Source organism: Mesorhizobium escarrei, from assembly GCF_935825525.1.
GTDB lineage: Bacteria > Pseudomonadota > Alphaproteobacteria > Rhizobiales > Rhizobiaceae > Mesorhizobium > Mesorhizobium escarrei.
This window is the reverse complement of record NZ_CAKXZT010000147.1, coordinates 1-56682: the sequence shown is the minus strand read 5'-3', so window position 1 is coordinate 56682 and position 56682 is coordinate 1. Positions and strand designations below refer to the sequence as shown.

Genomic DNA, 56682 nt, shown 5'->3' with positions numbered 1-56682 from the left:
AATGACCACTTCCGGCGTGACGGCCTCGGCAACGTCCGACACGACCTCCTCGAGCGGCGGCTGATCGACCCGTTCGGCCACGGTCGGCGGGGTGGGCTCGATTGTGTCGACCGGAGCGGCTTCCGGCGGTTCGGCGACCGGCTCTGCCTGCTCGACGAGCGGTTCGGGCGGAGGCTCCGTTTCGACTGTCTCGGGCTCCTCGGCCGGATCCGGCTGATCGGGCGCTATCTCCTCCGTCATCGGCGCCGGCTCGGCCGACGTGAGCGCCATCGGCGACAACTCGATCACCTGCGCCTGCGGCGGCCCGCCATTGGGCTCGGCCGGCCGCCAACTCTGCATCGCATAGCCGATCGCGGCATGCGCCATCAGGACCAGCGCAGCCGCGCCCGCCCACCAGGCGATCTCGCGCACGCCGAAACGCCGCTGATCGGCCATCGGCAGGGCGGCCGCCGGCGACATTATTGGCCGGTTCCGACTTGCGACGCCGCGGCATCGCCGGGCGCGGTCTCGAGGCCGACCAGCGCGATCTTCAGATAGCCGGCGCCCCGCAAAAGGTTCATCACCTCCATAAGTTCGCCATAGCCGACCGCCTTGTCGGCGCGCAGGAAGATGCGCGTCTGCCTGTCGCCTTTTGTCCTGCCGGCGAGCGCAGCGGCGAAGGCTGCGCGCGGCACGGTGTCGTTGCCGATTGCCAGGCTGAGATCGTTCTTCAGCGTCAGGAACAGCGGCGTCTCCGGCCGCGGCGCAGGCGTTGCGGTCGAGCCCGGCAGGTCGACATTGACATCTACCGTTGCCAGCGGCGCCGCGACCATGAAGATGATCAGCAGGACCAGGATCACGTCGATGAACGGCGTGACGTTGATCTCGTGGTTTTCCTCGAGATCGCCGTCGATGTTGTCTCGAATTCTAGCCGCCATGGCGTCGCTCCGTGTTCATTGCGCGGCTATCTGCTTTGCCGGCGCGACCGTGCGGAAATCCAGATCCCGGCTGACCAGCCGTTCGACCCCTGCCGACGCGTCGGTGAGGATCTGCCTGTAGCCGGCTATCGATCGCGCGAAGACGTTGTAGATGACCACCGCCGGGATCGCCGCGACAAGCCCCATTGCGGTGGCCAGCAAGGCTTCCGCGATACCCGGGGCAACGACGGCGAGGTTGGTGGTCTGCGCCTGCGAGATGCCGATGAAGGCGTTCATGATGCCCCAGACCGTGCCGAACAGGCCGACGAAGGGCGCGGTCGAGCCGATCGTCGCCAGCACGCCGGTGCCGCGCGACATGCGCCGCGCCGCCGCCGCCTCGATGCGCGACAGGCGCGAGGTCACCCGCTCCTTCAGCCCGTCGCCGGACACATGGTCGAGCGAGCCGGCCGAAAGCGCGGTCTCTTCTTCGGCAGCCCGCACCAGCAGGGCGCCAGGACCGTTATTTTGGCCAAGCGCGCGCCCGGCCTGCTTCAACGTCGCGGCATTGCCGATCGCCTTTACCGCGCGGCGGGCGCGCAGCTTGCCGCCAAGGATCTCCAGCGATTTGGCCAGCCATATCGTCCAGGTGACGAAGGACGCAAAAGCCAGCCCGACCATCACCGCTTTCACGACGATGTCGGCCGCCATGAACATGCCCCATGGCGACAGGTCACGCGGCAGGGTCAGGGAGGTTGCCGTCGAAGGGCCCGTCTCGGGCCTAGTCTCGGTCGGCGCGGTCACGCCGGGCTGCGTCGCCGGTGGCGCGGCCGCGTCTGGCGCAGCTTGCCCAGGCGCGGGAGCCGGCGCCTCTAGCGCCGGGGCCGCACCCGGTTGTTCCTGGGTGGCTGCGCCGCCGGCCGACAGGACGGATGCGAGCAACGCCGCGAACAAACCATGTCTGGACAAGGGCTTCTTCCTTATTCTCACAGTGGCCTCATTGCACATAGCCGATGGGCTGGCCGGTGACGGGGTGCGCAAACACGCCATCTCGACACCGAAAATTCCCCTGAGCACGTCGCCAACGCCCGGTTGACTATGAAACATGAGTTTATTAGTCAACAATGAAAACGGCTGTTTGAGTCAACAAAATGTCGTGACGCGCCGGATTTGCGTCGAAATTCGAAGAAGGTGGAGCGTGCCGGGATGGTGACTGTTTGGTCGGGGAAGAATTCGAGATGAAATTACTGCGCGCCGAAACCTGCTGATCGCGGCGATGTCGCTGCCTGCTGCTTGGCAGCGGCGACGCGTCGCGCAGGAGGCGACCACCACTCTCGATCCGATCGACATTCGGGAACGCGTCGAAAGCGCATTTGGAACCGTCGACGCTATGTCGCCACCCAGGGCTCTACCGCCCGACCACGAGAACCTCCGCGACGTCGACCTCGGCGCCGGAAGCTTCAACCGCTATGAGGAAAGTTCGACTTCAGCGGGGCTGTCAACGCCGCCAAAGTCGCTGCTGTTCAGCCGGCGCGTGCTTCCCGGATCACGCGAGGCGCAAACGCGCCGGGCTGAGGGACATCGGCCTCGCGGCGCGCCAGAGTGTTGCGTAGCAGCGCGATCGTTTCACGGCCCACCGTTGCGATCTCGCGCGGCCTTTCGATGCCGACGATCATGAATTCCTCGATTCCCAGTGCCGCATAAGGGAGCAGCGACAACGCGACCTGTGCCGGCGGTCCAGCAATCTCGACCGCCTTCTGGCAGGCGACGTTGTCCGCCGCACGGATCCGGACGGGAAGCGCGAAACGCAGCTTGCCGGCCCGGCCGTGTTCGGCGGCGGCACTGTGCACCCGCTCCATCAACTGCCGGATCTCTCCGAGGGGACCCGGCGTCAGCTCGAAGACATCGGCATGCCGCCCGGCGACCCTGAGCGCCGTTCCGGACCGTCCGCCCATGCGGATGCTCACGCCGGCGCTACGCGGCCCCTTGCGCGGCACATAGCCGCCCCTGACGCTGTAGAAGGCGCCTTCATGATCGAACGGCCTGTCGTTCGACCACAACCGTTTCAGCAGCACCAGATATTCATCGACGCGCTGCCAGACGAGCGTGTGTCCGACCGGACGTGCCTCGGCATCGTCGTCGTTGAGCGGCTCGCTGAGCATCCTGAGCGACAGCCGACCGCCGCTTTTCGCGGCGAGCGCTGCCAATTGCCGTGCCGCCACCGTCGGCTCGATCACACCAGCCCAATGCGTGAGAACGACCTCGAGCGAAGAAGTGCGGTCCAGCGCCCGGGCGGCAATATCCATATTGGTCAGCAGCCCGGCCGGATCGTCGACGACGATTTTCTGGAAACCGATGTCCTCGATCAGCGTCAGCTTTGTCGCGGTTTCCACGAAATCGTAGAAAAACGGCGCGGCTGGGTCGGCCGGGTGAGTTTTACCGGGAACATGCGTGAACTCGATCGGCATCGCCATCTCCTCCATCACGTTGGGGCCAAGGGGCGCGCGAAAGCGCACCGGCATTCGGTTCATTCAACTCCGATATTGCGAAACGGCAGATCGCTACCCCTGTAAGTCAGGACCCGATGACTCGGGCTCCATAGTCAGGGAATAAAACCCAGAACGACTGCCCCGGTGAACACGAACGCAAGAGCAAAGACGAGATAGGCAAAGGCGCCCGCATAGGCCGGCCGCCAAGTCTGCTCAGAACTGAGCCTCTCGTCTTTGCGGGCAGTCCGGGCGTTCTGGAAATAGGACATGTCGACCTCCGTCTCGGCGGTTAATCTATAAAATCGGTAGACTTTGTCGAGTGCTATTTTCCAGCGATTCTTGGAATATTTTTCTCCAATCAGACAACAATTTGGTTCGTTCGCTGCTTAGCGCGGCGCTTCCGAGGCCGATCGGCCCGATGGCAAACGCCGGGCTCATGCAGGCGGAGGGCGGGAATGGGCCGCGGCCGCTTATTTGGCGGGCGGCCTGTAAGCTTCCAGACCCAACAGCATCAGCACGATCGACACCAGGAAGAACCCAACCGCCACGCCGAGCGCGATCTGGGCGTAGAGTTTATAAACGTCGCCCATAATGGTGCCGAACACCCGTCGCGCCGAGGCATCGGCTGGGCGCGATTTCTCATCGAGGTAGAGCCAGACTTCGGTGTGCTTGGGGTTCTTGCCGGCTGCGGTCGTGGCTTTCCACATCAGCGCCAGAACCATGGTCAGCGTGAGAAACGCGCCGGAGCGAAATGCAGACACCGGGTTGAAAGCGAAGCCGACCATGACACAGCCGATGGCAAGCGAGCCGAACATGACGGCGCGCCCGATGCACCCCACAGCAACCCGCCTGATCTCATCCATCGGCGCCTCGGCAGCAAACTCGCCGACAATGTGCGAGCGTTGCGACCGTATCAAATCACTTTAGGGCGAATGTGCCGCCAGGACGGATATATCTTCGGGATTCAGCATGGACGTGGAGGCGCGCAACTCCCCGGCGCAACTTTGCGAACGCAACAGCCTGAAATACGGCCATCGACGCGGCCCGCCGGCGCGCTCTATGTTGCATGGCAAGCCGCGCTGCCTCGGACAGGCATTGTCTCGGCAAGACATCCGGCAGATGAAGGCTATCGGCTATGCCGAAGGAGACGGAATTGAAGCCGGCGAGCGGCGCGACACCGCTGATAGCAATTGCGGCTGCCGCCGTCGACACCGAAACAACCGGGCCCGACGCCACCAAGGCGCGCGTGGTCCAGATTGGCGCGATCGGTATCGCGCATGGCAAGGTCGTCCGGCAATCTCAGCTCGATCTGCTCATCGACCCCGGTGAAGCAATCCCGTCCGAGGCTTCGCTCGTCCACGGCATCACCGATGCCGATGTTGACGGAGCCGGCAGCTTCCCGGATGCATGGGCGCAGTTCCAGGAGTTCGTCGGCGACCGCATCCTCGTCGGCCACTCGATCGGCTTCGACCTGGCGGTACTGGAGCGCGAATGCCGACGCGCCCGTTTGCCCTGGAAAAAGCCTCGGGCGCTGTGCGTCCGGCTTCTTGCAACCATAGCAAATCCCAATCTGGCAGACTATTCGCTGGAAACGATCGCCGCATGGCTTCGCCTGGAGATAGCCGGCCGGCATTCGGCTCTGGGCGATGCGATTGCGGCCGGAGACATCTTTGCCGCGTTGATTCCGGAGTTGCGCAAGCGCAACATCCGAACACTTGGAGAGGCCGAGGTCGCCTGCCTTGCCCTTTCGGACGCTCTCGAAGCCGGCCATCGCGCCGGCTGGGCCGAGCCGGTGTCGCGACCCCAGGCCCCCGCGTTTCAGCCGGTTGATCCCTATGCCTATCGCCATCGCGTCGGCAGCCTGATGAGCAGCCCGCCAGTCGTGGTGAAGTCGACCAAACCGACAAGGCAGGTCATCGACCTCATGGTCAAGCGCAGGATCAGCTCGGTCCTCGTGTCCGACCAAGGAACGCCGGATCAAGCGATCGAGGAGTATGGCATCGTTACCGAGCGTGACCTGCTGCGCCGCATATCGTCCGACGCCGAGCGGGCTTTTGACATGCCGGTCGCAAGCATCGCAACGCGACCGCTGATAAGCATCCGCGCCGCCGCCTTCGCTTATCGGGCGATCGGCCGCATGGATCGGCTGAAAGTCCGCCACCTCGCCGTCCGCGACGACGGCGGCATGCTGGTCGGCGTGCTTTCGGCGCGCGACCTGCTGAGGCTTCGCGCCGCCGCTGCCATCGATCTCGACGACACGATCGAACATGCCAGGGATGCCGCCGAACTGGCGGCCAGCTGGTCGATGCTGCCGGGCGTGGTACGTTCGCTCCTCGGCGAAGCAATCGACCCACGCGTGGTAGCGGAAATCATCAGCGACGAACTTTGCTCGCTTACCCGCCGCGCCGCCGTGCTTGCCGAACAGCAGATGCAGATCGAAGGTCACGGCCCGCCGCCCTGCGCCTATGCCGTGCTCGTGCTCGGCTCAGGCGGCCGTGGCGAAAGCCTGATGGCCCCCGACCAGGACAATGCAATCGTCTTCGCAGATGGCGAGCCGGACGGGCCCGAAGACAGCTGGTTCAAAAATCTCGGCGCCAAGCTCGCCGACATGCTCGACGCCTCAGGGGTGCCGTATTGCAAAGGCGGGGTAATGGCCGCGAATGCCGCATTCCGCGGGAGCCTCGACACCTGGAGGGGGCGCGTCGAGGATTGGGTTCGCCGGCTGCGGCCTCAGGACCTGCTCAACGTCGATATCGTCTACGATCTGCGGCCGGTTCACGGCGACACCACACTGGCCGCGCAGTTCATCGAATATGCCTATGTCCGCGCCCATGCCGAGCCGGTGTTCGCGAAGCTGCTCGGCGAGCAGATGACGACTGGCAATCCCTTCACTGTCTTTGGCGGCTTTCAGCTTGAAAATGGCCGGCTGGACCTCAAGAAGCATGGCCTTTTTCCGATCGTCGCGACCGCACGCACGCTTGCAATTCGCCACGGCATCCGCGAGCGGAGCACAAATACCCGGCTCGAGAAACTGATCGCTCTGGACATTGGCGGCGAGCCCGACATGAAGGCGATGCTGGCCGGCCATTCCCTGCTGATCGGCCTGCTGCTCGGCCAGCAGACGCATGACATCTACGCCGGTATACCGGTATCCAACCGCATTGAGATCAACGCCCTGACGCGCGAGCAGCAGGCAGAGCTCAAGAGCCTCATCAAGCGCCTACAGTCGGCCCCCGACCTGGTGCGGGACCTGATGTTCGCATAGCCGGCGACGCTCGGACGGCGCGAGGCCGAAGGGGAAGCCTTGGAAATCGGCGCGGAACAAAACTCAGATGCGCGCCGCGCCCAGCAACTCGTCGACGAGCGCACTGCGATCAGCCTGCTCTAGGAAATCCTCATGCGCGCGCAGCAGATTCATTCTCAGGAAGTTGAAGATATAGTCGTAGTCGTTGGTCAGGAGATTGGGGTGGATCGGGACCATCTCGAAAACCGTTCGCGCCAGCGGCTCGGGAATCTCGCGCACCGGGCGCGGCGGACCGATCTGAGTGGCGGCGAGGCGTTGACGTGTGAGCTCGGCGGCGTCCTCCCAGAAAGTGGGGGGCGAGCCCTCCGGAACGGCATATTTGGAGAAGCTTGCCAGGGCCACTTTTTCCAGCGCCGCTGGCAAGCCCCGCTGGCGCAAGCCGGCGGGTTCGCGCAGCGCACCCTCCACCATTTCCGCCATCATGGCGTAACACGCAGGGTAGGCGCGCCAGCGTGAATGGTTGAGCGCCGCCTGGAACTCCTTCTCGCTGAACAGCTTCTGCCAGTAGACCCCCGCCCTGACGCGGCAGAACTCGACGATGCTTTTCTGGGCCAGGAAGGCGGCGCGCGAATCCATGAAGTCAGCCAGGTCGTCGACGCTGACGATCGGCTGCGGCTCGCGCAGGAACTCGGGCAACAGGTCGTTCAGCAGGCCCATGGCGCTCTCCCTTCGGTTTTGTTTCCAACCGATGTTGAACGTTTAGCCTCCGCGACGCCGCACCGCCAGTCCTCTTGCCGATTCAAGTCCTCTCATCGATACTTCAGTCCTCTCACCGATTCTAAAGTCGTATGAACAGCTGCGACAAAAAGTGATACTCCTACAAAGTTACGGTCGGCTGATTCTATACCTGGCCGCAACATATGCCGGAGGGCTTCCGCGTCAGCGGAAGAGGCAAGCTTTAAACGGCACCTTGTGGTCGAGACGGTTCGCAAGCTGCCAACCAAGGGAGGGTTCAACGCTATGGCGACGCCAGACCGCATAAGTTATTGGAACAAGACCAAGAGCCTCATGTTCGTCATGCTGGGCCTGTGGGTGTTCTTCGGTTACGTCATCCACATGTTCGTGGAGCAACTCAACACCATCGTCATTTTTGGTTTTCCGCTCGGCTTCTACATGGCCGCCCAGGGTTCGCTCATCGCCTTCGTCGTCATGCTGTTCTGGTTCGCACGGCGCCAGAACGCGATCGACGAAGAGCATCATGTCAATGAAGATTGATCGGGGGGAACTTCAATGGCTAACACGACATCTACCACCGCAGGCGGAGGCGACTTCACCTCCAATCTCGGCCGCATCTACAGCCTCTACACCGGCGGCTTCATAGCCTTCATTATCCTGATGGCTATCTTGAGCGCCATAGGCGTCGAAAATGTTGTAATCGGCTACCTGTTCATGGGCTTTACCATCGTCATCTACGCGGTGATCGGCGTCCTGAGCCGCACCATGCACGTCGGCGAATATTACGTCGCCGGGCGTCGCGTACCGGCGCTCTACAACGGCATGGCGACCGGCGCCGATTGGATGTCGGCGGCTTCCTTCATCGGCATGGCCGGCTCGCTCTACCTGCTCGGCTATGACGGCCTCGGTTTCGTGCTCGGCTGGACCGGCGGCTACGTGCTCGTGGCAATCCTCGTTGCGCCTTATCTGCGCAAGTTCGGCGCCTACACGGTTCCCGACTTCCTGTCGGCGCGCTATGGCGGCAATCTCGCCCGCTTCATCGGCGTGATCGTTCTGTTCTCCTGCTCGTTCACCTATGTGGTCGCGCAGATTTTCGGCACCGGGCTGATCTCGGCTCGCTTCCTTGGTATCGACTTCAACGTAGCAGTCTATGTCGGCCTCGCCGGCATCCTGGTGTGCTCAATGCTCGGCGGCATGCGCGCCGTCACCTGGACGCAGGTCGCCCAGTACATCGTGCTGATCATCGCCTATCTGATCCCCGCCATCTGGATGTCCACGGTGAAGACCGGCATTCCGATCCCGCAATTGATGCAGGGCCAGGCGCTGGCGAACATCACCGCGCTTGAGACGGCGCAGGGCATCACGTTGCATCACATCACCCCATTCGCGCATGGCGGCTACGATGCCAAGAACTACTTCCTGCTCATCCTCTGCCTGATGGTCGGTACCGCGTCGCTGCCGCACGTCCTGATGCGCTACTTCACCACCCCGTCGGTGCGTGAAGCACGCGTCTCGGTCGCCTGGTCGCTGCTGTTCATCTTCATCCTCTACTTCACGGCGCCTGCCTATGCGGCGTTCGCCAAGTGGACGATGCTCGACCTGGTGGCGTCGGGGCTGACGCCTGAAAACATCGCCGAGAAAGCCGGATGGATGATGCGCTGGGCCGCTGCCGACAATACGCTCGTGCAGATCTGCGGCCAGGCGGCGACGGACACTGCGGCGATCGTCGCTGCCTGCGCCGAAAAGGGCGTGACGGCACTTTCCTTCGCCGACATCAACCTCAACGCCGACATGATCGTGCTGGCCACACCGGAAATGGCCGGCATGCCTTACGTCATCTCCGGCCTCGTCGCCGCCGGCGGCCTTGCCGCCGCGCTATCGACGGCGGACGGCCTGCTGCTGGCCATCGCCAACGCGCTCAGCCACGACATCTACTACAAGATGATCGACCAGAATGCGCCGACGTCGCGGCGCCTGATCGTGTCCCGCATCCTGCTGGTTATGGTCGCGGTGCTGGCCGCCTACGTCGCGTCGACCAAGCCGTCCGACATCCTGTCGATGGTGTCGTGGGCGTTCTCGCTTGCCGCCGGCGGCCTGTTCCCGGCGCTGGTGCTCGGCGTCTGGTGGAAGCGCGCCAACTCGACGGGCGCTGTCGCCGGCATGATCGCAGGCTTCGGCATCACCCTCTTCTATCTGGTGATGACCCAGTACGGCGCCGATTTCGACAAGGCGACGCCCAACATGGAACTGTGGTGGGGGGTGAAGAACATCTCGTCGGCGACTTTCGGACTGCCGGTGGGCTTCGCCGTGATGATCATCGTCAGCCTTCTCACCAGGGCGCCCTCCCGGGATATGCAAGATTTCATCGAGGAAATCCGTATACCCCGGGGCAAGCAGATGATGGAAGAAAAGATTGCCTGATCGCGCATAGCGATCGGCGCTCGAGGCGGGGTCCGGCGACGGACCCCGCTTTCATTTCGGGGGCGCCGCTGGCATAACGCGGCGCCGCCGCTGCCTGGAAAATTCCATATGAACGATTTCTGGTCCTATTGGTATTTCCACATCCCGAATTTCATCCTCGCCGCGCTGATGTACACGCTGATCGGGCGTCTCGTGCTCGGTCTCTTCGTGCCCGAAAGCTGGGACAACTACATCTGGCGCTTCTTCAAGACTGTCACGGACCCGTTCCTGAGGGTCGTGCGGACCATTACGCCGTCGATCCTGACCCAGCCGGTGGTGATCGTCTTCAGCGTGCTCTGGCTTATGGCCTTGCGCGTGTTCTATCTCGTCTTGCTGATCAATTTCGGCATTGCGCCAATGGCTTCGCAGGGGGGTTGAGGCAATGGACAGAAACGCACTTGTGCCGGTCATGGCGGTCGCCATCGTCAACGGTATCTTTTCGCCGTGGGTGCTGATGGTGTTCCTGTTCTATCCGGTCTGGTATCCGGGCTGGGCACCTCCCTTAAGCCAGATCGTTTACATGGCAAGTGCGCTGATCCTGTCGACGATGACCATCATGCTCGCCGGCGTGCCAGCCGCGCTCTATGAGCGGTGGTCGGCGCGCCCCAGGAGCATCGTCGTCTCGTCTATCTGGCTTGCCGGCACGGTTTTGTTGACGCTGCCGGCGCTGCCGAATGTGATGCGGGCGCTAAGCGGCGGCTGAGAATTCCCTTCGGCTCGGGCTGGATCAACCGGCTTTCAAACCAGCGGGCAGCGGCCGTGTCCTCTGGGCGCGTGTTGAACGCTGAAGAGGAAGCGGGGTTCCGGCCACGGCCATATTGCCGTGGTGTACAGTCCATGACCCTCTTGAAGGCCGTGCTGAAGGCGCTTTCGGATTCGTAGCCGAGCGACAGGGCAATGACGGAAATTGGATCGCTGGAGTTCGCCAGCCTGTCGCCCGCCAGCAGCATTCGCCAGTTCGTCAGGTACTCCATCGGTGACGTCCCAACCATCTCCTTGAATTTCAGGGCAAAGGTCGATCGCGACATGCCGGCACGCTGCGCCAGCTCCTGCAACGTCCAGCGATGCGCCGGATCGTCATGCATGGCGTTGATCGCAGCAGCCATCTGTCTATCCGCCAGGGCGAAGAACCATCCAACGCCACCTCCCAGCCCTTCCGCCAGATAAAGGCGCAGGGCCTGAACCAACATCATGTGAGCGAGGTGTTGCGCGACCAGGACACCGCCGGGCTGCGGCTCGTGCAGTTCCTGCATCATCCGCTCCACCGACCAGCGCAGCGCCGCCTGATCCGTTTCTTTCCGGATATGGACGATGGGTGGCAGCATGCCCAACAGGATGCCGGCATGATCGCCGCTGACGGCGAATCGGCTACCGACAAGAAAGAAATCACCGCCGCCATTATACGTCACGACGCCGCCTGCGCGCGCGGGAGGAAAAATCGTGCCGGCTTCGACAGGCGTCAAAGTCATGTCGCTTGCGAGGCGGAAAGGCCGCCCACTCGGCAGCACGAAGCAGTCTCCCTTCTCCAGGCGCACCGCGTCGGCAACGCCTTCCACGGAGAGCCAGCACCCGCCGGAAACCACAGCGTAGCATTTGATGCGTTCGTGCTGGTCCGAGAACTGGATCGACCAGTTTCCACCCGCGTCGAAGCCAGCGGACACATAACTGCGTGGCTTCAGCAGCGACAGCACATCTGAGAGCGGATCCATGAGGCGTCCCGGACGATTGCGAAGATTTTACGGACTTTACAGCATAGACCGCATCTCCTCAATTGGCTATTTTATAACAACGCCTCAGCCAATGTGGCAACCGATGCAGTAATGATCGGAATTTTTGAAACATTCATATGTTGTCGTCGTGAATTACGCAGAAAAATTTCATGGATAACTCGGATAAAGTCGCCATCGTCACTGGATGATGCCAGATGATTGCGCCAGATAAGGGACCAAGGGTCATGACAGCGTTCACGATCAATGGGCGGGCGGTAGATCTTGCCGCCGCGCCAGATACGCCGCTCTTGTGGGTGATACGGGAGCATCTGAAGCTCACCGGCACCAAATTCGGCTGCGGCATCGCGCAATGTGGCGCCTGCACCGTTCACGTCGACGGCGAGCCGACGCGGTCCTGTGTAACCCTGCTTCAGGACGTGGCCGGAATGGAAGTGACGACGATCGAAGGCCTGTCGCAGGACGCCAGCCATCCGCTGCAGCAGGCCTGGATCGCCGAGCAGGTGCCGCAATGCGGCTATTGCCAGTCCGGGCAGATCATGCAGGCGGCGGCGCTCCTCAAGAGCAATCCCAACCCGACCCGCGACCAGATCGTCGAATACATGGACGGCAACATCTGCCGCTGCGGGACCTATGTGCGAATCATCAGTGCCATTCAGCGCGCCGCACGGGAGGCCTGAGCGCCATGACCCAGAGATTGCAACTGCACACCAGAGCGCTCTCGCGGCGCAGCTTTCTCATTACCGTCTGCGCCACCGGCATCGCGGTTGCGTTCGGCGGCCTGCTCCAGGATGCCTCGGGCGCCAGCATGGCGCCGGCGGTCGAGGGCGGTTACCGGCCGAACGCCTGGCTGACCATCGCGGCCGACGGCACCCTTACCATCATGTCACCTGCGTCCGAGATGGGTCAGGGCATCATGACAACGCTGCCGCTGCTCATCGCCGAGGACATGGACGCCGATTGGCACAAGGTCCGCGTCGTCCAGGCTCCGTCCGACGCGGAAAAATACGGCAACCCTGGCTTTTACGGCGTACAGCTCACCGGCGGCAGCGAATCCACGCGGGGCTATTACGGTATGTTGCGCCTGGTCGGCGCCCAGACCCGCAAGATCATCCTGGCGAGTGCTGCCGACATGCTCAACGTTCCGGTGAGCGAACTCACCACCGTGCCCAACCGGGTCGTGCACGCGCGGTCTGGCCGCTCGCTCGACTACGGCGAGGTCGCCGCGGTCGGCACGCTTCCGGATCCGCTGCCGCAGGCGACCGATGCCGATCTGAAGCCGAGCGATCAGTGGCGCTATATCGGAAAGCTGACGATACCGCGTGTCGACATACCCTCGAAGGTCGACGGCACCGCGATCTTCGGCATCGACGTGCAGCTTCCGGACATGCTCTACGGAGCGGTGCTGCGGGCGCCCGTCCAGGGTGAGCAGCCAGAAACCATCAACGATACCGAAGCCAGGACCGTGCCGGGCATCACGCACATCGTTCCGCTGCCCTACGGCGTCGGCATCATCGGCGAGACGGTCGAGGCGACGAGGCAGGCCAAGGATCTGCTCGACGTTACATGGACCACGTCATCGCGGATCCGCAACTATAACAGCGACCGTCTGTTGGAAGCGTATCGCAGCGTTGGCCGCGACCTCGCCCAAACCGGCGTCAGCGCTGCCACGGAAGCAGACGCACAGGCCGCGATTTCAAAGGCCGCAACGGTCATCGAGGTCGATTACATGAGCGACCATGTTCACCATGCAACCATGGAGCCGATGAACGCCACGGCGCTCGTGATGGGCGATACGGTTGAAGTCTGGGCGCCGACGCAAGGCCCAACAGGCACCCAGGGCTTTGCCGCGGAGGTGGCAGGCACCACCCCTGACAAGGTCAAGGTGAACACCACCCTGCTCGGCGGCGGTTTTGGTCGCAAAGCCGAGGCCGACTTCATTATCGATGCAGTGTCGCTGGCCAAGGCGGTGCAAGGCCGCCCGGTCAAGGTCATCTGGAGCCGCGAAGACGACGTCCGGCATGGCAAGTACCGGCCACTCGAAGCGCAACATGTGCAGGTCGGGCTCGACGCTGACGGCAACATCGTCGGCTGGCGGCACCGCATCGTGGCGGATTCGATTTTCGCCCGCACAATGCCTCAGCTGTTCGAGAGCGAAGGCGGCCACGACAGTGTGGTGACCGAGGGTGCGCATTTCAACTATGCCGTCCCTGCGCATCAGATCGAATACATCCGCCAGGATAACGGCCTGGACATAGGCTTCTGGTTCGCGGTCGGGGTTGGCTATACCAGGTTCGGCATCGAATGTGTCATCGACGAAATCGCCACCGCCAAGGGGGTCGATCCCGTGGCGCTTCGGCTGGAGCTCCTGAAGGACCAGCCGCGGGCGCGAAAGGTCGTCGAGACCGTCGCCCAGATGGCGGAATGGGACCGCCAACGCGACGGGCGGGCGTTGGGCGTCGCCTATTCCGACGCCTTTGGCTCCCACTGCGCTGAGATCGCCGAGGTCTCGCTTGACCGGGAAACCGGCGAGATCCGCGTGCACACCGTGTGGTGCGCTGTCGACCCGGGGATAGCGGTACAGCCGCGCAACATCGAAGCGCTGATGATTACCGGGATCACAGGGGGTGCCAGCCACGCGTTGTTCGAGCAGATCAACATCGTCGATGGCGAGGTGCAGGAATCGAACTTCGACACCTATCGGGTGATGCGCATGTCCGAGGCGCCCGATATCCAGGTCACCGTGATTCCAACGCCCGAGAATCCGATCGGGGGCATCGGCCAGGTCGGCCTGCCGCCGATCGGTCCGGCGATCGCCAACGCGGTGGCGCGGCTCACCGGCGGCGTGCGGCTCAGGCACTACCCGTTCCTGCCGGAGCGCGTGCTCAAGGCCCTCAACGCCTGAATTTGGAGGTGCTCACCCTCGCCTCGTTGAGACCATCGGCCGACATTTCGCTCCAACCTGTCAGCGCTCTTCCCGGCGGAACGGCTTGAGCAGCGCCGAAGGCGCGATGGCGTTGCGCGACATCACCGCCATGGCGACGATGGTGAAGATGAAGGGCAGCATCAGGAACGCCTCATAGGGAATATGGCCGAGCCCGCTCGCCTGCATGCGCAGTTGCAAGGCATCGACGAAGGCGAACAGCAGTGCCGCCCCCGCCGAACGCCAGGGATCCCAGCGGCCGAAGACAACCAGCGCGATCGCCACCCAGCCACGCCCGGAGACGAGGCCGAAGGTGAAGGCGTTGAACTGCACCATCGACAGGAAAGCCCCGGCCAGCCCCATCAGCGCGCCGCCGAGAACCACCGCCTGGAAGCGCGTGGCGATGACGCCGACGCCGGCCGAATCGGCGGCGCGCGGATTTTCGCCGACCATGCGCACCGACAGGCCCCACGGCGTCCGGTAGAGCACGAAGGCAGCCAGGGGAACGGCTGCCATAGCCATGTATACCAGCGAAAACTGGTTGAATACCGCTGGTCCGAGCACCGGGATGTCGGAGAGAACAGGGATAGGCAGCGTTTCGAAACTCTTGATGCTGGGCGGCACCGATTGCTGGCCGAAGATCAGCCGGTAGAGGAAATAGGCTAGGCCCGACGAGAACAGCGTCACACCGATGCCGCAGACATGCTGGCTGAGGCCGAGAGCCACCGTGAACAACGCATGCACGGCACCCATCAGCGCACCGGTCAGCACCGCCGCAAGCACGCCGAGCCACAGACTGCCGCTGAGGCTGGTCGCGGTGAAGCCGGTCATCGCCGACAACAGCATAATGCCCTCGATGCCGAGATTGAGCACTCCGGCTCGCTCGGAGAACATCTCGCCCAGTGTCGCGAAAGCCAAAGGCGTGGCGATGCGGATGATCGCGGCCAGGAAGCCGACCTGAAAAATCTGTTCGAGCACGACGCTCATCGTGCGGCTCCGACGCGGCGGATGCGATAGGCCGTGAACAGCAGCGCCACCAGCATGGCGAGCAGCGCGGTTCCCTGGATGACGTCGCTGAGAAAGGCCGGAACGCCGGTGGCCCGCGACATCGCCTCGGCGCCGGTCATGACGGCGGCGAGGAACAGCGCCGCCGGCATCACGCCAAGCGGATTGAGCCTCGCCAACATGGCGACGACGATGCCGGAATAGCCATAGCCCGGCGAGATGTCGCTCATCACCTGGAAATGCACGCCGCCGACCTCGCTGACGCCGGCAAGCCCGGCGAGTGCGCCGGACAGCAGCGCCGTCGAGATCAGCACCCGTTCGACATGGATGCCGCCATAGCGCGCGGCCTCGGGATTTTCGCCGATGACCCTGATCCTGAAGCCGAGCGTCGTGCGCGCAATCAAGAACCAGATGACCGGCGCGGCCAGGAACGCCGCCACGACGCCGAGATGCAGCCGCGTGCCTTCGAGCAGCACCGGGAAATTGGCTGAATCCTCGATCGGCGGCGAGATCGGGTAGCCGCTAAAGCTGTCTTTCCACGGGCCTTCGATCAGCGCCATCAGCGCGTAGAAGATGACCGAGTTGAGCAGCAGTGAACTGACGACATCGTCGACTTTGAATTTCACCCGCAGCGTCGCCGGGATCAGGGCGACCGCAGCACCGGCGGCGGCGCCGGCGAGCGCCATCAGCAGCATGGCGAGCGGCCCCGGCATCGGAATGGCGCCGACGGCGCAGCTCGCCACCGCACCGGCAAGCAACTGCCCCTCGGCGCCGATGTTCCAGAATTTGGCGCGGAAGGCGACCGCCACCGCAAGGCCGGTGAAGATCATCGGTGTTGCGCGCACCAGCGTTTCGGTGATCGCGTAGCTGTCGCCCAGCGACGCCGAGAACATCACGCCGTAGGCTTCGATCACTCCGGCGCCGGCCAGCGCGATGAGGCCGCTGCACAGAACCAATGTCGCGCCGATGGCCAGCAATGGCAGAGCCAGGTTGAACCAGGCGGACGTTGAGGTGCGGGCTTCGAGGCGGAACATCAACTATGGCCCTCCGCCCCGGTCATCATCAGGCCGAGCCGCGCGATCGTGGCGTCGGCGCTGTCCAGGGTGCCGACAATGCGCCCCTCATACATCACCGTGATGCGGTCGCAGAACATCAGCAGCTCTTCAAGATCTTCGCCGATAACGACGATGCCGCAGCCCCTGGCACGCATGTCGAGGAACTTTTCGTGGACGAAGCGCGCCGCCCCGATGTCGAGGCCGCGCGTCGGCTGCGACACGACCAGCACCTTTGGGTCGAAGGCGAGCTCGCGCGCCAGCAGCGCCTTTTGCAGATTGCCGCCGGAAAGCGCCCCGGCCCGCGTCATCGGCCCGGGGCAGCGTATGTCATAGGCCTTGATCTGCGCTTCGGCGAAAGCGCGGATCGCATCGGGCCTGAGCAGGCCGTTGCGGCTGAACGCCGCCGTGCCTATGCGCGGCAACACCATCGAATCGGCGAGCGGCAGATTGGTGACCAGCCCGGTCGTCATGCGGTCTTCCGGGATGCGCCCGAGGCCGAGCGCCTGCACCTCGCACGGCGAGAACCGCGAGACCACTTTGCCGGCTATCGTCATCCGGCCCACATCGGGCGCGAGCACGCCGGAGATGACTTCGGCAAGCGCCCGCTGGCCATTGCCCGAGACACCGGCAATGCCGAGGATCTCGCCCGCGCGGACAAAGAGCGAGACGTCGCGCAACGCCATGCCGGAATGCCGCGATGTCGAGATGCCGTCCAGGGTCAGCACCGCGGCGCCCGGCGTCGATGGTCCCCTGGCCGGTGGAACGATCTCGTGGCCGCACATCAGCTGCGCCATCTCCGAGGACGTCGTGCTGGCAGGTGCGTCGACGCGCCCGGTCACTCGGCCATGCCGCAGCACCACGCAGCGATGGGTCAATGCCCTGACCTCGTTGAGCTTGTGCGAGATGAAGATGATGCCGAGACCTTGGGCCGCCATCGACCGCAGCGCCGAAAACAGCCCGTCGACCTCGGTCGGCGCCAGCACCGCGGTCGGCTCGTCGAGGATCAGCAGCCTTGCGCCGCGAAACAGCGCCTTGACGATCTCGAGCCGCTGCTGCTCGCCGATCGAAAGCGCCGAGACGGGAAGGCCCGGATCGAGCGTGAGCCCATGCTGGCGGCCGATCTCCGCCAGTCGCGCCAGCCCGCCGGCCCGGTCGATCCGGCCCGATTTGCCGGGAATGCCGATCAGCAGGTTTTCCAGCACCGACAGCCGCGGCGCCAAATGGAAATGCTGGTGCACCATGCCGATGCCGGCGGCAAGCGCATCGGCCGAGCTGTTGATCGTCACCGGCCGGCCCTGAACCAGTATCTCGCCGGCGTCGGGCGCATAGGCGCCGAACAGCACGTTCATCAGCGTCGTCTTCCCGGCGCCATTTTCACCCAGCAGCCCGAGAATTTCACCCGGCGCAACGCTGAGATCGACGGCTTCGTTCGCCACGACGGCGCCGAACCTCTTGGAGATGCCGCGCATTTCGATGAGAGGGGCGGGCAAGATTGGGCTCCCGGTGAGAGATGGCGCGGGCTTCACCCTCCCCCTTGTGGGGAGGGTAAAGAAACTCAATCCGAAACCGGGGTGTCCTCGTCGACGTTGACGCGGAAATTGCCGTCGAGGATTTCGGCCTTCTTCTTCTCGACCAGCTCCTTGACGTCCGCGGGCAGCGTCTTGTCGAATTTGTGATACGGCGCCAGAAAGGAGCCGCCCTTGGCCATGCGCGAGAAATCGCCGTAATCCTGCGCGGTGAAGACCCCGGCCTTAACCAGTTTGATCGCATGCTCGACCGTCGGATACATGTCCCAGACCGGGCCGGTGATCACCGTGTCCGGGCCGAGGCTGGACTGGTCGGACATGTTGGAGATGGCGAGGATCTTCCTCTCGACCGCCGCTTCGATGACGCCGAAACGTTCGGCATAGATCACGTCGACGCCGGCGTCGATCTGGGCGATCGCCGCTTCCTTGGCCTTTGGCGGGTCGAAGAAGGAGCCGATGAAAGCGACCTTCCTCTTGATATCAGGATTGACCTCCCGGGCGCCGGCAAAGAAGGCATTGACCAGCCGGTTCACTTCCGGAATGCCCATCGCCGCGACGGCGCCGATCGTGCCTGATTTCGACATCTTTCCGGCGATCAGCCCGGAGAGATAGGCCGGCTCGTGGATCCAGTTATCGAAGACTGCGAAATTCGGCTCGGCCGGCCCGGCGCCGGAGCCGAACAGGAAGGCGACCTTGGGAAATTGCTTGGCGGTCCGGCGGGATTCGCGCTCGGCGGCGAAAGCATCGCCGAGAACCAGCTCATAGCCGCCTTGCGCATATTCGCGCATCACACGGCTGAAATCCGCCGTCTGCACCTTCTCCGACCATTTGTACTCGATGCCGAGTTCCTTCTCGGCCCTCTGCAGGGCGACATGGATCTGGTGGACCCATGGCTCCTCGGTCGGCGTGGCGAAGATCGCCGCCACCTTCAGCTTCTTGTCCTGCGCCAAGACTTGGCCCGGCAGCATGGCTGCCGCCAGGCCGAGCGCGCCGAGTTCCAGCAAATTGCGTCGCGAAAGTCCTTCGCGTTTCGATTGGATTTTGCTCTTCCCGTTTTCCATTGCATGCCCCTCTGATTTGCGCCGTGTCGAGCCGGCTGTTTCTTTGAACTATCAGCGAGGGAACTATGGAACGGCGTCCGACCTTTGTCCACATGGTCAAATTTGTCGCGAAGCTGCAGCCGGCCGCCCTCCGTCGCAATACCACGGCGGCAGGGGATCGCTTGCGGTCAATGCTTGATGCGGTCGCGCATGGCGTACCAGAGCATGCCGAGCACATAGAGCGGGCCACGCAGGGCGGTGCCGCCGGGAAACGGCATCGGCCTCAGCGTCGAGAACAGATCGAGCCGCGACGCATCGCCGGTGATCGCCTCGGCAAGCAGCTTTCCCGACAGCGTCGACAGGATCACGCCCTTGCCGGAATAGCCATGCGCAAAATAAACCTCGCCATAGTGGCCGACATCCGGCAGGCGCGAGGTCGTCACCGAGACCAGCCCGCCCCAGGCATGATCGATGCGGCGGCCGCGCAAATGCGGAAAGGCCTTTTCCATATGCGGCCGCACGAAGCCGGCAATGTCTGCGGGCGGCGACGGCGTGTAACGCTCGCCACCGCCGAACAGCAGGCGGCTGCCCGCCGACAGCCGGTAGTAGTTGACGACGAAGCGTGTGTCGGAAACGGCGACATTGCTTGGGATGACGTCGCTGGTGTCGTCCAGCGGCTCGGTCGCGACGATGTAGTTGCCGACCGGCATGATGCGGCTGTTGACGCGCGGCTCGAGCCCCTGAAGCAGGGCGTCGCCGGCCAGCACGACATGCCTGGCCCGGACCGAGCCCTTGGCCGTCGCAACCCTGATGGCAGGCTCTCGCTCCAGCCGCAGCGCCACCGAATTTTCGTGGATGGTGACACCTGCCGCTGCCGCAGCGCGAGCAAGACCCAACGTGTAGTTCAGCGGATGCATATGGCCACCGAGCTTCTCGTACATCGCGCCGTGATAGGGCGTGTTCACCATTCCACGCGCCTGCGCCGCCGACAGCATCTCGACATCATGAAAATTCATTACGCTGGCAAGGCACTCGGCCTCTTCCTCTAGGTCGCGCAGGTCGGAGCCGTTGACCGCACCGGCCAGATGGCCGGTCAGCCTGAGGTCGCAATCGATGGCGTGACGCTTGATCAGGTCGAGCACCAGTCCGCGCGCCTCGAAGGCGAGATCGAAAAGCGCCCGCGCCCGTTCGGGCCCATAAAGCTTGACCAGACCCTTGGCGCCCTTGCGCAGGCCGGGGATGATCTGGCCGCCATTGCGCCCCGATGCCCCCCAGCCGATCTTGCCGCCTTCCAAGAGCACGACCTTCAGCCCGCGCTCGGTCGCATGAAGGGCTGCGGACAGGCCGGTACAGCCGCCGCCGACCACCACCAGATCGGCGTCGATGTCGCCCTGCAGCGCCGGATGATCTGGAGCCGGATTGGCTGTTGCGACATAATAGGATTTTCCGATATCGAGGCCGGAGTTGAACCCGCCAGAATTGAAGCCCATCATCAGACCTTGAGCAGCAGATGGTCGCGTTCCCAACTCGTCACGACGCTCTGGAACAGGTCGAGCTCGACGCTCTTGACGCGCAGATAGGTCTGGAAGAAATCTTCGCCGAGCAACTCCCGAACCGGACTGCACGCAGCGAAACGGTCGAGCGCCTCCTCCATGGTTTTCGGCAGTGTGCTCTTGCTGCGATAGGCGTTGCCCGATGCCTCGGGCGAACGCGAGAGTTTTTCTTCGACGCCGAGATAACCACAGAGCAGCGAGCCGGCCATCGCCAGATAGGGGTTGGCATCGGCGCCGGGCAGCCGGTTTTCCACCCGCCGCGCGGCGCGCCCGCCGGCCGGCACGCGCAGCCCGCAGGAGCGATTGTCATGCGACCACTCGATGTTGGCGGGGGCGCTGTGGTTCGGCCGGATCCGGCGGAACGAATTCACGTTCGGCGCAAACAGCGGCATCACCTCGGGAATGTATTTCTGCAGACCGCCGATGAAATGCCCAAACATCTCGGTGTCGGCATCGTCGCGCCCGGCAAACAGCGTATCCCCCGCCTCGTCGACGACCGACATGTGGAGATGCATCGAGCTGCCGGCTTGCGCGGCGATCGGCTTGGCCATGAAGGTCGCATGCATGCCATATTGCTGCGCGGCCTGGCGAGCCATCCGCTTGAACAGCAGCACCTTGTCGGCCAGCGGCAGCGCGTCGCCGTGCAGGAAATTGATCTCCAGCTGCGCCGTGCCCGATTCATGGATCAAGGTGTCGAGCGGCAGCCCGGCCGTGGCTGCGTAATCATAAAGGCGCCGGATCACCGGCTCGAACTCCTCCAGCGCCGCCATGTCATAGGGATGCTGTACGGTTTCGGAGCGGCCATTGCGCCCGACCGGCGCAGTCAGCGGCTGATCGGGATTGGGATTAGGCGCGGTCAGATAGAATTCGAGCTCCGGCGCCACCACTGCCCGCCAGCCGCGCTGGCTATAGAGATCGAGCACGGCTCTCAGCACATGACGCGGCGAGGCCATCCACGGTCGGTCCTCCATATGAAACGCATCGGCGAAGACATAGGCTTTCCCCGCTCCGGCAGCCGGCGCAAGGCACAGCGTCGCAACATCCGGCGCCATCCGCATGTCGGGGTCCTGATAGCCGAAGCCCTCGTCGTTGGAACCGGAATAGCGGCCGTCAATGCAGACCAGGAAGGCGCTGCTCGGCAGGTAGAGCGCACGGTCCTCGAGCGACTTCAGGAACTTGGCCGTCGGCAAGGTCTTGCCGCGCAACACGCCGTTCACGTCGGGCACCAGGCACTCGACTTCCCTGATCCCCTGCTGCTCCAGCCATCGCTTCGGATCGTCCGTCGGGGTCATTTGCGGTGCATCCGTTGTCGTGGTGTTGAGCATCAGGTCACGTCCTTACGAGGGCGAGAATAGCTTCGGCGGCGGCGTCCGTTCCCGGTGCCTGCGCCATGGTGGCCGCATTCTCCTCGAGGCGATAGCGCATTTCGCCGTCGGCCATTAGGCCAAGGATGACGTTTTCCAATTCGTCGTCGCTCCAGCCAACGCGGCTGAGGTGGCGGCCAACGCCGGTTTCCTCGGCGCGTTGCGCGTTGTCGTGCCCGTCCCAGCAATAGGGCATGATCAGCGACGGCACGCCGAAACGCAGCGCTTCGCAAAAGCTGTTGTTGCCGCCGTGATGGATGAAGAGATCGGATTTCGCGACAACCGACGGCTGCGGAAACCAGGCGTCGAGATAGACATTGTCCGGAACCGCGCGATAGCTGTCGCGCAGACCGCCGACATTGACGATGAAGCGGGCCGGAAGCCGATCGAATAGGGCGAGCATGCGCTCGATCAGGCCGACATCCATTGCGCCCAGGCTGCCGAAGCTGAGATAGACCAGCGGCCCGTCATTGCGTGGAAAGACCGGCACGTCGAACGGCCCTTCCGAACGGACGCAGCCTTCGAGATAGACGAAGCGGGCCGGGTCGAGCGGCTCGGCCCGCTGCCTGCGCACGATGGTTGGGGTCAGCAGCAGATTGAGATCGGGCGAAGCTTCGAGAAAAAGCCCCCTCGGCAAAGGCGCAAGACCGGCCTCGGTCCGAAGCCGGTTGAACCGGTCATGGGCCGGAGCGACGGCCGCCAGGTAGCGCGCCTCGAAAGCCGCACGGCTCGGGTCGTCGGCGGCGAGACCGGACAGATAGGGCGGTACATCGGCGTCGGGCAGCTCGGTCTCGGCGCATGAGACGACGCGCACCCATGGGCAGCCGGCGGCAGCAAGTGCTGGAAACATGATGACATTGTCGAGCACCACGGCGTCCGGCTTCAACCGGGTCATCAACTGGCGCAGCGGCGCCTCGGCATTGACCGCAGTATCGACGATCGCTTCCCAGGTCGGGGCGACATAGGTTTCGAGCTGGTCGATCGGGCTCAGCCTGAAATGCGGCAGATGCCGGCGCACGAAAGCCTGCCAGTAGCTCTGGCGTTCGCTGTCGGTCAGCGGATCGTCGGTCGGCAACTGGTATTCCTGAAAACCATAGTCGGCGAACACGCCGGAAAAGCCGGCGTGACAGATGAACACCGGCCGCGCGCCCCTTGCGCGCAAGGCCTGCGCGATGCCGACGCAATTGAGTGCGGCGCCGAAGCTCGCTTCGGGAAACAACGCGATGGTCGGGCTGGCTTTGCGCGTCACTGTTCTCGTGGTCCTCGTCAATCCGGCCGGCTGATCATGCCGAACAACGCGGGGGCGCCGCGACTGGCCGCCTGCGGTCGCTGGCTGCGGGACAATCGCAGATGGACGCGAAGCAGATCGGCTGCAACCTCATATTGCCGGCTTTCCAGTTGGTCGAGTATGGTCAGGTGCTCGCGCAGCGATTGCTTCAGCCGGAAGACGTTGACGCCTGCATAGGTCCCCGGCAGCCGGCGCAGCCTGAGATGGTCGGACAGCGCGTCGGTGACGAACCGGTTGGCGGCGCCATCGGCGATTAGGCCGTGAAAGTCGATGTCCAGCCGCTGGAACTCTTTGATATCGAACGCGGCGTCGGGCAGCGCCAGCAGCGCCTCCATGGCCTGGCGCAAGGCTGCCGCGCGGGTCCCGTCCAGCCGAAAGCCAGGCGCCAGAATGGCGGCGGGTTCTAGCATCAGGCGGAACTCGTAGCTTTCCCCTTGTGCCTCTGGATCGTCAGGCGCCCGCCTGAACAGCCAGGACTGTCCCGGTGCGCGATCCAGAAGATTTTCATCTGTCAGTTTCTTTAGTGCTTTTAGTACTGTCTTTCGTTCGGCGCTGTAGCGCCGCATCAGCGCGCCGATGGTCACCGTCTGATCCAGCCGGCGCGCCGACCGATCGCGCAGGATCATCTCCGCGAGTTCGTCCTCTTCGGCGCTTGGCAGATCAGCGGCAAGGGACGCCTGGTTGGTGAGGTCAACGGCCAGCCGATAGCCGGATTCAGCTTCCCAGCGCACCACGCCTTTTTCGGTGAGCAGGCGCAACGCGGCCCGCACCGGCGTCCGCGAGACGTTGCAGAGAGAAGCGATCTGCTGTTCCGGGAGATGAGCGCCGGCCTCGAAGCCGCGTTGCCGGGCCACATCGAGAATGCGCTGCGCGAGATCAAGATGATTGGTGCGCGGGCGTCTGGCAACGGCTTGCATGGCGTTTCTCGTGAACGGGCTCGACCGCTGCGGTTTGACCGATTGCCCTTGCGGGCGAGATCGGCTGGATTTCGCAGCAATCTGGCAAATTATGGATTGACGTACTTTTTTCTGCAATAGTACTGTGACGTCAATCGGCAACAAAAAAGACCGGGGAACAGGATCGAAGCGGCGGCATGATCGCAAGCGCTGGTCCGACGATTGATTGAATTCGACGATCAACCAGAATGGGAGTCTGTCATGACCGCCACCACCCTGCGGCACCGTTCGTTAAAAACATCCTCGATCGCGCTTGGCCTGGCCATGGCGCTGTCGGCGCCGGCGGCCGCCGCCGACCTCGTCATTTCCAACTGGGACGGCTACATGGCGCCGGATGCCATGGCCGCCTTCAAAGCAGCGACCGGCGTTTCCGGCGAGGTTGTCGTTCACGCAACCAATGAGGAGATCATGGGCAAGCTCGTCGCTTCGGGCGGCAAGGGCTATGACGTGGTCTTCGTTTCCTCGCCCTTCGCCGAAGTGCTGAACAAGCTCGGCCTGATCGAGACGATCGACCACGCCAAGGTCCCCAACCTCGCCAATCTCTATCCCGAGGCGGCCAATCTGTCGCACGACGTCGGCAACAAATTTTCCGTGCCTTACACCTGGGGCACCACCGGCCTCTGCTACCGCTCGGACCTGGTCAAGACCGAGCCGGCCAGTTGGAACGATCTTCTCGCCCCGTCCGATGCGCTCAAGGGCAAGACCACAATGCTGGCGACCGACCGCTGGCTGCTTGCCGCCGGGCAGCTCGCCAAGGGCTATTCGGTCAACGAGACCGATCCGGCCAAGCTCGCCGAGGTCAAGGACCTGCTGATCTCGGCCAAGAAGACCTTGCTCGCCTATGACGACACCACCTTCTATTCAAAGCTGGTCTCGGGCGAGGCGCTGATGGTGCAGGCATGGGATGGCTGGTGCAACTACGGCATCGCCGAAAATCCGCAGATTAAATACACCATACCCAAGGAAGGCTCGGACCTGTGGGTCGACACGATGGTGGTGATGAAGGCATCGGCCAACAAGGACGCCGCCTTCCAGTTCATCAACTTCATGCTGGACGCCAAGAACCACGCCTGGGCGGCCCAGAACATCGACTACAAGGTGCCGAACAAGCCGGCTATGGAAAGCCTGCCTGCGGATTTCCTCGCCAAATTCCCCAATATGGCCATGCCAGTGGCCGAGCTGGTCAAGTTCGAGCAGTTACGCGACGTCGGCGACGCCCAGCGCGACTATTCGAAGATCGTCAGCGAGATCAAGGCGGCGCAGTAGTCGGCAACCAAAGTCGCGGCCGACGGCGGGCTCCCGCCGACGGCCGTTGAGTTCGGTATCGCAATCGTGTCCCAAACCAGATTTCGCTCCTCCTTGCTGATGGCGCCGGCGCTGGCCTGGCTCACTGCCTTGATGATGGTGCCATGCGCGCTGGTGCTGGCGCTCGCCTTCTTCCGGCGCGGCATTTATGGCGGCATCGAATACACCTTCACGCTGGAGAATTTCGGGCTGGTGCTCGACCCGCTTTATGCCGGCATCTTCCTCAATTCGGCGCGCATCGCCGGCACGGCAACGCTGATCGCGGTGGTGATCGGCTATGCCGCCGCCTATGCGATCGCGGCGGCACCGCGCCGGTGGCAGCCGGTGTTCCTGTTCTTCGCCGTCTTGCCTTTTTGGTCCAATTACCTGATCCGCACCTATGCATGGATCGTGCTGCTCAACCGCGAAGGCCTGATCACCCAGCTCTTGCGCTGGTTCGGCTACACCGGCGAGCCGCCGTCGATGCTCTATACCGAAGGCGCCGTCATCGCCGGCCTGGTCTACAATTACCTGCCTTTCGTCATCCTCGCCTGCTACGCGCCGCTGTCGCGGCTCAATCCGGAGCTCGCCGAGGCATCGCGCGATCTCGGCGCTTCGGCCATGACCACATTTCGCCGGGTCATCCTGCCGCTGACGGTGCCGGGCATCGCCGCCGGGGCGGTGTTCGTCTTCGTGCTGTCGATCGGCAACTTCGTCACGCCGGCACTGCTCGGCGGCGGCCGCTTCCAGATGATCGGCAATCTTGTCTACGACCAGTTCCTGACCGCCAATGACTGGCCGTTCGGCGCAGCACTTGCGATGGCGCTGATCGCCATCATGCTGCTCGTGCTGATGGCGCAGGCCTTGGCAGCCGACCGCGCCGCGGGCCGTATCGCAGAAGCGAAAGCCGATGGCTGAGCGCTCCCCTTTCTTTCCCTTCTCCCCGTTCACGGGGAGAAGGTGCCCCAAAGGGGCGGATGAGGGGCGGCGCAAGCGTCGGCAATGTTGGGCGCCGCCCCTCATCTGCCTGCCGGCATCTTCTCCCCGTAAACGGGGAGAAGTACGCTCGCCGCCCGCTTGCCTCCAGGCCATCGGACGTCAGCCATGACTTCATCTCCAGCCCGCATCTTCGGCCTGCGAACGACACTCGTCCTCGTCTTCGCCTTCCTCTACATTCCGATCGCCGTGCTGGTGGCGCTGTCTTTCAATCAAGGCGGGCTGCCGACCGTCTGGTCGGGCTTTTCGCTGAAATGGTATGCCTCGCTCGCCGGAAACGCCGCGATCCTTTCCGCCGCCCTCAACACGCTGATCGTGGCGCTGGTCTCGACAGCCATCGCCACGCTGCTTGGCACCTTGCTGGCGATCGGCGTCGAAATGCGCCGGCAGTATGGAAGCGGCCTTGAGGCGCTGATCTTTGCGCCGATGATCATTCCCGACATCGTGCTGGCGGTTGCGCTGCTCAGCTTCTTTTCCATGCTCGATTTCACCCTGGGCCTGCACACCATCATCCTCGCCCATGTCGTGTTCAACCTCGCCTTCGTCTGCTCGGTGGTACGCGCGCGGCTGAAAAGCTTCGACTGGTCGATCGTCGAGGCCTCCGCCGATCTAGGCGCCTCGGCTGTGACCACCTTCAGGCGGGTGACATTGCCGGTCATCCTGCCGGCGGTCGTCGCCGGCGCGCTGCTCGCCTTCACCCTTTCGGTCGACGAGTTCATCATCGCGTTCTTCACCGCCGGCGCCGGCCGCGCCTCGACCACGCTGCCGATGCAGATCTATTCGATGATCCGCTTCGGCATCACGCCGGAAATCAATGCATTGGCGACCATCGTCATGGCGGTCTCAATCACCGCGCTGACCCTGTCGCAGCGGCTCAATCGCGGAGTCATCGGCCAATGAGCGAGCCCCGCACGCTGCTGGCGATCGACAAGGTGTCGAAGAATTTTGGCCGGGTGACGGCTGTCGACGGCATCTCGCTCGATATCAGAGAGAACGAGTTCTTCGCTCTGCTTGGACCTTCTGGCTGCGGCAAGACCACGCTGCTGCGCATGCTGGCCGGTTTCGAGACGCCCAATGGTGGCCGCATCCTGCTCGACGGCCGCGACATCGCCAAAATTCCGCCCAACAAGCGGCCGGTCAATCTGATGTTCCAATCCTATGCGCTGTTTCCGCATATGAGCGTCAGGGCCAATGTTTCCTACGGCCTCGAAATGGAACGCTTGCCGGCAAACGAAATCCGCTCCCGCGTCGATGCCATCCTGGCGACGACCGAGCTCGTCGCCTTCGCCGACCGCAAGCCGGAGCAATTGTCGGGCGGCCAGAAGCAGCGCGTCGCGCTTGCCCGGGCGCTGGTCAAGCGGCCGCGGCTGCTGCTGCTCGACGAGCCGCTCGGTGCGCTCGACAAGAAATTGCGCGGCGCCATGCAACTGGAGCTGAAGCGCCTGCAGCACGAAGTCGGCATCACCTTCGTCATCGTCACCCATGACCAGGAAGAATCACTCGTCATGGCCGACCGCATGGCGGTGCTAAGGGACGGCAAGCTGTTGCAATGCGACACACCGCATGCGGTCTATGAGCGTCCGGCCGACCGTTTCGTCGCCGACTTCATCGGCGTCATGAATTTCGTGCCGGGCAAAGCCGCCGCCGACGGGGTGCTGGCGGCCAATGGTGCGCGGATATCAGGCACGGTTCCCGCAATACTTTCGCCCGGAGCTGCGGCGGTCGCTTCAGTGCGGCCCGAGCGCATCCGGCTGTTCCCACCGCCAGAGACGGCCAACCGTGTTGCCGGCATCGTCGAGGCGCTCGCCTATCACGGACTCGACCTGCAGCTGCATGTCCGCACCGCTCTGTCACAAAAACCGTTCCTGGTGCGCGTCACCGCCGACGCCGCCGACCGCCGCCCGGTCACGTCGGGCGATGCGGTCGAGCTCGGCTGGGATGCCGCCGACGTCAGAATTTTCGCAGATTGATCGAAGGAGAACTTTCATGGCGCAGAAGACCATCGCGTTTTTTCCCGAAGCGGCCTACGGCCCGGCGCTCAATTCCGTCGGCATCGCCCAGGCGGTCGAGGCGCGCGGCCACAGAGCAGTGTTCCTGTCGGATCCCGGCTTCGTCGACGTCTACAAGGGCTACGGCTTCGAGGCGCATCCGGTGAACCTGTCCGAGCCGATGCCGCCCGAGCAAATGGCCAAGTTCTGGGAGGACTTCATCAACGGCCATATCCCGAACTTTCACAAATCGCCCTACGACCAGGTCGATAACTACGTGAAGGACTGCTGGACGGCGATCGTCGACAGCGCCAAATGGGCTGAGAAGGACCTGCCCGGCGTGCTTGCGACGATCAAGCCCGACGTCATCTGCGTCGACAACGTCATCCTGTTCCCGGCGATCAAGCAATATGGCAAGCCGTGGGTGCGCGTCATCTCCTGCTCGGAAAACGAGATCGAGGACGAGGACATCCCGCCGCATCTGTCCGGCTGCGGCGAGAACGACCACGCCTGCCATCAGCGCTACCGCGACCATTTCAACGCGGTCATCAAGCCGATTCATGACGACTTCAATGCGTTTTTGAAAGCGAACAACGAAGCGCCGTATCCGATCGGCCAGTTCTTCGAGGCCTCGCCCTACCTCAACCTGCTGCTTTATCCCGAGGCGGCAAAGTTCAAGCGCCGCCATCCGCTCGACCCGGCAAAATTCCAGTATCTGGAAGGCTGCGTGCGGCAGGAGAAGCCCTACACCGTGCCGACCTTTGCTGAGAATAATGACGGGCCGCTGCTCTACGTCTCGTTCGGCAGCCTTGGCGCCGGCGATGTCGATCTGCTGAAGCGCATCATCGCAACGCTGGGCAAGACGCACTACCGGGCGCTGGTCAATGTCGGCGGCTACAAGGACCAATACGTGCAAGTGCCCTACAATGTGATCGTCGAGAGCTGGTTTCCGCAGCCCTCGGTGATTCCGCAGGTCGATGCGGTGATCCACCATGGCGGCAACAACTCGTTTACCGAGTGTCTCTACTTCGGCAAGCCGGCGATCATCATGCCCTATGTCTGGGATGGCCACGACAACGCGACCCGGGTCGAGGAAACCGGCCACGGCTTCGGCATGCCGCGCTACCACTGGAACGACGCCGAGCTGATCGCGAAAATTGAAGCTTGCCTCACCGACCCGGCAATCAGGGCCAAGCTGGCGAAGACGTCGGCGCAGATGCAGGCGCAGAACGGCCCGGAGAAGGCGGCGGGGCTGCTGGAGACGTTGCTGTGAGCGCGATGTTCGTTATGCCGAGCCAAGGCACCCCCCTCTGGCCTGCCCTCTTTGCCAAAACTTGGCATCTCCCCCACTTGGGGGGAGATCGGATGTCGCGACCGCTTTCGCCAATCATCAGCGTTGAAGAATGTGCGCGGCAAATGACGCTGCCAATCTCCCCCCAAGTGGGGGAGATGTCCGGCAGGACAGAGGGGGGCGCCGTAGAGCGAACGCCTCCCGAAAATGAGCGTCTCACCCGCGGAGCTCCCACATGACCTCCTCCGCCTCACATCTCCACCAGGCCTCGACCCGCACCGACCTCGTCGACTGGGGCGCCCAGCCCGACGTGCTGGAAGGCACCTCGCACTCCACCGGCAGGCTGGTCCACAAGGGGCCGAACAACCAGCCGGAATCCGGCATCTGGGTCTGCACGCCCGGCCGCTGGCGGTTGGCGATCCCGCGCGACGAATTGTGCCATTTCGTTGCCGGCCGCGCGACCTACCGATCGGACGACGGCGAGGTGATAGAAGCCTCCGCCGCCACGGTGGTCATGTTCCCGGCCGGCTGGGCGGGCGAATGCACCGTCCACGAGACCATTCGCAACATCTACATGCTGGCGTGAAGCCGGCCATTGGAGCTTTACGACATGCCGACACCGATCATGAAATCGCCGCTCGCCCTCACCGACCTGGTCGACTGGGGCGTCATCCCCACCATGATCGAGGGAGAATCCCGCACCTCCGGCAAATTGCTGCACAAGGGGCCGGAGGGCCGCTCCGAATGTGGCCTGTGGGTGTGCACGCCGGGCAAATGGCACTGCCACGTCACCCGCGACGAATTCTGCCATTTCCTCGAGGGCCGCTGCACCTACGTCCACGAATCCGGCGAGGTGATCGAGATCGAACCGGATACGGCGGCGTTCTTTCCGCAGGACTGGAAGGGCGTCTGCACCGTCCACGAGACCATCAAGAAGGTCTACATGATCCGCTGAGCGGCTTGAAAGGACGACCATGGACTTTTCACCTGACCGGCCGGCCTTCTTCGTCAATCCGGATTATCGGCCGATGACCGATGCAGCACAACCGGCAATCGATCCGGCGACGCTGGAAACCGTCGGCGCGATCGCGGCTGCAACCGACGGCGAGATCGACGCAGTGCTCACCGCTGCGGCCAAGGCGCAACCTGCCTGGAAAAAGCTCGACGCCAAGAGCCGCGCCAGGCATCTGCATGCTGTCGCCAATGCCATCGAGGCGGCCGACTTCACGCGCTGCGCCGAGCTGATGGTGCGCGAGATGGGCAAGCCCTATCCGGAAGCAATCGGCGAGATCGCCAACTGTGCACCGATCTTCCGCTACTACGCCGAAATGGCGCGTGACGACGCCGGCAAGATTGCCGGCACGACGCAGACCGGTTCCTTCCAGTATGCTCGCTACGAGCCCTACGGCACGTCGGTGCACATCATGCCCTACAATTTCCCGATCCTGCTGATGTGCTGGACCGTCGCCGCTTCGCTTGCCGCCGGCAATGCCTGCGTGATCAAGCCGGCCGAAGCGACGACATTGTCGACACTGGATTACATGACCGTGTTCCGCTGTCTGCCGGAGGGCCTGGTTTCCTGCCTGCCGGGCGGGGCGGCCACCGCGCAGGCTTTGATCGCTTCCGATCGCACCCATGCGGTCGCCTTCACCGGGTCGGTCGCCGCCGGCAAGGCCGTCGCCGTCGCCTGCGCCGAGCGCATGAAGCCTTGCGTTATCGAGGCCGGCGGCAGCGATCCGTTGATCATCAGCCAACATGCCCCGCTGGACGTCGCAGCTGCCGGCAGCGTCACTGCCGCGTTCCATCTTACGGGCCAGGTCTGCACCTCGGCCGAACGGTTCTTCGTCGTCGATGCCGTTCACGACCGCTTTGTCGAGCTGTTTGCGCAGAAGACACGTGCGCTGCGCATCGGCAACGGCCTCGACAAGACCGAGATCGGACCGCTGGTCAGCGAGGCGGCACGGGCAAAAGTCATGCGGCTGGTCGATGAAGCGATCCGCAGCGGTGCCAAGACGGTCACCGGCGGCCGCATTCCGCCGGCGCACAATGTCGGCTGGTTCTACGAGCCGACGATCCTGACCGGCGTCACCCCCGATATGGCGATCGTGCGCGAAGAGTGTTTCGGACCGGTCGCCGCGATCTGCCGGGTCAAGGATTTCGATGAGGCGATAGAACTTGCCAATGACAGCCCGTTCGGGCTCGGCGCCTCGGTCTTCACCACCGATCTCGTCGAGGCGCATGAGGCTGCGGAGCGGCTTGAAGCCGGCATGGTCTGGGTCAACAATCCGCTGATCGACAATGACGCGCTGCCGTTCGGCGGCTGGAAGGCATCGGGCCTCGGCCGCGAGCTTGGACGCCAGGGGCTGGATGCCTTCCGCCGCTCCAAGATGGTGATCATCGATCACAAGCCGGCGATTCAGGACTGGTGGTATCCCTATCCCGACAGCTGGTTCCGCGAAGCCGGCGGCCGCAAGCATGTATGAGGTGACACAGGGTCAGCGCTGCCAAGGGCCGCCACTTCAGCGCAGCGCTTTCTGCCCGCCAGCGGCGGTGATGACGCCGACGATGATCATGCCGGTCAGCAACAGACGGACGCCGGCGCTGACGCCGAACGTGTTGAGCATCGTCAAAAGCAGCACCAGGAACAGGGCCGCGCCCCAGACACCCGGCACGTTGGCCTTGCCGCCTGCCACCGACGTGCCGCCGATGACGACCACGGCGATAGAGGCCAGCAGGTACTCATTGCCGATATCGACATTGGCGCCACGGAAATAGCCGGCGAGCAGCGCCCCGTCGAGGCCGCCGAGCGCGCCCGACAGCGTATAGGTGAGGAAACGGATGCGGCCGACATTGACGCCGGCCAGCCACGCTGCGCGGATGTTCTGGCCGATCGCCAGCACCGAACGGCCATAAATCATGCGCTGCAGCGCGATAGCAGCACCGATGGAGAACAGCACGGTGAGGATCGCCAGCACCGGAATACCAAGAATCTGCCAGTTGGTGAAACTGGCGAAGCCCGGCGGCGGCTTGATCTGCAGGCCGCGGCCATAGCTGATGTCGATCGACTGGATGATGAAGCTCGCCGACAGCGTAGCGATGATCGGTGGAATACGCAGCGCCCAGATCAAGAGATAATTGGCGGCGCCGATCGCCATGCCGCAGGCCAGCGCCGCCAGCAGCCCGACGACGATCATTGAATCATTGCCGTCCATCACCTTCATGGCGACGGCGCTGGCGAGGCCGATATTGGCCGGCAGCGACAGGTCGACATTGCCGGGCCCGAGCGTGATGACGAACATCTGGCCGACACCGACGATGACGGTGAAGACGGCGAGCGAAAGTGCTGCCGTGATCATGCCGCCACCGCCATAACCGCCGGTGAAGGCGATCGTTGCAAGCCACACCAGCAGCGCGCCGATGAAGGACCAGATCCAGGGTTTGGCGAGCAGCAATCGCAACGAGGCCATCGCTCACCTCTCCCTGCGGCTGATCAGCACCCGGGCCGCCAGCACGATGATGAGGATGGCGCCATTGGCGGCAACCTGCCAATCGGGCGGGATGTGCATGAAGGTCAGCAGCGGCGAGGCGGCGAGCGCCAATGTCAGTGCGCCGATCACCGCGCCGATCGGCGATACCCGGCCGCCGACGAATTCGCCGCCTCCGAGGATGACGCCGGCGATCGCAAGCAGCGTATAGCCATTGCCGATATTGGCATCGGCCGAGGTGGTGATGCCGATCAGGGCCATGCCGGACAAAACGCCGAACAGGCCAGCCAGTGCGAAAAGCACGACCTTGGTCTTGAGCAGCGACCAGCCGGCACGGCTGAGAGCCGCGGCATTGCCGCCCGAGCCGCGCAGGATCACGCCATAGGAGGTGCGCATCAGCCCGAAATGAACGACCGCCGCGATCAGCAGTGCGGCAATGATCGGGAACGGAATGAAAGGCGGCTTGAAGGCCATCAGCGACAGCAGCCAGTCCGGCGCTTTGCCGCCGGGCTTCGGCAGGATGAGGATGGCCAGACCCTGCCAGGCGAAGCTCATGCCGAGCGTCACGACGATCGAAGGCAAATTGCGCAGATAGATCAGCGCGCCGAGCAATGCATAGACGCAAATCGATCCGAGCAGGATCAAGGCGCCGACCAGCGGCGCGTCCTTCAGCCAAGTCGCCGTGACGCAGCCGACGAAACCGACGAAGGTGCCGATCGACAGGTCCAGCTCGTTGCCGGCAATGACGAACATCTGCGCGATCGTCGCCAAGGCGATCGGGATCGCCAAATTGAGCATCAGGCTGAAGCCGAAATAGCTGATGGCGCGCGGATTGAGCCAGGCGATCGCCAGCAGCACCAGCACCAGCGACATTGCCGGCAGCAGCCCGCGCAACAGGCGCGCCCGCGCCAGCCTGCCGCGCTCGGAGGAACCTTTGAGGCCGGTCTCGGCGGGTGCTGCCGTCATCTCAGGCCGCGTCGCCGAACGAGGACTGGATGATCTTTTCCTCCGTCAGCTCATCGCGCGTAAGATTAGCGACGATCCGGCCGTTCTTGAAGACATAGACGTTGTGGCAATTGTCGAGCTCTTCGGTTTCCGTGGTGTACCAGAGGAAGGTGCGGCCGCGGCCAGCCTCTTCGCGCAGAAGGTCGTAGACTTCGAGCTTGGTACCGATATCGACGCCGCGCATCGGGTCGTCCATCAGCACGATCTCCGCGTCGGAACCGAGCGCCCGGGCAAACAGGACCTTCTGCTGGTTGCCGCCGGACAACGAGAAGATGTTGTTGTTCATGTCGGGTGTGCGGATGCCGATTTTCCTTTGCCAAAAGGTTGCGAGTTCGGCTTCGCGTTGCGGCGAGATCAGCAGACCATTGCGCAATCGCTTCAGCGAGCGGATGCCGATGTTTTGCGCAATCGACCATTGCGGAAAAATCCCGTCAGACTGGCGGTCGCCGGCCACCAGTGCTACCGGCGCGGTGACCTCGATGCCGGTTTTGGCGCGCGCGGCGGCGGCGAAGATCGCCAGCAGCAGATCGGTCTGGCCATGGCCGGCAAGCCCGGCAAGGCCGATGATCTCGCCCGCATGAGCGACAAGTTCGTTGCCGTCCTCTTGCCGCGCCGGGCGGGCTCGGACCCGCAACGGGCCGGTCTCCGGCTTCTGAGTCGCGATTTTGGCCGCGATCTTCTCACGCGCTTCCGCTCCTCCCATGGTCGTCACCAGCCTGTCGCGATCGAAAGCCTTCGCCGCATCTGAAGCAACGACGTTGCCGTCGCGCATTACCACGATGCGATCGGCATTCCCGAGCACCTCGCCCAGAACATGCGAGATCAGGATGCAGCTCTTACCCCCGGCGACAAAGCGCCGGACGAAACCCAGCAACTGGCCGGCCGTATGCGCGTCGAGCGAGGACGTCGGCTCGTCGAGGATCACCAGCTCGAGCGGATCCTGCGTCACCGTGAAGGCACGCGCCACCTCGACCATCTGCCGCCTGCCGATGGAAAGGTCGCTGGCGATGTCGGAGGCGGAGATGCTGTGGCCCGGGAAAATCTCATCGAGCTTGGCCGCGATGAGATCGGCCGCCTTGCGCCGCCAACCGAAGCCGCGCAGCGTCGTGTGGTTGATGCGCGTGTTCTCGGCGACGCTGAGATTCGGGCACAGCGACAGCTCCTGGAACACGCAGCGTATGCCGAGCTGCTGCGCGCGCGGCACCGAATAATTGTCCTCGACATGGCCGCGCACCGCGATCCGCCCGCTGTCGGGCATAAGCGTGCCGGCCACCATATGCATGAGCGTCGACTTTCCAGCGCCATTATGGCCGACGAGGCCGACGCACTCGCCGGCGCCAACGTGGAAATCGACGCCCGCGAGCGCACGGACGGCGCCGAAATGTTTTTCCGCGCCGTCCAGCCTGATGATGTCGATATTGGCGGCGCCGAAATGTTTTTCGGCGCCGTCCAGCCTGATGATCTCTGTACCGGCCTCGGGCATCCCTAGCGATATCCGGTCGGCGACGCATGCGACATTGGGTGTGCCACGCTCACTTGATGTTGGCTTTGATCGCCGCGATGGCGTCTTCCTGCGTGTATTCGTGACTGGCGACACCACCCTTGGGAATGTTCGGCAGCTCGGCCTCGAAGGTATCATGGGTGAAGGCGAGGTATGGCACCAAGAGATCGTGTGGCACATCCGTGCGGCCGTCGAGCACCTGCTGCGCCACCCAGAAGGCCAGCGACGATACGCCTGGCGCAATGGATGCCGACCAGGTCTGGTAGCCGTCCTTGTCCTTCTGTTCCTTCCACCATTGCAGCTCATCCTGGCGATTGCCCATGATAATGGTCGGGCGCGGTTTGCCGGCGGCGGCAAAGGCTTGTGCCGCGCCATAGCCGTCGCCGCCCTGATCGACGACGCCGACGATTTCCGGTAGCGACGGCAGGATTGTCGCGACCGCCTTCTGTGCTGTGGTCTGATCCCAGTCGCCGGTCACCGAACCGACGATCTTGAACTTGGGATGAGCGGCGACGCCTTCCAGAATCCCGGCATGGATGGCGTCGTCGATCGACGTGCCGGCAAGGCCGCGGATTTCCAGCAGATTGCCGCCCTCGGGATGGAACTTGGCCATCTGCTCGACTTCCTGCCTGCCCATGTCCTTGAAGTCGACGACCACGCGATAAGCGCAGGGCTCGGTGACGATGCCGTCGAAGGAGACGACGACGATGCCGGCATCGCAGGCCTGCTTAATGGCGCCGTTGAGCGCGTCCGGCGAGGCGGCGTTGATGACGATGGCGTCATAGCCTTGCAGGATCAGGTTCTGCACCTGGGCCGCCTGGGTCGGCACTTCCTTGTCGGCCGTCGTGAAGATGTCCGCGGCTGCCACCACCCCGTCGGCGACCGCCTTCTTGGTGACGATGGCATAGCTGTTGAGCATCGCCTGTCGCCACGAATTGCCGGCATAATTGTTGGAAAAGGCGATCTTCTTGTCGCTGGTGTCGGCAAGCGCGTTGCCTGACGCGAGCATCGCCGCAAGGGCACTCAAGACGAGTATCTTCTTCATGTGTTATCCTCCCATGGATTGTCGTTGTTGGCTGCTGGTTGCTGTTATGGCGGCCTCGTTTCAATATTGTCAGACAAATTTAGATGGGTGCACTTGTCAACAGCGATCGGTGACGGTTTGACGACCAACTTGCGGTGCAATGATTGAAAAGGCTTCGGCTCCTGGTCTAGGGGTGGGGCAGGAGACCGAAATCGAGATGGCAGCGACGCTGACTGACGCGCTGGGCGCACCCGGAATTCCGGCGCGCTGGACGTCAAGCGCCAAGAGCGGCGTCGGAACCGCGCTTTCGCCGGCCTGCCCTATCTGGTTCACGATCAGCCGTGGTATCCTCAACGAGGTCTATTATCCCAGCCTCGACAGTGCCTGCACCCGCGACATGGGGCTGGTCGTCACCGGCCCTGGCGGCTATTTCTCGGAAGAGAAGCGCGATGCCGTGCACAGCACTGAGCCGTTCGAGGATGGAGTGCCCGCCTACAGGCTGGTCAACACCGCCGCCCATGGCACCTACCAGATCGAAAAGCGTATCATCACGGATCCGGAACGTCCCGTTCTGCTGCAGGAGATCAGCTTCACGCTGCTGAGAGGCCCGGTTGCCGACCACCGCGTCTACGCACTGCTGGCACCGCACCTCGTCAACGCCGGCATGGGCAACACCGCCTGGGTCGGCGACTACGAGGGAAAGCCTGTCCTGTTTGCGTCCGGGCGTCGCGCCTGCCTGGCGCTCGCCTCGTCGCTGCCTTGGGGAGCATGCTCGGCCGGCTATGTCGGTGTCTCCGATGGCTGGCAGCAACTCCGTCGTGACGGCCGGCTCGACCCGGCCTGCCGCAGGGCCGAGGACGGCAATGTCGCGCTGACCGGTGAGATCGGCTTCTCGGCTGCGAACCCGAAGGCGTTGCTGGCGCTGGGTTTCGGAACGACGCCGCAAGAGGCGGCGCAAAATGCCTCGGCCAGCCTGAAGCTAGGCTTTGCGCCCGCAGCCGAATCGTATGTCGAAAAATGGCGGGAGTGGCAGGCTAGCTTGCTGCCGCTGGACCGGCATGGTGCGGGGATCAACACCTATCGCCTCAGCACGGCGGTTCTGGCAACGCATCGCTCATCCACCGGCGCGGCCGTCGCCAGCCTGTCGATCCCGTGGGGCTTCAGCAAGGGCGACGACGATATCGGCGGCTATCATCTGGTCTGGCCGCGCGACCTGGTCGAAACCGCAGGCGGCTTCCTCGCCGCCGGCGATCCGGCGCAAGCGGCTGAGATCCTCGCCTATCTCCGCTCGATCCAGCAGCCGGATGGGCATTGGCCGCAGAACACCTGGCTCGACGGATCAGCCTATTGGCCGGGCATCCAGATGGACGAATGCGCGTTTCCGCTGCTGCTCACAGATGCGTTGCGCCGGGCTGGGCACCTGGCAGACGCCGCGCTGCTCTCCTTCATGCCGATGATCGAGCGCGCCGCTTCCTATGTCGTGCGCAACGGTCCGGTCACCGGCGAAGACCGCTGGGAAGAGGATGCCGGCTACAGCCCGTTCACGCTGGCCGTCGAGACCGCTGCACTGCTAGCCGCGGCCGACATGTTCGAAATTTGCGGCAAAGCAGAGCCGGCAAATTATCTGCGGGAAACCGCCGACGTCTGGAACGACCAGATCGAGCGCTGGACCTATGTCACCGGCACTCCACTCGGCGAAGAGGTCGGCGTCAAAGGTCATTACGTCCGCATCGCGCCGCCCGACACCACCGGTGCGGCGTCGCCGAAGGACGGCTATGTGCCGATCAAGAACCGGCCGCCCGGCGATAGCGACCGGCCGGCCGAGGCGATCGTCAGCCCGGATGCGCTGGCGCTCGTACGCTTCGGCCTCAGGGCCGCCGACGATCCGCGCATCGTCGACACGGTCAAGGTCATCGATGCGCGGCTGCGCTGCGACCTGCCGCAGGGGCCTGTCTGGTATCGATATACCAGCGACGGCTATGGCGAGCACGCCGACGGCGCGCCCTTCGACGGGACCGGTCAGGGCCGGCCCTGGCCGCTGCTGGTCGGCGAGCGCGCCCATTACGAACTGGCGGCGGGACGCAGGGACAAAGCAGCGAGCCTGTTAAAGACCCTGGAGGATTCTGCCGGGTCTGGCGGCCTGCTGCCGGAGCAGGTCTGGGATGGTCCCGACATGGCCGAACGCGAACTGCGGCACGGCGGACCGTCGGGCAGCGCCATGCCGCTGGTCTGGGCGCATTCGGAGCATATCAAGCTGCTGCGCTCGCTCAGCGACGGCGCCGTCTTCGACATGCCGCCGCAAGGCGTGAAACGCTACATCGAGGACAGGACCGCGGCGCCGCGCCGGACATGGCGCTTCAATCACAAGCTCCGCGCCATGGCCGCCGGCAAGCTGCTGCGCCTCGAACTGCTGGCCCGGGCGGTGGTCCATTGGAGCAGCGACGATTGGGCGACCGTCCATGACGCGGAGACGACCGAGAATGCCTTCGGAATCCATCTCACGGACCTGCCCGTTGCCGATGTTCCGCCGGGCAACACGATCGTCTTTACTTTTTTCTGGCCCGATGCCGGCTGTTGGGAGAATGTCGACTTTTCCGTCAGTATCGACAAGCTGGACTCGAGCATGATCCCGAAAAGTGGAAACCGGTTTTCGGAAAAGGTCATGCTCCAAAAATAGCCAGTAGATCTTCTATCCCTCAAGGAAGCAGGACGAGAAACATGCAGATCGGAATGATGGGACTGGGCAGGATGGGCGCCAACATGGTGCGGCGTCTGCTGCGCGATGGCCACGAATGCGTGGTCTACGACATCAACCCGGCCAGCGTTGCAGCCCTTGTGACGGCTGGCGCGATCGGAGCCGCTTCGATGGAGGAGTTCGTCGGCAAGCTGGCCAAGCCGCGCAGCGCCTGGCTGATGCTGCCGGCGGCGATCACCAGCCGGATCGTCGATCAGGTGGCCGACCTGATGGAGCCGGGCGACATCATCGTCGACGGCGGCAATTCCTATTATCACGAGGCTGTCGACCACGCAGCGCGCCTGGCATTGAAAGGCTTGAACTATGTCGATGTCGGCACCAGCGGCGGCGTCTGGGGCCTCGAGCGCGGTTATTGCCTGATGATCGGCGGCCCTGACAGCGCGGTCCAGCATCTCGATCCGGTCTTTGCCACCCTGGCTCCGGGCGCCGATGCCGGGGCGCCCGCCCCTGGCAAGGATGCCGGAACCGCCCCCTTCGGCTATCTCCACTGCGGGCCGAGTGGCGCCGGCCATTTTGTCAAGATGGTCCACAACGGCATCGAGTACGGCGTCATGGCCGCCTATGCCGAGGGCATGAACATCCTGAAGTCGGCGAATGCGGGCAAGAGACAGCGGACGGCCGACGCCGAAACCAGTCCATTGGAAAACCCGCAATATTACCAGTTCGACATCGATATCGCCCAGGTTGCCGAGGTCTGGCGGCATGGCAGCGTCATCGGCTCCTGGCTGCTCGACCTCACGGCGGGCGTATTGAAGTCCGATTCGGGGCTGACGCAGTTCGGCGGACGGGTTTCGGATTCCGGCGAAGGCCGCTGGACGCTGAAGGCGGCGATCGACACCGGCGTGCCGGCGCCGGTTCTGTCCTCGGCCTTGTTCGACCGGTTCTCCTCGCAAGGCGAATCCGAATTCGCCGACAAGCTGCTGTCCGCCATGCGCTATGCCTTTGGCGGCCATGTCGAAAAGCCGAAGACCGGCTCGTGACAGGGAACGCACGCTCATGAACCAGGAACGGTCCGACACGCTGGTGCTTTTCGGGGCGACCGGCGATCTCGCCCATAAGAAGATCTTCCCCGCACTTTACGCCATGGTGGCCAAGGGAACGCTCACCGAGCCGGTGATCGGCGTCGCATTCGATGCCTGGGACCTGAAGCAGTTGCAAGCGCAGGCCCGCGACGGCATCGTTAGGGACATCGGCAAGGTCGACGAAAAAATCTTTGCGAAACTTGCCTCGCTGCTTCGCTATGTCAGCGGCGACTACCGCAGCGCCGCGACTTTCGAGAAGCTGAAAAGCGCGCTCGGAGCCGCACAGCACCCGCTGCACTATCTGGCGGTGCCGCCGACCATGTTCGAGACGGTCATCCAGGGGCTGGAACAGTCGGGCGCAGCCCAGGGCGCGCGTCTGATGGTGGAAAAGCCTTTCGGTCACGATCTGCAATCGGCGCGCTGGCTGAACCGGGTCCTGCACCTGGTGTTCGACGAGCAGTCGATCTTTCGCATCGACCATTATCTCGGCAAGGAGGCGATCCAGAACCTGCTCTATTTCCGCTTCGCCAATTCCTTTCTCGAGCCGATCTGGAACCGCAATTTCGTCGAGAGCGTGCAGATCACCATGGCCGAGGATTTCGGCGTCGAGGGTCGCGGCCGCTTCTACGACGAGGTCGGCTGCATCCGCGACGTCATCGAGAACCATCTGCTCAACATCCTGCTGCTGCTGGCCATGGAGCCGCCCGTTGGCCGCTCGGCCAACGATCTGATCGACGAGAAGGTGCAGGTGCTGCGGGCGATCCGGACGCTGACCAGGGACGATGTCGTGCGCGGCCAATTCAAAGGCTATCTCAGCGAGCCGGACGTCGCGCCAAATTCGCCGGTCGAGACCTTCGCCGCGGTGCGTTTCTTCGTCGACACCTGGCGCTGGCGGGACGTGCCCTTCTTCATCCGCGCCGGCAAATGCATGCCGGTGCACGCGACCGAGGTCATCGTGCGTTTGAAGCGGCCGCCGCTCGACGTCTTCGACCCGATCAAACCCGGAGATGCGAATTACGTCCGTTTCCGCATCGACCCGCAGGTGGCGATCTCGATCGGCGCCCAGCGCAAGGCCGCTGGTGACGACATGATCGGCGAGCAGGTCGAACTCACCGCGCTGGACGACAGCAAGGGCGACATGCCGCCCTATGAGCGGCTGATCGGCGATGCCATGAACGGCAACGGCCAGTTGTTCACCCGCCAGGACGCCAGCGAGCTCGCCTGGCGGATCGTCGGCCCGGTGCTCGGCGACTCGACCCCGCCGCACCTCTATGAGCCGGGGACTTGGGGCCCGGCCGATGCGATGGCCGGGTTCGGACCGCCGAACGGCTGGATCAATCCGGCGAAATGAACTCGGAGGCGACGCAGTGGCCAAAGCGGCGAAAAAGCCGGCATCGGACAGCGAAAAGATTGTGCTTGCGATCGATATTGGCGGCTCCCATGTCAAGATCCTCACCAGCGCCGGCGGCGAGGAGCGCAGAGCCGATTCCGGACCCGGCCTGACGCCGCAGCAGATGATCGCTTCTGTGCAGACGCTCGCCGATGGCTTGCCCTACGACGTCGTCTCGATCGGTTATCCCGGCCCGGTTCGCCACAACAGGCCTCTGGCCGACCCCGCCAACCTCGGCAAGGGCTGGGCCGGATTTGACTTCGCCACGCAGTTCGGCAAGCCGGTGAAGCTGGTCAACGACGCGCTGATGCAGGCCGTCGGCAGCTATGAAGGCGGGCGCATGCTGTTCCTGGGCCTCGGAACCGGCCTCGGTGCTGCGATGATCCTCGACAACGTCGCCCAGCCGATGGAGCTCGCGCATCTTCCCTATAAGAAGCGCGGCAGCTTCGAGGACTATGTCGGCGAACGCGGCCTTGAAAAGCGCGGCAAGAAGAAATGGCGCAAACACGTCTTGGACGTCGTCGAGCGGCTGCGCGCCGCCCTGCAGCCTGACTATGTGGTCATCGGCGGCGGCAATGTCGACAAACTGGACGAATTGCCTGCCGGTTGCAGGCGTGGCGACAACACACGCGCCTTCGAAGGGGGATTTCGACTGTGGCGCGACAAATCCCTGATTGTCTGATATTATAGCGGTTCGGGTCAGACCTGTTGATCTGGCCCGGCCGTTAGTATTGTTATTCAAAATAATGTGTGGCGTGGTGCGGCGTCATTGCGTTATGCAGATTTGCCGACTAGGAATTCTGCAACCCCACTAACGGAGAAAATAGATTGACCGACGACAGCAACAAAGCCCGCAAGGACATCGACCTTCTCGAGCTGACCGCTCACATCGTGTCCGCCTACGTCGAGAAGAACCGCTTGCCCGCTTCCGGGCTCGGCGATCTCATCGCCAGCGTCAGCGCGTCGATAGGTGGGCTCGGCCAGCCCGCCGTTCCGGTCGCAGCACCGCTGATCCCGGCGGTCAATCCCAAGAAATCGGTGACGCCGGATTACATCATCTGCCTCGAAGACGGCAAGAAGTTCAAATCCCTGAAGCGCCATATCGGCGTTCATTTCGGACTGACGCCGGATGCCTACCGCGCCAAATGGGGCTTGCCGGCTGACTATCCGATGGTCGCGCCGACCTATGCGGCCTCGCGCTCGCAACTGGCGAAGGCGATCGGCCTGGGCCGCAAGGCCGCCCCGCCGGCGCCGGTCAAGAAGACCAGGAAGCCCAAGGCCACGGTCTGACGCGTTCGAAGTCGCCTTTGACGCTCGAGATTGGCGAAAGCCGTCGCGACGTCCAATCTCCCCCCTTGAGGGGGAGATGCCAATTTGTGGCAAGAGGGCAGGACAGAGGGGGGCTCAACCTGCGCACCTAACAACCTCTCCACCCCTGCCGAGCTGTGCAATTAGCATGATAGCCGGAAATCCTTGATCCAGGGCCGATTTTTGCGCGCGCCTCGCACCGAACTGCGTTAAGAGCGCTGTGGTCGGACCAGCGCCTCGTGGAAGTGCCCCGCCGGCCGACTTCCTTGCCACGGGGCCTGATTCATGACACCCGAACCTCACGCACCGCCCGACCGGCGCTATGCCGCCTTCCGGCACAAGCCCTTCCTGAGCTATTGGGCGGCACGCTTCCTCGCCACATTCGCCACCCAGATCGTATCCGTCGCCGTCGGCTGGCAGGTGTACGACCTGACCCGCGATCCGTTCGATCTCGGCCTTGTCGGCATTGTCCAGTTCCTGCCTTCGCTGCTGCTGGTGCTGATCACCGGGGTGGTCGCCGACCGTTTCGGCCGCCGTCTGATCATGGCGCTGATGGTGCTGCTGGAGGCGATCTGCGCGCTGGCCCTGCTGCTGCTGACGCTGCGCGGCCTTAGCGGACCGGGATTGATCTTCGGCGTGCTCGCCATGTTCGGGATCGCGCGCGCCTTCTTCGGACCGGCCGCGGCTTCGCTGTTCGCCAACCTGGTGCCGCCAGAGGATTTCGGCAACGCGATCGCCTGGAATTCGTCAGCCTGGCAGACAGCGACCATCGTCGGACCGGTCGCCGGCGGCCTGCTCTACGGGCTCTCGGCGGAAGCGGCATACGGTACCGCTGCCGTTCTGATGTTTGTCGCCGCGGTGCTGGTCTTCACCATCCCAAAGCCTGCCCAACGCAGCGAGACCGACAGGCCGACGATGCAGACCCTGTTTGCCGGCTTCGGCTATATCTGGAGCGAGAAGATCGTGCTTGGCGCCATTTCGCTCGATTTGTTCGCCGTGCTTTTGTCCGGCGCCACGGCGCTGCTGCCGGTCTATGCCCGCGACATCCTCGAACTCGGCCCATGGGGCCTGGGACTGTTGCGTTCGGCGCCGGGGATCGGCGCCATCTGCGTCGCCATCTGGCTGGCCGGGCATCCGATCCGCAACCATGCCGGCGTGGTCATGCTCGGTTTCGTCGCGCTGTTCGGCGCCTTTACGGTGCTGTTCGGCCTTTCCACCATCACCTGGTTGTCGATCGCAGCGCTCGCCTTGCTCGGCGCCACCGACATGTTCAGCGTCTACATCAGAGAGACGCTGATCCAGCTGTGGACACCGGACAAGGTTCGCGGCCGCGTCAACGCCGTCAATCAGGTTTTCGTCGGCGCCTCCAACGAGCTTGGCGAATTCCGCGCCGGCACCATGGCGGCGTTGATCGGCACTGTGCCCGCGGTGGTGATTGGCGGCGTCGGGGCAGTCGTTGTCGCCGGGCTGTGGGCGGTGCTGTTCCCGCAGCTGCGCAAGGTCCGCCACCTCAACGGGCGAAACTGATCCGGAGCACGCTCACGACAGCGCGGGCTTGCCGAAGATCGTCTGCAGGAATTCGCCAAGCCAGCGCTTCAGATGCATGTCCCAGATCAGCCGGCCGCCGAGATGATCGCGACCGGGCTGCGCGCCGGGCAACTCGAAGCGATGCGCGCCGCGAACAACCCAGCGCTGCATCATCGCCCTGGTCAATTCGCCATGGAACTGGATGCCCCAGGCATTGTCGCCATAACGAAAAGCCTGGTTGGGATAGGTTTCGGCCGTCGCCAGCAGCGTCGCGTCCTTCGGCAGCGAAAAGCCCTCGCGGTGAAACTGATAGACCATCTCGGGCCAGCGCATCAGCTTCTTGCCCGCCTCGGTCGCTGTCAACGGATACCAGCCGATCTCGACCAGCCCTTCGCCATGGCCTTCGACCTTGCCGCCAAGATGGTTGACCAGCATCTGCGCGCCGAGGCAGATGCCGAGCAACGGCCGGTTCTCCCTGAGCGGAATTTTTAGCCAGTCGGTTTCGCGGCGGACGAACTCGTCCTCGTCATTGGCGCTCATCGGTCCGCCGAACACCACGGTTCCGGCATGACCGTCCAGTGTTTCCGGCAAGGCGTCGCCGAGCGGCGGGCAGCGGAGATCGAGGTCGAAGCCTTCTTCGATAAGCATGTGGCCGACGCGCCCTGGGCTCGAACTCTCCTGATGCAGCACGATCAGGATTTTTGGTCTCGGCCTCGGCGTGGGTGGCATCGGGGGATCCCGTCTATTCGTCGCTCGACGTTCCAGCCGCGCCCGGCACTTCGGCGGCCGCCTTGCGGCGTGCCTCGACCCGGTCGTGGCGTTCGACATCCATCAGCTCGGCGACCCGCCAGACGATATTGTCCTCGAGTTCGTGCAATTCGCCATCGGCATAGACGATTTCCCACATCAGGCCGATGAAGGCTTTTCGCGCGTCCGGATCGAGCTGACGCTTCAAAACGCTGGTGAAGGCGTAGAGGTCGATCGCCTCATTGTCGGCCCGCTCGCCGGCAGCGGCAAGCGCGTCGAGCTCGTCGCCGCTGATCGAATAGCTTTCCGCCAGCACCACCTTGAACCGTTCCCATTCGGCATCCTGACGCACGCCGTCGGCACTCATCACATGGTAGAGAAGGGCGGATGCAGCAACGCGCGGATCATCGGCGTTGTTGCCGGCGCTGCCAACTCCCGGCAGGTCTTTCAGAAACGACAGAACGCGTTCGAACATGTGATTCCTACTTCCCATCCGCCAAAACTAGCAAGCTCAGCCAAATCAGAACAATCGAAACTTGCGTGGCGATTTTTGGTCTTCGTCGTCCGGATCGACGCCGGGATCGTCGGGCAGCCGGGCCATTTCCTCCACCGGTTCGACAGCTTCCGCATCTGTCGCGGTGACCGGCTCAACATCGTCTTCACCAGTTTCCGATGCCGCTGAGGTGGTCGGTCTTTCGGCCGAACCAGCGGGGTTCAGCTCGATCACATTTTCCTTTGCCGACTTCGTTGGCGCCGCGATTGTTGGCACGGCGTCCGGCGCATCCTCGTCACTGTCGATGAGCTGGCCGAGCCGCTCCATCGGCGCTCGCCACTCGAAGGCGTCGAGCTTGCCGGTGATCGGCGACACCGGCGCCCAGCGTTCGGAGACGACGCCATCGGCGACCCAGGCCGGATCGCCCGGTGCACGCACAGCCTTGGACAAAAGCTGCCGCACCTTGCCCTGATCGCCGGTCTCGGCCTCCTCGATGTCGGCCAGAAGCAGATAGGCGCCTTCGCGGCGATCCATGCGGATGGCTGCCTCAGCCTCTTTGCGGGCGGTTGAAAAGTCCTGCGCGTCGAGCGCGGCGCGCGCCACCGCCAGCGACGATTCGGCGTGGTTCTTCTTCATCTCCTGCAGCTTCTTCGCCCGGTTCAGCCGGTCGAGCACGGCATCGCCTGGCCGGGCGTGGCTGTAAAGCTCGGCGATCTCTGGATGCGGCTCGGCTTTCCACGCCGTTTCGAGGATCTTCGCGCCTTTGCGCACATCATTGTGTCTGAACAGCAGTTTGGCTGCGATTACCGCCGCCGGCGCGAAATCCGGCCGCAGCCGGTTGGCCTCCAGAGCAGCGGTTTTGGCGGCATTGGGATCGCTGTCGATCAGCGCCTGCGCCTTGGCGGTGAGCAGCACGGCGCGACGCCGGTTGGCGGCATCGCGCTCGATCTGCCGCGTTGATTTCTGCGCCTCGACCAGTTTCAGCGCGCCGTCCCAGTCGCCGCGCCCGGTCAGGTCTTCCAGCGTCGATTCGGCGGCCCAGGCCAGCTGCGGCGCCATCGCCGCGGCGCGGCCGGCGTAGTGCCGCGCCGCGTTGCGGTCGCCGAGGCGTTCGGCCTCGAGGTAAAGCCCGCGCAGGCCGAGCAACCGCATTTCGGGATCGTCGAGCATGGTCTCGAACTTTTCCCGGGCACCCTCATGGTCGCCTTCGAGCAGCGAGGCTTGCGCCTCCAGCAATTGGATCAGCGGCTCCTGGTCGGAGCGGATCAGCTTTGCCGCTTCCTTGGTCTTCTTGCGGGCGAGCGCTCCGTCACCGGCGCCGGCGGCAATCATGCCGGTCGACAGCGCCTGATAGCCGCGATCGCGACGGCGCACGCGGAAATAGCGCGAGATGGTGTAGGGGCTGTTCCACAGCGCCTTGAGCAGCCACCAGACGATCATCACCGCGGCAACCACGGCAACGACCGCCACCGCCGCCACCATCAGGCTGACCTGGTATTGATAGCCGCTGAAGGTGACCACCATCTCGCCCGGGCGGTCGGCCAGCCAAGCGAAACCCAGCCCGAGCGCGAAAACCACGGCGAGGAAGAGCAAAATGCGAATCATCGGGTTGCCCTCACGCCTTCATCGCACTGGCGATCAGCGCGTCGACCTGCTTCTCGACCTCGATTCGCGCCTTCAGTTTGCCGGCAAAATCGGCGCCGGCGGCCTTCACCGCCTCGGGTAGCCTATCGTATTCGCTGAGCGCCGTGGCGTAATCGCCCTGGTTCACCGCCACCTCCATGCGGGCGACGGTTTCCGGTGCCCCGGGGCCTTCGACGGCACCGATCGGCCTGACCTTGACCAGCGATTGCGCGCTCGACAGCAGGTTTTGCAGGAAGCCGGCATTCTGGTCGACGGGCTCGGAGGCAGCGACCATGGCACTGGCGGCGGCAGGCATTTCGGTTGCGATATCAGCCCGGGTCGGAACGCCCGTTTCGGCGTAGGGACGTAAGGCTGCGATCGCTGGAGCATCCGGCGAAATCGCCGCAAAAGTTTCGAGTTCGGCGGCGAATGGCGCACCACGGTCGAGTGCTGCCTTCAGCGCCGATGCGGCGATGGCGAGCGCAACCTTCGGCTGCCCGACCTGTTCCTCGACCTTGCCGGAAAGCTGCGACACCGACTGTTCCAGCGCCGCGAGCCGGCCGTCCTGTGCCTTCGCCGTCTCACCGGCGGATTTCACCGCCGCGTCGAGCCCGGCCAGCTTTTCGTTGAGCGGTCCGAGATCGACCGCCGCCGTGTTGCCGGTCTGGCCAAGCGCCGCAACCGCCGTCTCGATCTGCCTGATCTTATCGCCGAGGGCTGCAAGCCCGGCTGTGTCGCCTGCTCCGCCCTGCTCGATCGCCGATTTCAGCGCCGCGACATCCGTCTTGACCTGATCCAGCGCCGACGACAGCCCGTCCACCTTGGCCGAGGCGTCATTGCTGCCGGCTGTATCCTTGAGCCCGGCAATCTCGCTCTTCAGAGAAGCGATTTCGCTATTGACGCCATCGAGCGACACGCCGCCCGAGGATAAATCGCCACCCCCTGGCGCGCCGAGCAGGCCGGCAAACTGCAGCCCTCCGGCGGCAGCCAGCGCGATGACGCCGCCGATAATGCCGGCAGCGATGCCGTTGATGCCGCCACGCTTCGGCTGTGCTGCCATATCTTCATTCCCTGTCGGGGTTTCCTTCGGCGCCTCTTCGGTGCCGCTGGTCCCCATACCACTGGTCCCCGTCCCACTGGCCCCTGTCCCACTCGATTTGGTCGATGCGTCGTCGAAGCTGTAGTCGAAGCCCCGGTTCGCCGATGCCTCCGAGCCGGCCGGATAAGTCGGTTTGGGTCCTTCAGGGCTTTTGGCGCCACCCTCTGCCGGCTCGTCCGAGCCGGCTGACGGGGCCGCTTCGGCATGTTCCCACGGCTCGATGTCGGTCTGGTCGGCATGGACGGGTTCTTCAGGCGCTTCCGGCTGCGCCGCGTTTGCCGCTTCCTCAGCCTTCGCCTCGTCGGTCCGCCCGTTGGCTGCATCCTCGTCGGCAACGCGCGAGACAGCGCCGGGTTCGAGCTCGATGGTCACTGGCTCACGACGGCTTTTCGAATGCCGCATCTTCGGCGTCTTGACCATGCTTGGGCTCCGCAAAAATTCGCTTCGGGATGGTTCAGGAAGGGTCTAGCACATCACCAAGCGGTGAAAAGGGGCGGCGTGATGACACGGGGTCAAGGCGACGTCCGCAAAAGCTCCAGCAGCGCCTCCTCGCTGGGCTCCGGCGCAACGCGGAGCTGTTCTGAGGCAACAGTCTCCAAGGCTGCGGCGATACGTCCGGACAGGGCAAAAAAACATGTCTTTTTAAAAAGCTCACCCAGCGCCGGCCGACCGGCCAGGGCCTGCACCGCTGTGGCCGCCTTGGCCGAATAAAGCAGCGCCGCCTCGACCGGCCTGCCGGACAAGCGCGCAAGAACGGCCTCGTCGGAATAATCCAGCGCAACGGTGTCATAGGTCTCAACGACCCGAACCCGAACGCCTGCCGGCTGCAGCCGCTGCTCGAAACCCGAAAACCGCACCCGCCCGCACAGATAGACGACGGTTTGTCCGGCGTAATCGCCGGCAAGCGCATCCGCCAGCGCCTCGGCATCGCCCGGTCCTTCGCCGACGGACACAAACCCGGCTGCACGGGCGGCCTCCGCTGTCCGTCTGCCGACGGCATGGCAAGACAAACCGGCAAGCGCTGCGATGATTTCCTTCGGCGCATGGCGCACGGCATTGGCGCTGGTGACGGCAACGGCCACGGCATTGATTGCCATCCCGTCCGCATCGAGCGGCAGCGCCACCGTTTCAGTCAGCGGCAGCAGGATCGGCTCAAAACCCACGTCCTCAAGCCGCTGCGCCGTGCGCGAGGCACCCGGCTCCGGCCTCGTCACCAGGACGCGACGCATGTCAGGCCCAGCCGTCGAAGAATTTTTCGCTGGCCTTGGCCCGCACGGTCCGGGCGGCTTCATCGCCGATGCGCGCGGCATCCTGCGCCGGGCCTTCCACCTTGACCTCATGGGATTGCGCGCCATCCGGCGAGATGATCAGCCCGCCGAAGAAGACCGTTTCGCCCGATATCGTCGCATGGCCGGCAATCGGCGTGCGGCAGGAACCGTCGAGCGCTGCCAGGAAGGCGCGTTCGCAGGCCAGCGCCTGCCCGGTCGGCACGTCGTGGATTATCGTCAGCATCCTTTCCACATCGAGGTCGCCGACGCGGCTTTCGATGCAGATCGCGCCTTGCCCCGGCGCCGGCGGAAAGCTATCGAGCGGCATCAGCTCGGTGGTGACATCTTCGAGCCCGAGCCGCTTCAGCCCGGCATAGGCAAGGATGGTGCCCTCGGCGACGCCCTCGTCGAGCTTGCGCAGCCGCGTCTGCACATTGCCGCGGAACATCACCACGTCGAGATCCGGTCGCATCCGCCGGATCAGCGCCTGGCGCCTGAGCGACGACGAGCCGACCTTCGCGCCGTGCGGCAATCCGGCGATCGTTTTGGCCGCCTTGCCGACGAAAGCGTCGCGGGCATCCTCGCGCGGCAGGAAGGCGGACAGTTCCAGCCCGTAGGGCAACACCGTCGGCATGTCTTTTGACGAATGTACGGCGATGTCGATGCGGCGAGCCAGCAGCGCCTCCTCGATCTCTTTGGTGAACAACCCCTTGCCGCCGGCTTCCGCCAGCGGCCGGTCCTGGATGCGGTCGCCGCTGGTCGAGATGACGACCACTTCGAACGCCTCCACCGGCATCCCGTGCGCCGCCATCAGCCGCGCTTGCGTTTCATGCGCCTGCGCCAGCGCCAGCGGGCTGCCGCGTGTTCCGATTTTCAAGGTTGTTTGCATGGCGCGCCGTCCGTGATAACCCCCGGCAGATCAAGGCCGTTTTCCCGGCTTTCTCCTAACGGGGAAAGCCTGGTTACACAATCTCTAGGGATGGCAACGAATTGATCCGCGTTCTGGGCATTGAGACGAGTTGCGACGAGACCGCCGCCAGCGTCGTAGCGTTGGACGGCGGCGGCGCGCCGAAAATCCTGTCCGATATCGTGCTCAGCCAGATCGAAGAGCATGCCGCCTTTGGCGGCGTCGTGCCGGAAATCGCCGCACGCGCCCATGTCGAGGCGCTGGACGGCATCATCGAGGCCGCGCTCGCCGATTCGGGCGTCGATCTCGCCCACATCGACGCGATTGCTGCGACCGCCGGCCCCGGCCTGGTCGGCGGGCTGATCGTCGGGCTGATGACGGCGAAAGCCATTGCCGCGGCCGCAAACAAGCCGCTGATCGCCATCAACCACCTCGAAGGCCATGCGCTGACCGCGCGGCTGACCGACGGGCTCGACTTTCCCTACCTGTTGCTGCTGGTGTCCGGCGGCCACACGCAGATCGTCGCGGTGCGCGGCGTTGGCGACTACCAGCGCTGGGCGACAACCATCGACGATGCGCTCGGCGAAGCTTTTGACAAGACGGCCAAGATGCTCGGCCTGCCCTATCCAGGCGGGCCGAATGTCGAGAGGGCGGCGGCGGCCGGCGACGCCGCGCGCTTCGCCTTCCCGCGGCCGATGAAAGGCTCGGCGCAGCCCGATTTCTCCTTTTCCGGGCTGAAGACCGCCGTGCGCCAGGCGGCGACTGCCATTGCCCCGTTGAGCGACCAGGACGTCGCCGACATCTGCGCCTCCTTCCAGGCGGCGGTGGCGGATGTGCTGGATGACCGTGTTGCGAGGACGCTGAACCGTTTCCGCCAGGAATTTCCGAGCGAGCTGAAGCCTGGGCTCGTCGTTGCAGGCGGTGTCGCCGCCAACCGGACGATCAAGACGACACTCGAAGGCCTGTGCGAGAAAGCCGGTTTTGCTTTCGTCGCGCCGCCGCTCAAACTCTGCACCGATAATGCGGCGATGATCGCCTGGGCCGGCATCGAGCGGTTGCGCGCCGGCATCGCGGGTGAAAACACCGCCGATTTCGTGCCGCGTTCGCGCTGGCCGCTGGACAGCATCTCCGCTCCAATGGTCGGCTCGGGCCGGCGCGGAGCCAAGGCATGAGCGGTAGCGGGCACAAGGTACCAAGCGGCTGGCGCATTGCCGTGCTCGGCGGCGGTGCCTGGGGCACCGCGTTGGCGCTGGCTATGCTGCGCGCCGGTCATTTCGTCCGGCTCTATGCGCGCGACCCGGAGACCGTCACCGCGATCGACCGTGGCGAAAATCCGCGCTATCTGCCGGGAATCGCGCTCCAGGCCGGCATCGTGGCAACGAGCGACATCGGGGCCGCGCTCGACGGCGCCGACTGCGTGCTGGCGGTGGCGCCGGCGCAGTCGCTGCGCGCCATGCTGGCCACCGCGAAAGCCCATTTTCCGAAAGACGTCCCACTGGTCCTCTGCGCCAAGGGTATCGAGCGCGACACCGGCGCGCTGCTGTCGGCGATCGCTGGAGAGATCCTGCCTGAAAATCCGGTCGCCGCCCTGTCCGGCCCGAGCTTCGCCACTGACGTCGCCAGGGGGCTGCCGACGGCCGTGGTGGTCGCCGCCGGCAATGAGGGTCTGGCGGCCGACCTGGCCGCGCGCTTTTCGGCGCAGAATCTGCGCTGCTATTCGAGCGACGACCTTATCGGCGTCGAGATCGGCGGCGCGCTGAAGAACGTCTTCGCCATTGCCGCCGGCGCCGTCACCGGCGCCGAGCTCGGCGCCAGCGCCCAGGCCGCCATGGTGACGCGCGGCTTCGTCGAATTGCGCCGCATCGGCGCTGCTTTCGGCGCCAGGCCGGAGACGCTGATGGGGCTTTCCGGCCTCGGCGACCTGTTGCTCACCTGCTCGTCCGCCCAGTCGCGCAATTTCGCCTACGGGCTGGCGCTGGGGCAAGGCAAGCCACTTGCCGGGCTGCCCTTGGCCGAAGGGGTGCCGACGGCGGCGATCGCCGCCCGCATCGCCTCCGAGCGCAACATCGATGCGCCGATCATCACCGCCGTCGCCGCCATACTGGACGGCACGATCACCATCCGCCAGGCTGTGTCGGCGCTGATGACAAGGCCGCTGAAGACCGAAACCGACGTGTAATGTTGAACAATCCGGAGATGGAAAGATGCTGTTTGCGCTGATTTGCAAGGACAAGCCTGGAGAGCTGCAGGTGCGGCTCGATACGCGGCCCGAGCATGTTGCCTTTTTGGAGGGACTGAACGGCGAGAACAAGCTGGCCTTCGCCGGTCCGTTCCTCGACGCCGACGGCAAGCCGAACGGCAGCCTCGTCGTGGTCGAGGCGCCCGATCTGGCGGCGGCAGAAGCGCTGTCGGCAGCAGACCCCTACGCCAGGGCGGGGCTGTTCGAGAGCGTCGAAATCCGGCAATGGAACTGGACCTTCAACAAGCCGGCGAGCGCATGACCCCGAAAATCGGAATCGATTTTCGGAAAGGATCATGCGCAAAATCAAAGTGCTGCAGCGTCCTTTGCGCGTCTGAAAGACTCGCGGCGCTGTAGCTGATCGCCAGCTGCCAAGGGGAGCAAAACAATGAACTACTGGCTGTTCAAATCCGAACCCTCAGTCTTCTCCTTCGAGGACCTCAAGGCGAAGGGCAAGGCCGGCACGCAATGGGACGGCGTGCGCAACTATGCGGCGCGCAACAACATGAAGGCGATGCAGATCGGCGATCTCGGCTTCTTCTACCACTCCAACGACGGGCTCGATGTGGTCGGCATCGTCGAGGTCTGCGCGCTGGCCCATCAGGACACCACTACTGACGATCCGCGTTGGGAATGCGTCGATATCCGCGCCGTCAAGGATGTGCCGAAGCCGGTGACGCTGGAGCAGGTCAAGGCCAACCCCAAGCTTGCCGAGATGGCGCTGGTCCGGCTCGGACGGCTTTCCGTGCAGCCGGTGACGCCGGCCGAATGGAAAGAGGTCTGCCGCATGGGCGACCTGACGCCGGCGCCGTGACGGCGCTGACGCCAAACAGCGCGAGAAACTTCATCCTCGACAACACGGCGCTGACGGCGCCGCCGCACGTACCGGAGATCGTGCTGCATCTGGCCGACGAGGCGCATGAATTGTGGCAGCGGACCGAGGACGAACTGGCCGAAATCGGCCTGCCGCCGCCCTTCTGGGCCTTCGCCTGGGCCGGCGGCCAAGGCCTTGCCCGCTACATCCTCGACAATCCATCTGATGTGCACGGCAAGCGCGTGCTCGACTTTGCCTCCGGTTCCGGCCTTGTCGCCATTGCGGCGGCCAAGGCCGGCGCGGCAGAGGTGATCGCCGCCGACATCGACCCGTTCTGCGCGACCGCGATCCGCCTCAACGCCGAGGCCAATGACGTCGCGTTAAAGTTCCTCGGCTCGGACTGCATCGGAACCGACACGGGCTGGGATGTGGTTCTGGCCGGCGACGTCTTCTACGACAAATCCTTCGCCGACCGGCTGATGCCATGGTTCGCTACGCTGAAGGCGCGTGGCGCCGACATCATCGTTGGCGATCCCGGCCGCTCCTATATGCCGAAAACTGGACTGGAGCCGCTCGCCGTCTACGAGGTGGCGGTAACCCGGGCGCTGGAAGATGCCCTGGTCAAACGCACGACCGTCTGGCGGTTTGCTTGACGGCATCGCCGAACAGGCGTTTCCATCACGCATCGATTTGAGAATACGCATGTCGTTGTCCCAGAACTGCTGGGCACCCCCGGTTCGGGCCCGGGGGCATGCTTTCGGGCGACATGCTTTCGGGGAGGGAAATCATGGATTTTTCAGCAGTGAACTGGCTGGCGGTGATCGTCGCCGCGGTGGTGGCGTGGTTGTTCGGCGCTGCCTGGTACATGGGCCTGAGCAAGCCGTGGCTCAAGGCCGCCAAGCTTGATCCGGCGACCATGAGTAAATCGCCGTTGCCCTTCGTCATCAGCTTCGTCGCGGAAATTGTCATGGCGCTCGTCATGTCCCTGATCATCGGAGCGATGACCGGTGGCGAACCGAGCCTCATTGCCGGGCTCGTCTTCGGCTTCGTCCTCTGGCTGGGATTCGTTGCCACGACGCTTTCCGTCAATCATCGCTACCAAGGGTTCGGCTGGGACCTGACCATCATCGACTGCGGCCACTGGCTCGGCGTGCTGCTCATCATCGGCGCGGTGATCGGCTGGTTCGGCGCAGGGGAAGTCGCGGGCTGACGCTGCCATGAAAAATAGTTCGACGACTGCCGGCTGATCACTCTGAGCGACCTAACCCGGATAGTGTGAGATATCCGACCTAAAGCTCATCCAAGCGTCGGGTCCGGCTGCGGGTTGTGAACTTCGTTCAGGAGCCAATCCCTGAACGCCACGATCCTGGGGTCGTTAGCCGATCCGATGGGATAGACCAGATGATAGGCGAAGTCGGGCGGAACCTTGATGCCAAGTTCGAAGGGCCGGATCAGCCGGCCCTCGGAAAGGTCGTTTGCCACCATCGCAAAATCAGCGAGTGCGACGGCATTGCCGTCGAGTGCGGCCTGAACGGCGTCGGTCGAGGTGCCGAACACGATCGTTCGGCTGTCGTCGAAATCGTCGACGCCGGCCGCAGCCATCCACATCCGCCAGTTCGGCCAGGTTACGCCTTGTCGCGCCCACTCGATATGGGCGAGCGTGTGATGGAAGAGATCGCGTGGCTCGCGCAGCGGCGGACTGGAGGCCAGCAGGCTGGGGCTGCAGACGGGAATGATGATGTTGTCGAACAGCCGGTGGGTGCAAAGGCCCGGATATTTTCCCGCGCCGAAACGGATGCCGACATCGACGTCGTCCAGCTCGAAATCGCGCAATTCGGAGGCAATGTCGAAACGGAGCTCGATGCCCGGTCGCTGCTTGCGAAAATCGTCGACGCGTCGCATTAGCCATTTTGTCGCGAACTGGGCGTCGAGGGTCACTTTCAGCAGCGCCGTTCCACGCGCCAGCTTGTGCGCCCGTGAGACGGCCCGGCCAAGCAGGTCGAGCGCGTCGGTCGAGGCCTCGAACAGCACCGCGCCCGCCTCGGTCAGCCGGATCGTGCGGCTGGTGCGCGTGAACAGCACGATGCCGAGCTGATCCTCGATTTCCTTGATCTGGTGGCTGACCGCGGCCGGGGTCAGGCCAAGCTCGTCGGCGGCGCGGGTGAAATTGAGGTGCCGGGCCGCCGCTTCGAGCGTCCTCAGCGCACGGGTTCCCGGAAGCAGGCGCGCCATCACTGCAGGACGAAGAGAGGCCGGTCGAGCATTTTCAATCCTCAAACAAAACTTGAAGATGCTGAGAAAATTACTCGTTTCTCGTTTTAATTTCAATCCGGCATGATGGCACCATCGAAATAACATCAAACCGGATTTGACATCCGAATGAAGTGGATTGTGCCATGTCCCACATAGTTATAACTCCTCCAATCACCCGCCCGGCCTGGCTGCACGCGACGCTTGACTGGTTTCGCCATGCGAAAGTTGCGGTTAACATCCCGCAGGAGAACGTCGAGGATCTTCCGGACCGCCAATTGCGCGACATCGGCGCCGAACGCAAGGATGTCGCGCGCGCGATGGACCGGGAACTCGGCCGGTTGGGTCTTCTCGACATTGGCTGGCAGAGGCCGCGGAAGCGGATAGGGAGTAGGGGAGTAGGGGAGT

55 protein-coding genes (1 of these 55 only partly in view) are annotated in these 56682 nt (G+C 64.0%); 28 read left to right on the top strand and 27 right to left on the bottom strand.

The genetic code is table 11. The features are described 5' to 3' along the window. The 6 genes from NMG80_RS25395 to NMG80_RS25370 form a co-directional block, all read right to left on the bottom strand. Window positions 1-459 carry the 5' end (the start) of an energy transducer TonB family protein gene (locus tag NMG80_RS25395; RefSeq protein WP_254020646.1) on the bottom strand. The gene continues 525 nt to the left of window position 1, outside the view, so only the first 459 of its 984 coding nucleotides appear in the window; the start codon lies at window positions 457-459; the stop codon falls past the left edge of the window. Beyond that, window positions 459-917 (bottom strand): TonB system transport protein ExbD, encoded by a 459-nt coding sequence (gene exbD, locus NMG80_RS25390; protein ID WP_254020645.1) that lies wholly within the window; start codon window positions 915-917, stop codon window positions 459-461. The genes NMG80_RS25395 and exbD overlap by 1 nt, the downstream gene beginning before the upstream one ends. 15 nt (window positions 918-932) lie before the next feature. Then, on the bottom strand, window positions 933-1862 hold the full coding sequence (gene exbB, locus NMG80_RS25385; protein WP_254020644.1) for a tonB-system energizer ExbB: 930 nt from the start codon (window positions 1860-1862) through the stop codon (window positions 933-935). 554 nt (window positions 1863-2416) lie between these two features. Next, the gene (locus NMG80_RS25380; protein ID WP_254020660.1) at window positions 2417-3361 is read right to left on the bottom strand and encodes an LLM class flavin-dependent oxidoreductase; all 945 of its coding nucleotides are present in this window, start codon (window positions 3359-3361) and stop codon (window positions 2417-2419) included. Window positions 3362-3495: 134 nt separating this feature from the next. Continuing rightward, window positions 3496-3651, bottom strand: coding sequence for a hypothetical protein (locus tag NMG80_RS25375; protein WP_254020643.1), 156 nt, complete (start codon window positions 3649-3651; stop codon window positions 3496-3498). Between the two features lie 201 nt (window positions 3652-3852). After that, entirely contained in the window at window positions 3853-4245 is a 393-nt protein-coding gene (locus NMG80_RS25370; protein ID WP_254020642.1) for a hypothetical protein, read from the bottom strand. Window positions 4246-4517: 272 nt separating this feature from the next. On the opposite strand from NMG80_RS25370, the gene NMG80_RS25365 reads away from it, so the two are divergent. Then, complete coding sequence (locus NMG80_RS25365; RefSeq protein WP_254020641.1) at window positions 4518-6647, top strand: DUF294 nucleotidyltransferase-like domain-containing protein; 2130 nt, start codon at window positions 4518-4520, stop codon at window positions 6645-6647. A gap of 63 nt (window positions 6648-6710) precedes the next feature. Here the strand turns inward: NMG80_RS25365 and NMG80_RS25360 are convergent, their stop codons facing one another. Further along, a complete protein-coding gene (locus NMG80_RS25360) occupies window positions 6711-7343 on the bottom strand; it encodes a hypothetical protein (RefSeq protein ID WP_254020640.1) in 633 nt (210 codons plus the stop codon). Window positions 7344-7646: 303 nt separating this feature from the next. Here NMG80_RS25360 and NMG80_RS25355 point away from each other — a divergent pair, with 303 nt between their 5' ends. The 4 genes from NMG80_RS25355 (at window position 7647) to NMG80_RS25340 (ending at window position 10524) form a co-directional block, all read left to right on the top strand. Further along, window positions 7647-7901 carry a DUF4212 domain-containing protein gene (locus NMG80_RS25355; RefSeq protein WP_254020639.1) on the top strand — a complete coding sequence of 85 codons (255 nt, stop codon included), beginning with the start codon at window positions 7647-7649 and terminating at the stop codon, window positions 7899-7901. A gap of 15 nt (window positions 7902-7916) precedes the next feature. Further along, a complete protein-coding gene (locus NMG80_RS25350) occupies window positions 7917-9782 on the top strand; it encodes a sodium:solute symporter family protein (protein ID WP_254020638.1) in 1866 nt (621 codons plus the stop codon). Window positions 9783-9890: 108 nt separating this feature from the next. Next, window positions 9891-10199: a YggT family protein gene (locus tag NMG80_RS25345; protein ID WP_254020637.1), complete on the top strand. Its 309-nt coding sequence runs from the start codon at window positions 9891-9893 to the stop codon at window positions 10197-10199. A gap of 4 nt (window positions 10200-10203) precedes the next feature. Beyond that, window positions 10204-10524, top strand: coding sequence for a hypothetical protein (locus NMG80_RS25340; protein ID WP_254020636.1), 321 nt, complete (start codon window positions 10204-10206; stop codon window positions 10522-10524). Here the strand turns inward: NMG80_RS25340 and NMG80_RS25335 are convergent. Further along, on the bottom strand, window positions 10448-11530 hold the full coding sequence (locus NMG80_RS25335; protein ID WP_254020635.1) for an AraC family transcriptional regulator: 1083 nt from the start codon (window positions 11528-11530) through the stop codon (window positions 10448-10450). The genes NMG80_RS25340 and NMG80_RS25335 overlap by 77 nt on opposite strands. A gap of 245 nt (window positions 11531-11775) precedes the next feature. On the opposite strand from NMG80_RS25335, the gene NMG80_RS25330 reads away from it, so the two are divergent. Both NMG80_RS25330 and NMG80_RS25325 read left to right on the top strand, forming a co-directional pair. Beyond that, complete coding sequence (locus NMG80_RS25330; RefSeq protein ID WP_254020634.1) at window positions 11776-12228, top strand: (2Fe-2S)-binding protein; 453 nt, start codon at window positions 11776-11778, stop codon at window positions 12226-12228. 5 nt (window positions 12229-12233) lie between these two features. After that, a complete protein-coding gene (locus NMG80_RS25325; protein ID WP_254020633.1) occupies window positions 12234-14453 on the top strand; it encodes a xanthine dehydrogenase family protein molybdopterin-binding subunit in 2220 nt (739 codons plus the stop codon). A 60-nt stretch (window positions 14454-14513) separates the two neighbouring features. Here NMG80_RS25325 and NMG80_RS25320 read toward each other — a convergent pair whose 3' ends face one another. From NMG80_RS25320 to NMG80_RS25285, 8 genes are all read right to left on the bottom strand, one after another. After that, window positions 14514-15458 (bottom strand): ABC transporter permease, encoded by a 945-nt coding sequence (locus tag NMG80_RS25320; RefSeq protein WP_254020632.1) that lies wholly within the window; start codon window positions 15456-15458, stop codon window positions 14514-14516. After that, window positions 15455-16510: an ABC transporter permease gene (locus NMG80_RS25315; protein WP_254020631.1), complete on the bottom strand. Its 1056-nt coding sequence runs from the start codon at window positions 16508-16510 to the stop codon at window positions 15455-15457. The genes NMG80_RS25320 and NMG80_RS25315 overlap by 4 nt, the downstream gene beginning before the upstream one ends. Continuing rightward, entirely contained in the window at window positions 16510-18021 is a 1512-nt protein-coding gene (locus NMG80_RS25310) for an ABC transporter ATP-binding protein (RefSeq protein WP_254020630.1), read from the bottom strand. The genes NMG80_RS25315 and NMG80_RS25310 overlap by 1 nt, the downstream gene beginning before the upstream one ends. A gap of 65 nt (window positions 18022-18086) precedes the next feature. Beyond that, a complete protein-coding gene (locus NMG80_RS25305) occupies window positions 18087-19118 on the bottom strand; it encodes a BMP family protein (RefSeq protein ID WP_254020629.1) in 1032 nt (343 codons plus the stop codon). A gap of 167 nt (window positions 19119-19285) precedes the next feature. Further along, complete coding sequence (locus tag NMG80_RS25300) at window positions 19286-20590, bottom strand: NAD(P)/FAD-dependent oxidoreductase (protein WP_254020628.1); 1305 nt, start codon at window positions 20588-20590, stop codon at window positions 19286-19288. Further along, window positions 20590-21942: a glutamine synthetase family protein gene (locus NMG80_RS25295; RefSeq protein WP_254020627.1), complete on the bottom strand. Its 1353-nt coding sequence runs from the start codon at window positions 21940-21942 to the stop codon at window positions 20590-20592. Before NMG80_RS25295 ends, NMG80_RS25300 begins: the two co-directional genes overlap by 1 nt. 37 nt (window positions 21943-21979) lie before the next feature. Further along, entirely contained in the window at window positions 21980-23263 is a 1284-nt protein-coding gene (locus tag NMG80_RS25290; protein ID WP_254020626.1) for a glycosyltransferase, read from the bottom strand. A gap of 17 nt (window positions 23264-23280) precedes the next feature. Then, window positions 23281-24441: a GntR family transcriptional regulator gene (locus tag NMG80_RS25285; protein ID WP_254020625.1), complete on the bottom strand. Its 1161-nt coding sequence runs from the start codon at window positions 24439-24441 to the stop codon at window positions 23281-23283. Between the two features lie 18 nt (window positions 24442-24459). Between NMG80_RS25285 and NMG80_RS25280 the strand changes: the two genes are divergently transcribed. The 8 genes from NMG80_RS25280 to NMG80_RS25245 all read left to right on the top strand — a co-directional run bounded on the left by NMG80_RS25280 (window position 24460) and on the right by NMG80_RS25245 (window position 32300). Next, window positions 24460-25524 carry a polyamine ABC transporter substrate-binding protein gene (locus tag NMG80_RS25280; protein WP_254020624.1) on the top strand — a complete coding sequence of 355 codons (1065 nt, stop codon included), beginning with the start codon at window positions 24460-24462 and terminating at the stop codon, window positions 25522-25524. Between the two features lie 99 nt (window positions 25525-25623). Beyond that, window positions 25624-26460 carry an ABC transporter permease gene (locus tag NMG80_RS25275; RefSeq protein ID WP_254020659.1) on the top strand — a complete coding sequence of 279 codons (837 nt, stop codon included), beginning with the start codon at window positions 25624-25626 and terminating at the stop codon, window positions 26458-26460. 186 nt (window positions 26461-26646) lie between these two features. Continuing rightward, a complete protein-coding gene (locus tag NMG80_RS25270) occupies window positions 26647-27438 on the top strand; it encodes an ABC transporter permease (RefSeq protein WP_254020623.1) in 792 nt (263 codons plus the stop codon). Then, window positions 27435-28508, top strand: coding sequence for an ABC transporter ATP-binding protein (locus NMG80_RS25265; RefSeq protein WP_254020622.1), 1074 nt, complete (start codon window positions 27435-27437; stop codon window positions 28506-28508). The genes NMG80_RS25270 and NMG80_RS25265 overlap by 4 nt, the downstream gene beginning before the upstream one ends. A gap of 16 nt (window positions 28509-28524) precedes the next feature. Next, window positions 28525-29799 carry a glycosyltransferase gene (locus tag NMG80_RS25260; protein ID WP_254020621.1) on the top strand — a complete coding sequence of 425 codons (1275 nt, stop codon included), beginning with the start codon at window positions 28525-28527 and terminating at the stop codon, window positions 29797-29799. A gap of 253 nt (window positions 29800-30052) precedes the next feature. Then, window positions 30053-30403: a cupin domain-containing protein gene (locus NMG80_RS25255; protein ID WP_254020620.1), complete on the top strand. Its 351-nt coding sequence runs from the start codon at window positions 30053-30055 to the stop codon at window positions 30401-30403. A gap of 24 nt (window positions 30404-30427) precedes the next feature. Further along, complete coding sequence (locus tag NMG80_RS25250; protein WP_023800538.1) at window positions 30428-30772, top strand: cupin domain-containing protein; 345 nt, start codon at window positions 30428-30430, stop codon at window positions 30770-30772. A gap of 19 nt (window positions 30773-30791) precedes the next feature. Next, complete coding sequence (locus tag NMG80_RS25245; protein WP_254020619.1) at window positions 30792-32300, top strand: aldehyde dehydrogenase family protein; 1509 nt, start codon at window positions 30792-30794, stop codon at window positions 32298-32300. 36 nt (window positions 32301-32336) lie between these two features. Here NMG80_RS25245 and NMG80_RS25240 read toward each other — a convergent pair whose 3' ends face one another. Genes NMG80_RS25240 through NMG80_RS25225 form a run of 4 tightly spaced genes read right to left on the bottom strand, consistent with a single transcriptional unit; the run spans window position 32337 to window position 36853 of the window. Then, window positions 32337-33284: an ABC transporter permease gene (locus NMG80_RS25240; RefSeq protein ID WP_254020618.1), complete on the bottom strand. Its 948-nt coding sequence runs from the start codon at window positions 33282-33284 to the stop codon at window positions 32337-32339. 3 nt (window positions 33285-33287) lie between these two features. After that, window positions 33288-34268 (bottom strand): ABC transporter permease, encoded by a 981-nt coding sequence (locus NMG80_RS25235; RefSeq protein ID WP_254020617.1) that lies wholly within the window; start codon window positions 34266-34268, stop codon window positions 33288-33290. Window position 34269: 1 nt separating this feature from the next. Further along, complete coding sequence (locus NMG80_RS25230; RefSeq protein ID WP_254020616.1) at window positions 34270-35790, bottom strand: sugar ABC transporter ATP-binding protein; 1521 nt, start codon at window positions 35788-35790, stop codon at window positions 34270-34272. 49 nt (window positions 35791-35839) lie between these two features. Then, window positions 35840-36853 carry a substrate-binding domain-containing protein gene (locus NMG80_RS25225; protein ID WP_254020615.1) on the bottom strand — a complete coding sequence of 338 codons (1014 nt, stop codon included), beginning with the start codon at window positions 36851-36853 and terminating at the stop codon, window positions 35840-35842. A gap of 196 nt (window positions 36854-37049) precedes the next feature. Here NMG80_RS25225 and NMG80_RS25220 point away from each other — a divergent pair, with 196 nt between their 5' ends. The 6 genes from NMG80_RS25220 to NMG80_RS25195 all read left to right on the top strand — a co-directional run bounded on the left by NMG80_RS25220 (window position 37050) and on the right by NMG80_RS25195 (window position 44834). Further along, window positions 37050-39509, top strand: a complete 2460-nt coding sequence (locus tag NMG80_RS25220; protein ID WP_254020614.1) for a glucan 1,4-alpha-glucosidase — start codon at window positions 37050-37052, stop codon at window positions 39507-39509. Between the two features lie 41 nt (window positions 39510-39550). Then, on the top strand, window positions 39551-40567 hold the full coding sequence (gnd, locus tag NMG80_RS25215; protein WP_254020613.1) for a phosphogluconate dehydrogenase (NAD(+)-dependent, decarboxylating): 1017 nt from the start codon (window positions 39551-39553) through the stop codon (window positions 40565-40567). A gap of 16 nt (window positions 40568-40583) precedes the next feature. Next, window positions 40584-41960: a glucose-6-phosphate dehydrogenase gene (gene zwf, locus NMG80_RS25210; RefSeq protein ID WP_254020612.1), complete on the top strand. Its 1377-nt coding sequence runs from the start codon at window positions 40584-40586 to the stop codon at window positions 41958-41960. 16 nt (window positions 41961-41976) lie between these two features. Beyond that, window positions 41977-42681 (top strand): ROK family protein, encoded by a 705-nt coding sequence (locus NMG80_RS25205; RefSeq protein ID WP_254020611.1) that lies wholly within the window; start codon window positions 41977-41979, stop codon window positions 42679-42681. A 146-nt stretch (window positions 42682-42827) separates the two neighbouring features. Beyond that, window positions 42828-43289 (top strand): Ros/MucR family transcriptional regulator, encoded by a 462-nt coding sequence (locus NMG80_RS25200; RefSeq protein WP_023800548.1) that lies wholly within the window; start codon window positions 42828-42830, stop codon window positions 43287-43289. Between the two features lie 303 nt (window positions 43290-43592). Then, window positions 43593-44834 (top strand): MFS transporter, encoded by a 1242-nt coding sequence (locus tag NMG80_RS25195; RefSeq protein WP_254020610.1) that lies wholly within the window; start codon window positions 43593-43595, stop codon window positions 44832-44834. A 12-nt stretch (window positions 44835-44846) separates the two neighbouring features. On the opposite strand, the gene NMG80_RS25190 is transcribed toward NMG80_RS25195, so the two are convergent. The 6 genes from NMG80_RS25190 to hemC form a co-directional block, all read right to left on the bottom strand. After that, window positions 44847-45563, bottom strand: a complete 717-nt coding sequence (locus NMG80_RS25190; RefSeq protein WP_254020609.1) for a glutamine amidotransferase — start codon at window positions 45561-45563, stop codon at window positions 44847-44849. 13 nt (window positions 45564-45576) lie between these two features. Next, window positions 45577-46056 (bottom strand): tellurite resistance TerB family protein, encoded by a 480-nt coding sequence (locus NMG80_RS25185; RefSeq protein ID WP_254020608.1) that lies wholly within the window; start codon window positions 46054-46056, stop codon window positions 45577-45579. Window positions 46057-46101: 45 nt separating this feature from the next. Then, window positions 46102-47679 (bottom strand): heme biosynthesis protein HemY, encoded by a 1578-nt coding sequence (locus NMG80_RS25180; RefSeq protein WP_254020607.1) that lies wholly within the window; start codon window positions 47677-47679, stop codon window positions 46102-46104. 10 nt (window positions 47680-47689) lie between these two features. Continuing rightward, window positions 47690-49216, bottom strand: a complete 1527-nt coding sequence (locus NMG80_RS25175) for a phage tail protein (protein ID WP_254020606.1) — start codon at window positions 49214-49216, stop codon at window positions 47690-47692. 92 nt (window positions 49217-49308) lie between these two features. Continuing rightward, on the bottom strand, window positions 49309-50025 hold the full coding sequence (locus tag NMG80_RS25170) for a uroporphyrinogen-III synthase (protein WP_254020605.1): 717 nt from the start codon (window positions 50023-50025) through the stop codon (window positions 49309-49311). 1 nt (window position 50026) lies between these two features. Further along, the gene (gene hemC / locus NMG80_RS25165) at window positions 50027-50953 is read right to left on the bottom strand and encodes a hydroxymethylbilane synthase (RefSeq protein WP_254020604.1); all 927 of its coding nucleotides are present in this window, start codon (window positions 50951-50953) and stop codon (window positions 50027-50029) included. A 104-nt stretch (window positions 50954-51057) separates the two neighbouring features. Between hemC and tsaD the strand changes: the two genes are divergently transcribed. The 6 genes from tsaD (at window position 51058) to NMG80_RS25135 (ending at window position 55234) form a co-directional block, all read left to right on the top strand. Then, window positions 51058-52143 (top strand): tRNA (adenosine(37)-N6)-threonylcarbamoyltransferase complex transferase subunit TsaD, encoded by a 1086-nt coding sequence (gene tsaD, locus NMG80_RS25160; protein ID WP_254020658.1) that lies wholly within the window; start codon window positions 51058-51060, stop codon window positions 52141-52143. Next, a complete protein-coding gene (locus NMG80_RS25155; RefSeq protein ID WP_254020603.1) occupies window positions 52140-53150 on the top strand; it encodes an NAD(P)H-dependent glycerol-3-phosphate dehydrogenase in 1011 nt (336 codons plus the stop codon). Before tsaD ends, NMG80_RS25155 begins: the two co-directional genes overlap by 4 nt. 25 nt (window positions 53151-53175) lie before the next feature. Further along, window positions 53176-53472 (top strand): YciI-like protein, encoded by a 297-nt coding sequence (locus NMG80_RS25150; protein ID WP_254020602.1) that lies wholly within the window; start codon window positions 53176-53178, stop codon window positions 53470-53472. Window positions 53473-53598: 126 nt separating this feature from the next. Next, window positions 53599-54024, top strand: coding sequence for an EVE domain-containing protein (locus NMG80_RS25145; protein WP_027154811.1), 426 nt, complete (start codon window positions 53599-53601; stop codon window positions 54022-54024). Then, entirely contained in the window at window positions 53979-54677 is a 699-nt protein-coding gene (locus NMG80_RS25140; protein WP_254020601.1) for a class I SAM-dependent methyltransferase, read from the top strand. The genes NMG80_RS25145 and NMG80_RS25140 overlap by 46 nt, the downstream gene beginning before the upstream one ends. 134 nt (window positions 54678-54811) lie before the next feature. Further along, entirely contained in the window at window positions 54812-55234 is a 423-nt protein-coding gene (locus NMG80_RS25135; RefSeq protein ID WP_254020657.1) for a DUF1761 domain-containing protein, read from the top strand. Window positions 55235-55320: 86 nt separating this feature from the next. Here the strand turns inward: NMG80_RS25135 and gcvA are convergent, their stop codons facing one another. After that, window positions 55321-56256 (bottom strand): transcriptional regulator GcvA, encoded by a 936-nt coding sequence (gcvA, locus tag NMG80_RS25130; protein WP_254020600.1) that lies wholly within the window; start codon window positions 56254-56256, stop codon window positions 55321-55323. 164 nt (window positions 56257-56420) lie between these two features. Between gcvA and NMG80_RS25125 the strand changes: the two genes are divergently transcribed. After that, the coding region (locus NMG80_RS25125; RefSeq protein WP_254020599.1) for a hypothetical protein at window positions 56421-56682 on the top strand (262 nt) is incomplete at its 3' end.

Bases quoted from the DNA above. Each gene is read 5' to 3' on its own strand.
- exbD (WP_254020645.1), bottom strand. From the start codon at position 917: ATGGCGGCTAGAATTCGAGACAACATCGACGGCGATCTCGAGGAAAAC.
- NMG80_RS25380 (WP_254020660.1), bottom strand. From the start codon at position 3,361: ATGCCGATCGAGTTCACGCATGTTCCCGGTAAAACTCACCCGGCCGAC.
- NMG80_RS25375 (WP_254020643.1), bottom strand. From the start codon at position 3,651: ATGTCCTATTTCCAGAACGCCCGGACTGCCCGCAAAGACGAGAGGCTC.
- NMG80_RS25370 (WP_254020642.1), bottom strand. From the start codon at position 4,245: ATGGATGAGATCAGGCGGGTTGCTGTGGGGTGCATCGGGCGCGCCGTC.
- NMG80_RS25365 (WP_254020641.1), top strand. From the start codon at position 4,518: ATGCCGAAGGAGACGGAATTGAAGCCGGCGAGCGGCGCGACACCGCTG.
- NMG80_RS25360 (WP_254020640.1), bottom strand. From the start codon at position 7,343: ATGGGCCTGCTGAACGACCTGTTGCCCGAGTTCCTGCGCGAGCCGCAG.
- NMG80_RS25355 (WP_254020639.1), top strand. From the start codon at position 7,647: ATGGCGACGCCAGACCGCATAAGTTATTGGAACAAGACCAAGAGCCTC.
- NMG80_RS25350 (WP_254020638.1), top strand. From the start codon at position 7,917: ATGGCTAACACGACATCTACCACCGCAGGCGGAGGCGACTTCACCTCC.
- NMG80_RS25345 (WP_254020637.1), top strand. From the start codon at position 9,891: ATGAACGATTTCTGGTCCTATTGGTATTTCCACATCCCGAATTTCATC.
- NMG80_RS25340 (WP_254020636.1), top strand. From the start codon at position 10,204: ATGGACAGAAACGCACTTGTGCCGGTCATGGCGGTCGCCATCGTCAAC.
- NMG80_RS25335 (WP_254020635.1), bottom strand. From the start codon at position 11,530: ATGGATCCGCTCTCAGATGTGCTGTCGCTGCTGAAGCCACGCAGTTAT.
- NMG80_RS25330 (WP_254020634.1), top strand. From the start codon at position 11,776: ATGACAGCGTTCACGATCAATGGGCGGGCGGTAGATCTTGCCGCCGCG.
- NMG80_RS25325 (WP_254020633.1), top strand. From the start codon at position 12,234: ATGACCCAGAGATTGCAACTGCACACCAGAGCGCTCTCGCGGCGCAGC.
- NMG80_RS25320 (WP_254020632.1), bottom strand. From the start codon at position 15,458: ATGAGCGTCGTGCTCGAACAGATTTTTCAGGTCGGCTTCCTGGCCGCG.
- NMG80_RS25315 (WP_254020631.1), bottom strand. From the start codon at position 16,510: ATGTTCCGCCTCGAAGCCCGCACCTCAACGTCCGCCTGGTTCAACCTG.
- NMG80_RS25305 (WP_254020629.1), bottom strand. From the start codon at position 19,118: ATGGAAAACGGGAAGAGCAAAATCCAATCGAAACGCGAAGGACTTTCG.
- NMG80_RS25300 (WP_254020628.1), bottom strand. From the start codon at position 20,590: ATGATGGGCTTCAATTCTGGCGGGTTCAACTCCGGCCTCGATATCGGA.
- NMG80_RS25295 (WP_254020627.1), bottom strand. From the start codon at position 21,942: ATGACCCCGACGGACGATCCGAAGCGATGGCTGGAGCAGCAGGGGATC.
- NMG80_RS25280 (WP_254020624.1), top strand. From the start codon at position 24,460: ATGACCGCCACCACCCTGCGGCACCGTTCGTTAAAAACATCCTCGATC.
- NMG80_RS25275 (WP_254020659.1), top strand. From the start codon at position 25,624: ATGGCGCCGGCGCTGGCCTGGCTCACTGCCTTGATGATGGTGCCATGC.
- NMG80_RS25270 (WP_254020623.1), top strand. From the start codon at position 26,647: ATGACTTCATCTCCAGCCCGCATCTTCGGCCTGCGAACGACACTCGTC.
- NMG80_RS25265 (WP_254020622.1), top strand. From the start codon at position 27,435: ATGAGCGAGCCCCGCACGCTGCTGGCGATCGACAAGGTGTCGAAGAAT.
- NMG80_RS25260 (WP_254020621.1), top strand. From the start codon at position 28,525: ATGGCGCAGAAGACCATCGCGTTTTTTCCCGAAGCGGCCTACGGCCCG.
- NMG80_RS25255 (WP_254020620.1), top strand. From the start codon at position 30,053: ATGACCTCCTCCGCCTCACATCTCCACCAGGCCTCGACCCGCACCGAC.
- NMG80_RS25250 (WP_023800538.1), top strand. From the start codon at position 30,428: ATGCCGACACCGATCATGAAATCGCCGCTCGCCCTCACCGACCTGGTC.
- NMG80_RS25245 (WP_254020619.1), top strand. From the start codon at position 30,792: ATGGACTTTTCACCTGACCGGCCGGCCTTCTTCGTCAATCCGGATTAT.
- NMG80_RS25240 (WP_254020618.1), bottom strand. From the start codon at position 33,284: ATGGCCTCGTTGCGATTGCTGCTCGCCAAACCCTGGATCTGGTCCTTC.
- NMG80_RS25235 (WP_254020617.1), bottom strand. From the start codon at position 34,268: ATGACGGCAGCACCCGCCGAGACCGGCCTCAAAGGTTCCTCCGAGCGC.
- NMG80_RS25230 (WP_254020616.1), bottom strand. From the start codon at position 35,790: ATGCCCGAGGCCGGTACAGAGATCATCAGGCTGGACGGCGCCGAAAAA.
- NMG80_RS25225 (WP_254020615.1), bottom strand. From the start codon at position 36,853: ATGAAGAAGATACTCGTCTTGAGTGCCCTTGCGGCGATGCTCGCGTCA.
- NMG80_RS25220 (WP_254020614.1), top strand. From the start codon at position 37,050: ATGGCAGCGACGCTGACTGACGCGCTGGGCGCACCCGGAATTCCGGCG.
- gnd (WP_254020613.1), top strand. From the start codon at position 39,551: ATGCAGATCGGAATGATGGGACTGGGCAGGATGGGCGCCAACATGGTG.
- zwf (WP_254020612.1), top strand. From the start codon at position 40,584: ATGAACCAGGAACGGTCCGACACGCTGGTGCTTTTCGGGGCGACCGGC.
- NMG80_RS25195 (WP_254020610.1), top strand. From the start codon at position 43,593: ATGACACCCGAACCTCACGCACCGCCCGACCGGCGCTATGCCGCCTTC.
- NMG80_RS25190 (WP_254020609.1), bottom strand. From the start codon at position 45,563: ATGCCACCCACGCCGAGGCCGAGACCAAAAATCCTGATCGTGCTGCAT.
- NMG80_RS25185 (WP_254020608.1), bottom strand. From the start codon at position 46,056: ATGTTCGAACGCGTTCTGTCGTTTCTGAAAGACCTGCCGGGAGTTGGC.
- NMG80_RS25180 (WP_254020607.1), bottom strand. From the start codon at position 47,679: ATGATTCGCATTTTGCTCTTCCTCGCCGTGGTTTTCGCGCTCGGGCTG.
- NMG80_RS25175 (WP_254020606.1), bottom strand. From the start codon at position 49,216: ATGGTCAAGACGCCGAAGATGCGGCATTCGAAAAGCCGTCGTGAGCCA.
- NMG80_RS25170 (WP_254020605.1), bottom strand. From the start codon at position 50,025: ATGCGTCGCGTCCTGGTGACGAGGCCGGAGCCGGGTGCCTCGCGCACG.
- hemC (WP_254020604.1), bottom strand. From the start codon at position 50,953: ATGCAAACAACCTTGAAAATCGGAACACGCGGCAGCCCGCTGGCGCTG.
- NMG80_RS25155 (WP_254020603.1), top strand. From the start codon at position 52,140: ATGAGCGGTAGCGGGCACAAGGTACCAAGCGGCTGGCGCATTGCCGTG.
- NMG80_RS25150 (WP_254020602.1), top strand. From the start codon at position 53,176: ATGCTGTTTGCGCTGATTTGCAAGGACAAGCCTGGAGAGCTGCAGGTG.
- NMG80_RS25145 (WP_027154811.1), top strand. From the start codon at position 53,599: ATGAACTACTGGCTGTTCAAATCCGAACCCTCAGTCTTCTCCTTCGAG.
- NMG80_RS25140 (WP_254020601.1), top strand. From the start codon at position 53,979: ATGGAAAGAGGTCTGCCGCATGGGCGACCTGACGCCGGCGCCGTGACG.
- NMG80_RS25135 (WP_254020657.1), top strand. From the start codon at position 54,812: ATGGATTTTTCAGCAGTGAACTGGCTGGCGGTGATCGTCGCCGCGGTG.
- gcvA (WP_254020600.1), bottom strand. From the start codon at position 56,256: ATGGCGCGCCTGCTTCCGGGAACCCGTGCGCTGAGGACGCTCGAAGCG.